At 30.0% G+C, this 57,671-nt stretch carries 62 protein-coding genes, 1 other RNA gene and 1 pseudogene (2 of these 64 cut by a window edge); 34 read left to right on the top strand and 30 right to left on the bottom strand.

Features of this window, described 5'->3' with window-relative positions; all coding sequences use genetic code 11:
* The 8 genes and pseudogenes from trpB to ABD939_RS02060 all read right to left on the bottom strand — a co-directional run.
* Positions 1-523: the 5' portion of a tryptophan synthase subunit beta gene (gene trpB, locus ABD939_RS02095; protein WP_345164054.1), read on the bottom strand. The gene continues 659 nt to the left of window position 1, outside the view; only the first 523 of its 1,182 coding nucleotides appear in the window; it begins with the start codon at positions 521-523; its stop codon lies beyond the left edge, outside the window.
* A 33-nt stretch (positions 524-556) separates the two neighbouring features.
* Positions 557-1,144, bottom strand: a pseudogene (locus tag ABD939_RS02090) (phosphoribosylanthranilate isomerase); the annotation flags it as partial.
* Positions 1,145-1,161: 17 nt separating this feature from the next.
* Positions 1,162-1,947, bottom strand: coding sequence for an indole-3-glycerol phosphate synthase TrpC (trpC, locus tag ABD939_RS02085; protein ID WP_345164011.1), 786 nt, complete (start codon positions 1,945-1,947; stop codon positions 1,162-1,164).
* The gene (gene trpD, locus ABD939_RS02080) at positions 1,947-2,939 is read right to left on the bottom strand and encodes an anthranilate phosphoribosyltransferase (protein WP_345164009.1); all 993 of its coding nucleotides are present in this window, start codon (positions 2,937-2,939) and stop codon (positions 1,947-1,949) included. Before trpD ends, trpC begins: the two co-directional genes overlap by 1 nt.
* Before the next feature lie 24 nt (positions 2,940-2,963).
* Positions 2,964-3,320, bottom strand: coding sequence for a four helix bundle protein (locus ABD939_RS02075; RefSeq protein WP_345164007.1), 357 nt, complete (start codon positions 3,318-3,320; stop codon positions 2,964-2,966).
* 39 nt (positions 3,321-3,359) lie between these two features.
* Positions 3,360-3,926 (bottom strand): anthranilate synthase component II, encoded by a 567-nt coding sequence (locus tag ABD939_RS02070; protein ID WP_345164005.1) that lies wholly within the window; start codon positions 3,924-3,926, stop codon positions 3,360-3,362.
* Positions 3,927-4,207: 281 nt separating this feature from the next.
* Entirely contained in the window at positions 4,208-5,614 is a 1,407-nt protein-coding gene (locus tag ABD939_RS02065) for an anthranilate synthase component I family protein (RefSeq protein WP_345164003.1), read from the bottom strand.
* Positions 5,615-5,668: 54 nt separating this feature from the next.
* A complete protein-coding gene (locus tag ABD939_RS02060; RefSeq protein WP_345164001.1) occupies positions 5,669-5,965 on the bottom strand; it encodes a GIY-YIG nuclease family protein in 297 nt (98 codons plus the stop codon).
* Positions 5,966-6,264: 299 nt separating this feature from the next.
* On the opposite strand from ABD939_RS02060, the gene ABD939_RS02055 reads away from it, so the two are divergent.
* The 6 genes from ABD939_RS02055 (at position 6,265) to ABD939_RS02030 (ending at position 9,734) form a co-directional block, all read left to right on the top strand.
* Complete coding sequence (locus tag ABD939_RS02055) at positions 6,265-6,810, top strand: TlpA disulfide reductase family protein (protein WP_345163999.1); 546 nt, start codon at positions 6,265-6,267, stop codon at positions 6,808-6,810.
* Between the two features lie 7 nt (positions 6,811-6,817).
* On the top strand, positions 6,818-7,435 hold the full coding sequence (locus tag ABD939_RS02050) for a thioredoxin family protein (protein ID WP_345163997.1): 618 nt from the start codon (positions 6,818-6,820) through the stop codon (positions 7,433-7,435).
* A gap of 112 nt (positions 7,436-7,547) precedes the next feature.
* Complete coding sequence (locus ABD939_RS02045) at positions 7,548-7,865, top strand: rhodanese-like domain-containing protein (RefSeq protein ID WP_345163995.1); 318 nt, start codon at positions 7,548-7,550, stop codon at positions 7,863-7,865.
* A gap of 6 nt (positions 7,866-7,871) precedes the next feature.
* Complete coding sequence (locus tag ABD939_RS02040; RefSeq protein ID WP_345163993.1) at positions 7,872-8,261, top strand: rhodanese-like domain-containing protein; 390 nt, start codon at positions 7,872-7,874, stop codon at positions 8,259-8,261.
* Between the two features lie 233 nt (positions 8,262-8,494).
* Positions 8,495-9,268 carry a hypothetical protein gene (locus tag ABD939_RS02035; protein WP_345163991.1) on the top strand — a complete coding sequence of 258 codons (774 nt, stop codon included), beginning with the start codon at positions 8,495-8,497 and terminating at the stop codon, positions 9,266-9,268.
* A 199-nt stretch (positions 9,269-9,467) separates the two neighbouring features.
* Positions 9,468-9,734, top strand: coding sequence for a hypothetical protein (locus ABD939_RS02030; protein WP_345163989.1), 267 nt, complete (start codon positions 9,468-9,470; stop codon positions 9,732-9,734).
* Between the two features lie 61 nt (positions 9,735-9,795).
* Here the strand turns inward: ABD939_RS02030 and ssrA are convergent.
* Positions 9,796-10,190, bottom strand: a transfer-messenger RNA (tmRNA) gene (ssrA, locus tag ABD939_RS02025).
* A gap of 171 nt (positions 10,191-10,361) precedes the next feature.
* Here ssrA and ABD939_RS02020 point away from each other — a divergent pair.
* Entirely contained in the window at positions 10,362-11,570 is a 1,209-nt protein-coding gene (locus ABD939_RS02020; RefSeq protein ID WP_345163987.1) for an NAD(P)-dependent oxidoreductase, read from the top strand.
* A gap of 77 nt (positions 11,571-11,647) precedes the next feature.
* Positions 11,648-12,166, top strand: coding sequence for a hypothetical protein (locus ABD939_RS02015; RefSeq protein ID WP_345163985.1), 519 nt, complete (start codon positions 11,648-11,650; stop codon positions 12,164-12,166).
* 68 nt (positions 12,167-12,234) lie between these two features.
* Here ABD939_RS02015 and ABD939_RS02010 read toward each other — a convergent pair whose 3' ends face one another.
* From ABD939_RS02010 to ABD939_RS01970, 9 genes are read right to left on the bottom strand one after another with little or no spacing between them, the layout of a single operon-like run.
* Positions 12,235-12,915, bottom strand: a complete 681-nt coding sequence (locus tag ABD939_RS02010) for a DUF1361 domain-containing protein (protein ID WP_345163983.1) — start codon at positions 12,913-12,915, stop codon at positions 12,235-12,237.
* A complete protein-coding gene (locus tag ABD939_RS02005) occupies positions 12,903-13,286 on the bottom strand; it encodes a ribosomal maturation YjgA family protein (RefSeq protein ID WP_345163981.1) in 384 nt (127 codons plus the stop codon). The genes ABD939_RS02010 and ABD939_RS02005 overlap by 13 nt, the downstream gene beginning before the upstream one ends.
* Positions 13,283-13,870: a SanA/YdcF family protein gene (locus tag ABD939_RS02000; RefSeq protein WP_345163979.1), complete on the bottom strand. Its 588-nt coding sequence runs from the start codon at positions 13,868-13,870 to the stop codon at positions 13,283-13,285. Before ABD939_RS02000 ends, ABD939_RS02005 begins: the two co-directional genes overlap by 4 nt.
* Positions 13,871-13,922: 52 nt before the next feature.
* Positions 13,923-14,423: a Coq4 family protein gene (locus ABD939_RS01995; protein WP_345163977.1), complete on the bottom strand. Its 501-nt coding sequence runs from the start codon at positions 14,421-14,423 to the stop codon at positions 13,923-13,925.
* Positions 14,420-14,806: a hypothetical protein gene (locus ABD939_RS01990; RefSeq protein WP_345163976.1), complete on the bottom strand. Its 387-nt coding sequence runs from the start codon at positions 14,804-14,806 to the stop codon at positions 14,420-14,422. Before ABD939_RS01990 ends, ABD939_RS01995 begins: the two co-directional genes overlap by 4 nt.
* 3 nt (positions 14,807-14,809) lie before the next feature.
* On the bottom strand, positions 14,810-16,189 hold the full coding sequence (locus tag ABD939_RS01985; protein WP_345163974.1) for a DUF4153 domain-containing protein: 1,380 nt from the start codon (positions 16,187-16,189) through the stop codon (positions 14,810-14,812).
* A 53-nt stretch (positions 16,190-16,242) separates the two neighbouring features.
* On the bottom strand, positions 16,243-16,536 hold the full coding sequence (locus ABD939_RS01980) for a winged helix-turn-helix domain-containing protein (protein WP_345163973.1): 294 nt from the start codon (positions 16,534-16,536) through the stop codon (positions 16,243-16,245).
* 36 nt (positions 16,537-16,572) lie between these two features.
* Positions 16,573-16,962 (bottom strand): hypothetical protein, encoded by a 390-nt coding sequence (locus tag ABD939_RS01975; RefSeq protein ID WP_345163971.1) that lies wholly within the window; start codon positions 16,960-16,962, stop codon positions 16,573-16,575.
* A 32-nt stretch (positions 16,963-16,994) separates the two neighbouring features.
* Positions 16,995-17,603: a hypothetical protein gene (locus tag ABD939_RS01970; protein ID WP_345163969.1), complete on the bottom strand. Its 609-nt coding sequence runs from the start codon at positions 17,601-17,603 to the stop codon at positions 16,995-16,997.
* A 90-nt stretch (positions 17,604-17,693) separates the two neighbouring features.
* Here ABD939_RS01970 and ABD939_RS01965 point away from each other — a divergent pair, with 90 nt between their 5' ends.
* On the top strand, positions 17,694-18,062 hold the full coding sequence (locus ABD939_RS01965) for a DUF1801 domain-containing protein (RefSeq protein ID WP_345163967.1): 369 nt from the start codon (positions 17,694-17,696) through the stop codon (positions 18,060-18,062).
* A gap of 21 nt (positions 18,063-18,083) precedes the next feature.
* On the opposite strand, the gene ABD939_RS01960 is transcribed toward ABD939_RS01965, so the two are convergent.
* Both ABD939_RS01960 and kdsA read right to left on the bottom strand, forming a co-directional pair.
* The gene (locus tag ABD939_RS01960) at positions 18,084-18,320 is read right to left on the bottom strand and encodes a CDGSH iron-sulfur domain-containing protein (protein WP_345163965.1); all 237 of its coding nucleotides are present in this window, start codon (positions 18,318-18,320) and stop codon (positions 18,084-18,086) included.
* 36 nt (positions 18,321-18,356) lie between these two features.
* A complete protein-coding gene (kdsA, locus tag ABD939_RS01955; protein ID WP_345163963.1) occupies positions 18,357-19,178 on the bottom strand; it encodes a 3-deoxy-8-phosphooctulonate synthase in 822 nt (273 codons plus the stop codon).
* A gap of 261 nt (positions 19,179-19,439) precedes the next feature.
* On the opposite strand from kdsA, the gene typA reads away from it, so the two are divergent.
* The 6 genes from typA (at position 19,440) to ABD939_RS01925 (ending at position 26,846) form a co-directional block, all read left to right on the top strand.
* The gene (gene typA / locus ABD939_RS01950) at positions 19,440-21,239 is read left to right on the top strand and encodes a translational GTPase TypA (protein ID WP_345163962.1); all 1,800 of its coding nucleotides are present in this window, start codon (positions 19,440-19,442) and stop codon (positions 21,237-21,239) included.
* Between the two features lie 370 nt (positions 21,240-21,609).
* Positions 21,610-22,917, top strand: a complete 1,308-nt coding sequence (locus tag ABD939_RS01945; RefSeq protein WP_345163961.1) for an O-antigen translocase — start codon at positions 21,610-21,612, stop codon at positions 22,915-22,917.
* A 228-nt stretch (positions 22,918-23,145) separates the two neighbouring features.
* The gene (locus ABD939_RS01940; protein ID WP_345163959.1) at positions 23,146-24,060 is read left to right on the top strand and encodes a GNAT family N-acetyltransferase; all 915 of its coding nucleotides are present in this window, start codon (positions 23,146-23,148) and stop codon (positions 24,058-24,060) included.
* Positions 24,057-25,160, top strand: coding sequence for a DegT/DnrJ/EryC1/StrS family aminotransferase (locus ABD939_RS01935; protein ID WP_345163957.1), 1,104 nt, complete (start codon positions 24,057-24,059; stop codon positions 25,158-25,160). The genes ABD939_RS01940 and ABD939_RS01935 overlap by 4 nt, the downstream gene beginning before the upstream one ends.
* Positions 25,157-26,455 (top strand): O-antigen translocase, encoded by a 1,299-nt coding sequence (locus ABD939_RS01930; protein WP_345163955.1) that lies wholly within the window; start codon positions 25,157-25,159, stop codon positions 26,453-26,455. Before ABD939_RS01935 ends, ABD939_RS01930 begins: the two co-directional genes overlap by 4 nt.
* Positions 26,439-26,846 carry a sugar 3,4-ketoisomerase gene (locus ABD939_RS01925; protein ID WP_345163953.1) on the top strand — a complete coding sequence of 136 codons (408 nt, stop codon included), beginning with the start codon at positions 26,439-26,441 and terminating at the stop codon, positions 26,844-26,846. The genes ABD939_RS01930 and ABD939_RS01925 overlap by 17 nt, the downstream gene beginning before the upstream one ends.
* Before the next feature lies 1 nt (position 26,847).
* Here the strand turns inward: ABD939_RS01925 and ABD939_RS01920 are convergent, their stop codons facing one another.
* Positions 26,848-27,777, bottom strand: coding sequence for a glycosyltransferase (locus ABD939_RS01920; RefSeq protein ID WP_345163951.1), 930 nt, complete (start codon positions 27,775-27,777; stop codon positions 26,848-26,850).
* Between the two features lie 107 nt (positions 27,778-27,884).
* Between ABD939_RS01920 and ABD939_RS01915 the strand changes: the two genes are divergently transcribed.
* Together ABD939_RS01915 and ABD939_RS01910 are read left to right on the top strand one after the other, a co-directional pair.
* Positions 27,885-28,973 (top strand): glycosyltransferase, encoded by a 1,089-nt coding sequence (locus ABD939_RS01915; protein ID WP_345163949.1) that lies wholly within the window; start codon positions 27,885-27,887, stop codon positions 28,971-28,973.
* A gap of 4 nt (positions 28,974-28,977) precedes the next feature.
* Positions 28,978-30,057, top strand: a complete 1,080-nt coding sequence (locus tag ABD939_RS01910) for a glycosyltransferase (protein WP_345163947.1) — start codon at positions 28,978-28,980, stop codon at positions 30,055-30,057.
* A 1-nt stretch (position 30,058) separates the two neighbouring features.
* Here ABD939_RS01910 and ABD939_RS01905 read toward each other — a convergent pair whose 3' ends face one another.
* Positions 30,059-30,955, bottom strand: coding sequence for a glycosyltransferase family 2 protein (locus ABD939_RS01905; RefSeq protein ID WP_345163945.1), 897 nt, complete (start codon positions 30,953-30,955; stop codon positions 30,059-30,061).
* Positions 30,956-30,957: 2 nt separating this feature from the next.
* On the bottom strand, positions 30,958-31,641 hold the full coding sequence (locus ABD939_RS01900) for a cell division ATP-binding protein FtsE (RefSeq protein WP_345163942.1): 684 nt from the start codon (positions 31,639-31,641) through the stop codon (positions 30,958-30,960).
* A 197-nt stretch (positions 31,642-31,838) separates the two neighbouring features.
* Here ABD939_RS01900 and ABD939_RS01895 point away from each other — a divergent pair, with 197 nt between their 5' ends.
* Genes ABD939_RS01895 through ABD939_RS01880 form a run of 4 tightly spaced genes read left to right on the top strand, consistent with a single transcriptional unit; the run spans position 31,839 to position 37,716 of the window.
* A complete protein-coding gene (locus ABD939_RS01895; RefSeq protein WP_345163940.1) occupies positions 31,839-34,880 on the top strand; it encodes a tetratricopeptide repeat protein in 3,042 nt (1,013 codons plus the stop codon).
* Positions 34,881-34,904: 24 nt separating this feature from the next.
* Positions 34,905-36,638: a TonB-dependent receptor gene (locus tag ABD939_RS01890; RefSeq protein WP_345163938.1), complete on the top strand. Its 1,734-nt coding sequence runs from the start codon at positions 34,905-34,907 to the stop codon at positions 36,636-36,638.
* Between the two features lie 59 nt (positions 36,639-36,697).
* A complete protein-coding gene (locus tag ABD939_RS01885) occupies positions 36,698-37,279 on the top strand; it encodes a DUF1287 domain-containing protein (protein ID WP_345163936.1) in 582 nt (193 codons plus the stop codon).
* Between the two features lie 26 nt (positions 37,280-37,305).
* Positions 37,306-37,716 (top strand): hypothetical protein, encoded by a 411-nt coding sequence (locus ABD939_RS01880; RefSeq protein ID WP_345163934.1) that lies wholly within the window; start codon positions 37,306-37,308, stop codon positions 37,714-37,716.
* On the opposite strand, the gene ABD939_RS01875 is transcribed toward ABD939_RS01880, so the two are convergent.
* Positions 37,713-38,411 (bottom strand): class I SAM-dependent methyltransferase, encoded by a 699-nt coding sequence (locus tag ABD939_RS01875; protein WP_345163932.1) that lies wholly within the window; start codon positions 38,409-38,411, stop codon positions 37,713-37,715. The genes ABD939_RS01880 and ABD939_RS01875 overlap by 4 nt on opposite strands.
* A 76-nt stretch (positions 38,412-38,487) precedes the next feature.
* On the opposite strand from ABD939_RS01875, the gene ABD939_RS01870 reads away from it, so the two are divergent.
* Genes ABD939_RS01870 through ABD939_RS01860 form a run of 3 tightly spaced genes read left to right on the top strand, consistent with a single transcriptional unit; the run spans position 38,488 to position 40,723 of the window.
* A complete protein-coding gene (locus ABD939_RS01870; RefSeq protein ID WP_345163931.1) occupies positions 38,488-38,979 on the top strand; it encodes a YkgJ family cysteine cluster protein in 492 nt (163 codons plus the stop codon).
* Between the two features lie 24 nt (positions 38,980-39,003).
* On the top strand, positions 39,004-39,855 hold the full coding sequence (locus ABD939_RS01865; RefSeq protein ID WP_345163930.1) for a sterol desaturase family protein: 852 nt from the start codon (positions 39,004-39,006) through the stop codon (positions 39,853-39,855).
* Positions 39,856-39,895: 40 nt separating this feature from the next.
* On the top strand, positions 39,896-40,723 hold the full coding sequence (locus ABD939_RS01860; protein WP_345163929.1) for a glycerophosphodiester phosphodiesterase: 828 nt from the start codon (positions 39,896-39,898) through the stop codon (positions 40,721-40,723).
* Here the strand turns inward: ABD939_RS01860 and ABD939_RS01855 are convergent.
* Positions 40,720-42,015 (bottom strand): exo-beta-N-acetylmuramidase NamZ family protein, encoded by a 1,296-nt coding sequence (locus tag ABD939_RS01855; protein WP_345163927.1) that lies wholly within the window; start codon positions 42,013-42,015, stop codon positions 40,720-40,722. The genes ABD939_RS01860 and ABD939_RS01855 overlap by 4 nt on opposite strands.
* Before the next feature lie 8 nt (positions 42,016-42,023).
* Here ABD939_RS01855 and ABD939_RS01850 point away from each other — a divergent pair, with 8 nt between their 5' ends.
* Both ABD939_RS01850 and ABD939_RS01845 read left to right on the top strand, forming a co-directional pair.
* Positions 42,024-43,259, top strand: coding sequence for an ABC transporter permease (locus ABD939_RS01850; RefSeq protein ID WP_345163924.1), 1,236 nt, complete (start codon positions 42,024-42,026; stop codon positions 43,257-43,259).
* A 54-nt stretch (positions 43,260-43,313) separates the two neighbouring features.
* Positions 43,314-44,672, top strand: a complete 1,359-nt coding sequence (locus tag ABD939_RS01845; protein ID WP_345163922.1) for a pyridoxal-phosphate dependent enzyme — start codon at positions 43,314-43,316, stop codon at positions 44,670-44,672.
* Here the strand turns inward: ABD939_RS01845 and ABD939_RS01840 are convergent, their stop codons facing one another.
* Together ABD939_RS01840 and ABD939_RS01835 are read right to left on the bottom strand one after the other, a co-directional pair.
* Positions 44,673-45,155 (bottom strand): CIA30 family protein, encoded by a 483-nt coding sequence (locus tag ABD939_RS01840; RefSeq protein WP_345163920.1) that lies wholly within the window; start codon positions 45,153-45,155, stop codon positions 44,673-44,675.
* A gap of 191 nt (positions 45,156-45,346) precedes the next feature.
* Positions 45,347-49,234, bottom strand: a complete 3,888-nt coding sequence (locus tag ABD939_RS01835; RefSeq protein WP_345163917.1) for an ATP-binding protein — start codon at positions 49,232-49,234, stop codon at positions 45,347-45,349.
* A gap of 178 nt (positions 49,235-49,412) precedes the next feature.
* Here ABD939_RS01835 and ABD939_RS01830 point away from each other — a divergent pair, with 178 nt between their 5' ends.
* The 8 genes from ABD939_RS01830 (at position 49,413) to ABD939_RS01795 (ending at position 55,624) form a co-directional block, all read left to right on the top strand.
* Positions 49,413-50,609: a PKD domain-containing protein gene (locus ABD939_RS01830; protein ID WP_345163915.1), complete on the top strand. Its 1,197-nt coding sequence runs from the start codon at positions 49,413-49,415 to the stop codon at positions 50,607-50,609.
* A gap of 227 nt (positions 50,610-50,836) precedes the next feature.
* A complete protein-coding gene (locus tag ABD939_RS01825) occupies positions 50,837-51,568 on the top strand; it encodes an energy transducer TonB (RefSeq protein WP_345163913.1) in 732 nt (243 codons plus the stop codon).
* Positions 51,569-51,742: 174 nt separating this feature from the next.
* A complete protein-coding gene (locus tag ABD939_RS01820; RefSeq protein ID WP_345163911.1) occupies positions 51,743-52,168 on the top strand; it encodes a DUF2141 domain-containing protein in 426 nt (141 codons plus the stop codon).
* Positions 52,169-52,179: 11 nt separating this feature from the next.
* Positions 52,180-52,803 carry a tetratricopeptide repeat protein gene (locus tag ABD939_RS01815; RefSeq protein WP_345163909.1) on the top strand — a complete coding sequence of 208 codons (624 nt, stop codon included), beginning with the start codon at positions 52,180-52,182 and terminating at the stop codon, positions 52,801-52,803.
* Between the two features lie 27 nt (positions 52,804-52,830).
* Positions 52,831-54,174 (top strand): histidine kinase, encoded by a 1,344-nt coding sequence (locus ABD939_RS01810; RefSeq protein ID WP_345163907.1) that lies wholly within the window; start codon positions 52,831-52,833, stop codon positions 54,172-54,174.
* A gap of 12 nt (positions 54,175-54,186) precedes the next feature.
* Positions 54,187-54,492: a 2TM domain-containing protein gene (locus ABD939_RS01805; RefSeq protein WP_345163904.1), complete on the top strand. Its 306-nt coding sequence runs from the start codon at positions 54,187-54,189 to the stop codon at positions 54,490-54,492.
* Positions 54,483-54,830, top strand: coding sequence for a 2TM domain-containing protein (locus ABD939_RS01800; RefSeq protein WP_345163902.1), 348 nt, complete (start codon positions 54,483-54,485; stop codon positions 54,828-54,830). The genes ABD939_RS01805 and ABD939_RS01800 overlap by 10 nt, the downstream gene beginning before the upstream one ends.
* A 38-nt stretch (positions 54,831-54,868) precedes the next feature.
* A complete protein-coding gene (locus ABD939_RS01795) occupies positions 54,869-55,624 on the top strand; it encodes a LytR/AlgR family response regulator transcription factor (RefSeq protein ID WP_345163899.1) in 756 nt (251 codons plus the stop codon).
* A gap of 45 nt (positions 55,625-55,669) precedes the next feature.
* Here the strand turns inward: ABD939_RS01795 and ABD939_RS01790 are convergent, their stop codons facing one another.
* From ABD939_RS01790 to ABD939_RS01780, 3 genes are all read right to left on the bottom strand, one after another.
* Complete coding sequence (locus tag ABD939_RS01790) at positions 55,670-56,650, bottom strand: hypothetical protein (protein WP_345163896.1); 981 nt, start codon at positions 56,648-56,650, stop codon at positions 55,670-55,672.
* Positions 56,651-56,857: 207 nt separating this feature from the next.
* A complete protein-coding gene (locus ABD939_RS01785; protein WP_345163894.1) occupies positions 56,858-57,136 on the bottom strand; it encodes a hypothetical protein in 279 nt (92 codons plus the stop codon).
* A gap of 139 nt (positions 57,137-57,275) precedes the next feature.
* On the bottom strand, positions 57,276-57,671 hold the 3' portion of the coding sequence (locus tag ABD939_RS01780) for a VOC family protein (RefSeq protein ID WP_345163891.1). 141 nt of this gene lie beyond the right edge of the window; only the last 396 of its 537 coding nucleotides appear in the window; the start codon falls outside the window, past its right edge; its stop codon occupies positions 57,276-57,278.

Here is a 57,671-nt window from a genome sequence, read left to right as displayed (position 1 = left end):
CTTCGTTTGTAGCATCTTTTAATGTTCTACTTCCAGATAGTGCAGGAATTACTGTAGCACCTAACATTTTCATCCTAGCTACATTTGGAGCTTGACGAGCGATATCAATTTCACCCATATATACGATACATTCAAGTCCCATTAAGGCACAAACAGTAGCAGTTGCAACACCATGCTGTCCTGCACCTGTTTCTGCAATAATTCTGGTTTTGCCTAAACGTTGTGCCATTAAAATCTGACCGATTGTATTATTTATTTTGTGAGCGCCAGTGTGGTTTAAATCTTCCCTTTTTAAATATATTTTGGTGTTGTATTTTTCTGAAAGACGTTTAGCAAAGTATAATGGAGATGGACGCCCAACATAATCTTTTAATAGTTGGTCGAATTCTGTTTGAAAATCAGGTTCAGCCATAACTTTCAAGTAATTCTGCCGTAACTCTTCTACATTTGGATAAAGCATTTCAGGGATGAATGCACCCCCAAATTCACCATAATATCCTTTTTCATCTACGTTGTAATTCATTGTTTTTCTGTTATTCAATTTATTAATGAATTCTCTTAAAATTGAACTGTTTTTTAATCCAGGTTCTGTTTCAAATTTACTATTTACATCTACAGCATAACAGTATTTTGATGCTTCACTTTCTTTAAATTTTTTAATGTCTTCTATTTGATCTAATCCAATACCACCACTTAAAAAGAAAGGCTTTGTTGATGGGTAGTTATTTAAAACACTCCAATTAAATGTGTAACCATTACCCCCAGGTAACTTACCTTTGGTATCAAATAAAAAGTAATCGCAAACATTTTCGAATGGCTCTAAAACATCAAAATTAAATTTGTCTTTAATAGAGAATACCTTTATTATTTTAACTGGCTTATTAAATAACTTAGTGGATTTTAAAATGCTACAATAATATGGTTCTTCTTCGCCATGCAGTTGAATTGCATCTAAGTTGAATTCATTTACTTTTTTTATTACTCTAGTTGCATCTTCATTTACAAAAACACCAACTTTTTTTATATTATTTGAAATTTCAGGGATTTTTGTATCAAAATGTCTGGGTGTTTTTTCATAGAAAATAAAACCAAGATAATCAGGTTGCAATGCAGCAACTTGTTCAATATTATCTTGATATTTCATGCCGCAAATTTTTATTTTCATAACTCTAAATTTTTGATAAATTCTGTTGCACTTGCTCCTGGATTATCAGTTTTCATGAAATTTTCACCAATTAAAAAACCTTGATAACCATAAGGTTGTAATGCTTTTATAGCTTCAATATTACTTATACCACTTTCTGATACTTTTACAAAATCATTTGGAATAAGGTTGCTCAAACTTTTACTTGTTTCTAAGCTAACCTCAAAGGTTTTTAAGTTTCTATTGTTTACTCCTAGCATATTTAAACTAGGCATCACCGATTTGTGTAATTCTTCTTCGTTATGAACCTCTAAAAGTACATCTAAATTCAAGCTTTTAGCAAATTCTGAAAACTGTTTGATTTCATCTCTAGTTAGTATGGCCGCGATTAAAAGAATGACATCAGCTCCGTAAGCTTTGGCTTCTAATAATTGGTATTCGTCTATGATGAACTCTTTACGTAGTAAAGGTAGATTACAACTGGCTCTTGCCGTTAGTAAATCATCAAGAGAACCGCCAAAATATTTACCATCAGTTAAAACAGACATACCGCAAACACCTGCGTCTTCATAACCTTTTGCAACATCTTGAACGTTTAGTGTGTTGTTGATTACGGCCTTTGACGGAGATCGTCTTTTATGTTCTGCAATAATTCCTGATTTGCTGTTTCGTAAGTTATTAGATAGTGAAACGGTTTGTCTTTCAAATAGAATAGACTGTTCCAATTGAGAAACTGGAATTAAGCCTTTTCTTAAAGCTACTTCCTTACGTTTATCTAATGTTATTTTATCTAGAATGTTCATTATTTACTCAACTCAATCAATTTATTTAAACTTGTTTTTGCATTACCAGAAAACAATGATTCTTTTGCTAATTCAAAACCTTCTTGATGCGAAATTTGCTTGCTAGTTGCAATGGCTAAACCAGCATTGGCACAAACTACATTATTCTGCGCTTCTGTTCCTTTTCCGTTAATAATATTAAGAAATATCTTGGCAGCATCTTCTACAGTATCTCCTCCAAAAATAGCATCTTGTTTAATTTTTGAAACGCCTAAATCTTCAGGCGAAAATAATTTTTCTGTATGATTGGAAACAATTTTAGCTTTTCCAGTTAATGAGATTTCATCGTAACCATCTAAGGCATAAACAATATTGTAATTATGTCCAGAATTTTGATGTAAAAAACTATAAAGCCTTAAAACTTCTAAATTGAAAACTCCAAGGACATGGTTTTTTGGAAATGAAGGGTTTACTAATGGGCCTAACATGTTAAAAAAAGTTTTAACACCTAATTCTCTTCGTATAGGAGCAACATTTTTCATAGCTGGATGAAACAATGGTGCGTGTAATATGCAAATTCCAGCTTCATCTAAACAGCGTTTTAAAAAATCTTCATCGTTTGAAAATTTAACACCTAAATTTTCCATCACATTAGATGATCCTGATGTTGATGACACACCATAATTACCATGTTTAGATACATTAACACCGGCACCTGCAGTAATAAATGATGAAAGCGTAGAGATGTTAAATGTGTTTTTACCATCACCACCTGTACCAACAATATCAATAGCATTAAAATCGCTAAGATTTATGGAAACGCAAAGTTCTAAAAGAGCATTTCTAAACCCCGTTAGTTCTTCTATTGTAATGCTTCGCATCATATAAACAGATAGGAAGCATGCGATTTGGCTTGGGTTATACATATCATTTGATATGTTAACAATAACCTGTTTAGCCTCTTCAGTTGAGATGGTTTCGTGATTAATTAATCTGTTAAGTATATCTTTCATTGATTTTAGATTTTAGACCAGAGATTATAGATTTGAGAATTTGTTAATTAATGAGAATAACATCTTCTGAACTTCATTCATTAAACTAAATGCTAATTCTAAATTATTTTCTTGAATAAAACCGATTTTTATTGAAAGTATGAGTTGGGTGTTCAACTCATTAGAAGAGCCATTAGCTATACCTAAAAAGTTTCTAAATTCTTTATTAGAATTTCGACCAGCTCCTTCAGCTATATTTGAAGGAATTGAAATAGCAGATCTTCTAATTTGACTTATTAAACCAAATTTTTCTTCTTTTGGGAAGTTTGAAGTTATTTTATAAACTTCTTCTGCAAGTTCCATTGATTTTTGCCAAACTTTCAATTCTTTATAGTTATTCATAATCTATAGTCTAGTATCTCAAATCTCGTATCTGTTAGTCTAATTATTGACCCAATTTTCTAAAATCTTTTTCCCATCTGGTGTTAAAACAGATTCAGGGTGGTATTGCACACCTCTAACATCATATTCTTTGTGTCTTAAAGACATCACTTGTCCATTAGAATCAAAAGAAGTCGCTTCTAAGCTATCGGGTAATTTTGCGTTTACAACCCAAGAATGATAACGTCCCACTTCAATATTTTTATCTAAACCTTTAAAAATATATTCATCATCTACGCTAATGGTAACATTGGTAGCTACACCATGATAAACTTCATCCAGGTTTATTAGTGAGCCTCCAAAAACTTCGCTAATGGCTTGTTGGCCTAAACACACACCAAAAATACTTTTAGTAGCTGCATATTTTTCGATAATAGGCTTTAATAATCCAGCTTCATCAGGAATTCCAGGACCCGGCGATAACACAATCTTATCAAAAGGTTCAACATCTTCTAAAGCTAATTTGTCGTTTCTTACTACGGTAACGTCACAGTTTAAATCTTCTAAATAATGAACAAGATTATATGTAAAACTGTCGTAATTATCAATAACTAATACTTTTTTCATCTCTTTGTCATTCCTGAGTAGACAGGAATCTATTTTAGTTAATCTCTTTTTTATTTCTGTTCATTTTGTCTTGATACAAAACGAACCAAAAAATCAAATCAATCTGAGGAAATTGCTAAAGCACCATTCGCTTTCGAAACTTCACGCTTGATGCTGCGCATCGCGATTACGTTTCTTCGCTCACTATTTCTGCAGATTGATGATTCGGACTTTGTCCGAACTCGGGGTGTTGACTTTCTACTATTTTCTTTTATATTTTTCTAATCTTCCTAACTCCTAACTCAAATATCTTCTGCTAATTTAATAGCTTTAGTTAATGCTCCTAATTTATTGTAAACTTCCTGTAACTCGTTTTCTTGATTTGATTTTGATACCAAACCTGCGCCTGCTTGCCAATTGAGTTTGTAATCTTTACTTAAAAAAGTACGAATCATTATTGCGTGGTTAAAGTTACCATCGAAATCCATAAAGCCAATGGCTCCACCATAAAAAGCGCGACTTGTTTTTTCGTAATCTTCAATAAGTTGCATCGCTCTATGTTTTGGAGCGCCGCTTAATGTTCCTGCAGGAAATGTATCTGCCACTACTTGCATAGTTGAGGTTGATTCATGTTTTTGTCCCGTCACTTTACTTACCAAGTGTATAACGTGAGAGAAAAATTGAACTTCGCGATAGGTTTCAACTTTTACTTGGCTGCCGTGGCGACTTAAATCGTTTCTAGCCAAATCAACAAGCATTACATGTTCAGCATTTTCTTTATCGTCATTTTTTAAATTTTCAGCTAAAATTTCATCTTTTTCATAATCTCCGGTTCTTTTATATGTTCCGGCTATGGGATGGATTTCTGCTAAACCATCTTCCACTATCAGTTGTGCTTCTGGCGAGCTTCCAAAGATTTTAAAATCGCCATAATCGAAATAAAATAAGTAAGGCGATGGGTTTATACTTCTAAGGGCACGGTAAATATTAAATTCGTCTCCAGTAAATTCTTGAGAAAAACGTCTTGATAATACTAGTTGAAAAACATCTCCACGTTGACAATGTTTTCTGGCTACTTCAACGTGCTCTCTAAATTCATCATCAGTTAAATTAGATTTTATATCGCCTTTACAGTTAAACTTATAAGAAGCAAAATTTTGAACATTGATGAGTTTGTCAATTTCATCTATGTTATTTTCAACACCTTCAAAACAATGCGCAAAAATATAGGCTTCGTTTTTAAAGTGATTGATGGCTATGATGTTTTGGTAAACCGCATAATACATGTCTGGAATGACTACAGAATCGTCTTTCTTGCTTATTTTAATATCTTCAAAATACCGTACTGCATCATAAGCAGTATAACCAAATATTCCGTTGTTTATAAACTTAAAATTCTCTTCAGATTTAGTGTTAAATCGTTTTGTAAAATTGTAAATTTCATCAACCACATTAACGTCTTTTGTAATCTGTAACTCGGTTGAGCTTCCATCTGGGAAAGTTTCAGAAATAATCTCATTCTCTACTTTTATTGAAGCAATTGGATTAAAGCAGATGTATGAGAAGTTTTTTTGACTTTTATGATAATCACCACTTTCTAAAAGAATACTATTGGGGTATTTGTCACGTATCTTATAATAAACAGTAACAGGTGTAATCGTATCAGTTAAGATGCGTTTGTGATGTGTATATAGGCTGTATTTTTTCATAAAATCAGTCGTTATCTTTTCCGCGAAGGCGGAAATATTTTGCTCAAATTTCTTTTATATAAAGAAGTTGGATAAATCATTCCAGTCAGGATTTAAATCGTTAATAAGATTTATTTTCCATTGTCTATTCCATTTCTTTAATTGTTTTTCTCTTTTTATAGCATCAGTTGCGATTTCAAATTTTTCAAAATATACTAGTACATCTAGTTCATATTTATTTGCAAAGCCTCTGGTGTATTTCTTTTTGTATTGGATTATTCTTTGTTTAATGTTTCCTGTCATTCCAATATATATGATGCCATTTTTTCTATTTGATATCATATATACATAAAACGTTTCGTCTTTATACATTATGTTTTTATAAATTTCCACCTTCGCGGAAAAGACTTTATTTAATGTAAAAAAGGCTTGTCGTGAATGACAAGCCTTTTGAATATTTTAATTTTTAAATATACTAGGATTTTACTTCACGAAGATTAGTTTCGAAAGCACCACCACCAAGTATTATTTAAAATTGTTTTCATTATTATTTTTTTATTGGTTCAAATATAGACATGAAAATAATTATACACAAAACTTTAAAACAATTTTTATATAAAAGTTTGTTAAACTATAAGAAATGCAAAGAACTATTAATTAATTTTATACTTATGAAATTAAAACTATTATTTATTGTTATTCTTCTAGTAACAAGTTGCAAGAAAAACAGTAAAACTACCGAAGTGTTAAAAGAAAACTTAGAAGTAGTTTCTGAAAAAGAAGTAAGTACTGGTGATATTGAACTTGAAATATATGATTTCACTGGCTTTGAAAAGTTTTTAAAAAAGAAAGATAACAAAGTTTATGTTGTTAATTTTTGGGCCACTTGGTGCGCACCTTGTGTAAAAGAGTTGCCTTATTTTGAAGAGCTAAATGCACAATACAAAAATAAAAATGTTGAGGTTATATTAGTGAGTTTAGATTTTCCTCACCTTTACGATAAAAAATTAAAACCATTTATGAAAGAAAGAAAATTAGCATCAAAAGTAATTGCATTAGACGATGTTGATATGAATACCTGGATTCCTAAAATAAGTGAAGCCTGGTCTGGATCAATCCCTGCAACCATTATTTACAAAAATGATAAAAGTAAGTTTTATGAGCAGTCGTTCAATTATGAAGAGTTAGAGAAAGAAGTAAAACAATTTTTAAATTAAATAAATTATGAAAAAATCAACTAAATTAATGTCAATAGCCTTTTTGGTTTTATTTATTAGCGCATTTACAGCAAATACTATTGTTGATGGAGGATATAAAATTGGTGATGTAGCCGAAGATTTTTCACTAAAAAATATAGATGGGAAAATGGTTTCTTTAGCAGACTATAAAGATGCTAAGGGTTTTATAGTAATATTTACTTGTAATACTTGCCCTTATGCGGTTATGTATGAGGATAGGATTCAGGCTCTGAATGAGAAATATGCTCAAAAGGGATATCCTGTAATTGCTATTATGCCAAATAATACTGATGTAAAACCTGGAGATGCTTTACCCGAAATGAAGAAAAGAGCCGAAGAAAAGGGTTTTACGTTTCCTTATTTAATAGACGAAAAGCAAGAAGTATATCCTAAATTTGGAGCAACAAAAACACCTCATGTCTTTGTTTTACAAAAGGGAGACGGATTAAACATAGTTGAATATATTGGAGCAATTGATGACAATTACAAAGACCCCAATGCAGTAACAACAAAATATGTAGAAGAAGCTGTTGACGCTATGCTTAATGGCAAAATGGTTAAAGAAAAAGAAACGAAAGCTATAGGTTGTTCAATTAAGGTTTAAAATATATTAGTTATTAAAGTTCATAAAAAAATCTGAGGTGTAATACTTCAGATTTTTTTTCGTCTATAAATTTACTTATACTAGATTTGTAATAAATAAAAATATTTAAAATATGGAAGATTTAACTCAAGAAGAATGGACAGAAAAGTTAGCCGCTGATGATAATGCTGTGGTATTAGATGTTAGAACAGATGCTGAAGTTGAAGATGGCATTATACCAAATGCTATCCATATAGATATTTATAAAGGACAAGAATTCATTAATGAAATTGAAGATCTAGATAAAAGCAAAAATTATTATGTGTATTGTCGTTCAGGTAACAGAAGTGGTCAAGCCTGTGCCATAATGGAACAATTAGGTTTTGAGAATGCCTATAATCTAGAAGGTGGTATGCTAGAATGGACAGGGGATGTAGTTGACTTAAAATAACGTTCTATGAAGCCATCATTAATTTCTGTTCTTTTAGTTGTATGTATTTCAGTTTTTAGTTGCCAAACTAAAAACGATAAAGTCATACAACTTAAACCAAAAGAGTTTAATCAATTTCTTAAAAGTAATCCTCAGCTTATTGATGTTAGAACACCTAAAGAATTTAATTTAGAGCATATTGTAAATGCCCAAAATAAAAACTATTTCGCTGAAGATTTTTCTACTCTTATTGAAGAATTAGACAAAGAACAACCAGTTTTTATTTATTGTCGTTCTGGTAAACGCAGCGGAAAAAGTATAACTAAATTTCTAAATGCTGGATTTACTAACATATACGAACTAGAAGGCGGTATTTTAAATTGGAAGGATAAAGGATTTAAAACCAACAAAAAGTAAGTATATACATATTCAATAATCTTCTTTTCTTACAATACAAGCAGTTTTACTAATAGTTTTTTTAATAATCAAAAAAAAATTGTAAGTTGAGGTCTCTAAATCAAGAACTCTCCTAAATGTATACCTATATAAAATGCATTTAGTTTATAATTAAAATTCTCCCCCTAGTTATTTTTTAGCAATTGCTGTATAAAAGTTATATGGCCTAACTAACCAACCAAATTATTTTAATTATGATTAAAAAATCAATTTTTTTACCGTTTTTGGTGCTATTTTTTTTAAGTGCCAATGTTAATTTGAATGCTCAAGAAGATTCAAAAGATTATGCCATGTGGGAAAGTATTATGCTAACCCCAAACAATGCTAAATTAAAAGTGTTGAGCGATAATATGCGAGCACATAATGCAAAATATCACAAAGAAGGAGCCTACAACGCAACCGTTTATAATATAATATCAGGACCACATTCTGGTAATATTATTTGGATGATGGGACCAATGATGTTTAAACATAATGATTCACGCCCAAGTGAAGGAGGGCATGATGAAGATTGGAGAGATAACGTGATGTCTCATATTAAAAAAATGCATAGTATTGAATATTGGAAACAAGATGACAAACTATCCAATACTTCTATGCTAGAAGGAAAAAATGATACTTATCCATTGCAGTTTATTCGTTACCATGAAATAGAAAAAGGAGAATCTGCTTCTTCAGTTGGAGTTTTCTTAGAAATGGTAAGTTCTACAATTAAAGCCATGGATGGTGAAAATCCATGGGGTGTTTATTGGAACGAATTTAGACAAGGAGATTTAGGCAGGCATTTGGCAACTGTTGGGTTTATGAAGAATTGGACAGAAATGGATGATGATAATGATTTTAAGGGAACTTTCGAGAAAGTGCATGGAAAAGGTAAATGGGAAGCTTTTTTAGATTTGGGAGACCGCTTATTTTCAAATACATGGGATGAAATGTGGTCCTACAACGCATATATGAGCGGTAAATAGGTTTTATCCATTTAGTTGTAAAATTTTAAAAAGTCTTTACAAATTCTTCATTATGTAAAGGCTTTTTTACTTTTATCTTATTTTTTAGTACTTCAACTTTTTTATTATTAATAAAGCCATACTTTTTTTTACATTTATACAATATTAGTAGACTCTTAATAGATTTTAAATATATAAATAATTAATCCCTATAAAGTTAATGGAAAACGGTTTTTTAATATTAGGAATAATAGCCTTACTTTTTTTAAGTATGTATGGCTATGCATATCTATCAGTTGCTCTTGTGAAAATAAAACAAAAAAGAGAGGCTAAAAGATTGGTTTTAAAGGAAGAGATGAGGAGAGAAGAAAGCTTAAAAAAGCAAAAACTCATAGATGAAAAAGTTAGAAAGTTTAACGAGCGTAAAAAAGAAATTCAATTTGAACTCCAACTTCTAGAAAAAATGAAAAGTAAACAAGTTAGTTAAAACATTAACAGACTAAGTTTTATATAAAAACACCCAAAAGGTATATCTTTTGGGTGTTTTTTTGTGGAGTCGGAGAGAATCGAACTCTCGTCCAAACAAGTAACCAAAGAGCTTTCTACACGTTTATTCTTTTCTTGGGTTTTCGATTATAAGCTGGTTAAAGACAACCTACTTACAACTTATCTTCTTTAGTTTCAAAAGGGCATCAAAGCGCTACCCAATCTATATTGACATTTACGATGCCTCAAAATGGAACGCCGTCAATCAAAGCTTTCCGGAGACATAAAGCTTGTACACCTTGTGTACCTAGGCTAATTCTACTATAATTCGAATTATGCAGCTAAAGCGTAGTTATTCTCGCCGTTTAAAATTTGGTCTAGCCTTTAACGTGTTTCAATGCCATTACACGACGTGCTTACCGTTCAATTAATCTCGCTGTCAAAACCAGTCGACCCCATTATTAATCTGTGTTAGGGTTAAACCACAAAGGGGGTAGATTATTAATACTCACTTTTTAGAGGAGCTAAAACATATCCTTCAATCCTAACGCGGACGGCAAATTTACCAAAAACTTTGTAAATCAAGGTAAATCCAACTAATTTAGAGCAAAAATTATTCCATAAAAATATGAAGTTTGCCATCATCAAAGAACGCAAAAATCCACCAGACCGTCGTGTGGTGTTTTCACCATCAAAATTAGTTGAAGCTAAAAAACAATTTTCTGATGCAGTTTTTAAGGTAGAATCATCAGATATTAGAGTGTTTCCTGATAAGGCATATCGTGAAGCAGGTTTTGAAGTATTAGAGAACGTAGACGACTGTGATGTTTTGATAGGTGTAAAAGAAGTGCCTATTGATGCATTAATTCCTAATAAAAAATACTTTTTCTTTTCGCATACTATAAAAAAACAGCCATATAATAGAAAACTATTACAAGCTATTTTAAAAAATAATATTGAGTTATATGACCATGAGACTATTGTAAGTGAAAAGGGGTTTAGGCTAATAGGTTTTGGTCGTTATGCAGGTATTGTAGGCGCTTACAACGGTTTTAGAGCTTGGGGACTAAAATATAATTCATGGAATTTACCTAAGGCGGGTCCGTTGCCAAATCAAGCAGCATTAATAAAAGAATTAAACGGCTTAGAATTACCAAATATTAAAATATTGCTTACTGGTAGTGGTAAAGTGTCTAATGGCTCAAAGGAAATGCTGGATGCTATTAATATCAAATCGGTTTCAGTTGAAAATTATTTAAACAATACTTTTGATGAACCAGTGTATTGTAAAATTGATGTATTAGATTATAATAAAAGATTGGATGGAACTGAAGTAAATGATGTTTTTGATTTCTTCAATCACCCTGAAAAATACGAGTCAAACTTTATGCGTTTTGCTAAAGTAACTGATTATTATATTGCTGGTCATTTCTACGGTGATGGTGCGCCATATTTATACACCAGAAACGACGTAAAATCGTCAGATTTTAATATTAAAGTAGTTGCTGATATAAGTTGTGATGTAGATGGGCCAGTAGCAACAACGTTGAGAGCTTCAACCATTGCAGACCCTATTTATGGTTACGACCCACAAACAGAGTCTGAAGTTAACTATAAAAATGAAAATGCTATAACCGTTATGGCTGTAGATAACCTCCCTTGCGAACTTCCACAAGATGCTAGTGAAGGTTTTGGAGATATGTTTTTAAAACACGTAATTCCTGCTTTTTTTAACCATGATAAGGATGGTATTTTAAAACGTGCTAAAATTACAGAAAACGGAAAACTTACAAGTAATTTTTCATACTTAGAAGATTATGTAAAAGGAATTGAATAAAACGCTGGCTAATAGATTTATTTTCAGATAAATACATTATATTTAGTTACTAATTAACAAACTAAAATTATATTATCATGAAAATTATGTATTCAATGCTATGCTTAGTATTACTTTTTGCTAGTTGCAAAGCAGAGCCAAAAGAAGATAATTCAGCTAATGACTTATTTGCAAAAAACTCCAAAACAGTTTTAAAATCGATTTCAGATTGGGAAAATGAAACACTTGATTACTCTATTTTTGCTGAAAACGCAGTAGGTTTAAATACTTTTTTTGGTGCAGAGGTTGACACAATAATGATTCTTAGTGAAGAATCAAAAGCTATGGATAAGCAATTTTTAGAAAGGTACGATTTTAAATTTTCTCCCAACCCTCCTCAGCTTTTACAAGGGGTTAATGCAGATACAAATTTACCAGATGGCTCAGTTCGTTATTACGGTGCTTGGGAGGTTACTTTACCTGCCACAGATTCCACGGAAGCTAAGTCTGGAACTATTAAAGTCTATAATTCTTTGGATTTTGATGAGAATGGAAAAATCATCTACCAGCAAGGTTATGGAGACTATAGTGGAATAATGAACTATTTAAACGAATAAATCACTCACAAATACTTAATAAACAAAAAAACCACTAAAATATACTTTTAGTGGTTTTTTGTTTTAGTTTATTCTGAATCTGGTTTTAAATTAGCACTAAAGCTAAATTGATTAAAAATCCATAAGCCAGCATGTAAAAACAAACCAAATATAATGGTGAATAACCACGCTTCTTTATAGGCTAGTGGTCTTGTAATGATGTTTAGAATATCGATAAATAAATATTTAGGATTACTTAAAATTTCCCACGAATTATAGCGAAGAAAGCGCCCTAGAAAGACTCCAAAACTTGATAAGTAAATAATTAAAATAAAGAAGTATTTATTAAAATGATTTTTAAGGTGAGGTTTAAGTATGTTTTTCATATCTAAAAATGAGAGGTAGAAAAGAAGTAACCCACTCATGGCAAAAGATGAAACAACCAGAATATCTAACCAAACATATGAGCCATAACTAACTGTTAAATGAATTAAATCTGTAATAATGTATGGCGCATTTGGCAAAAAAAGCAGCCAAACCCCAAACCAAACTGCAAACCTTATTTTATTAAGCTTTGGGGAACTCAATAAATAGTTTGTAATGGCAAAGGGTATGACTGCTAAAAACAAATTCCAGACTAAAAACAGGAAGTGAAAAGAATGCTTTAATTTCATTCTAATCATAAGTAAAAAAATGCTTAAAACCATTGCTATGCTTATTAGGGCAATGGTTTTAAATCGGGACAAAAAGAGGTTTTTTATGTAATCCATAACTTGTAAATTTTATATTCAAAAATTATAATTGTAATAATACCAACTGTGTAAGCAACCAAATCAGTAATTTGGAATGTGGTTCCTAGTATAATTTTTATTAAATGATTGTTTTGAAAGTTCAATAGTTGAATAATATTTACTAATTGTAAAAATTCAATAAGAAAAGAAAAGCATAACACACCAATAGCAATTACGAATGAATTTGTGTTGGTAAAACTTTTTATGAGACAGAATAGTAAAATGACTACTAAGTAATCTCCAAATGTATGCCTTATAAAACCTGTTTTTAAATAAACGGCTATTAACACTTCAGCAATCAGTAACACTACAGAAAAGGCAAAATAATTTTTATTGATTTGTAATTTCATACGATTTCTATTTTTTTACCTAAAAATCTCGGTTCAACTTTAAAAAGTAAATCTAGAGAAGCTTTTGTGCGTGCTACATATTCTCTTAGTTTAGTTTTTAATCCATATCGTCCATCAACGTCTTTAGCATTAAATGCTACAGCATCAATCTTAAAATGTTTTGAGAGATATAAAGCTCTTTCATTATGAAATTTTTGAGATATGATAGTTACCGATTTTAGTCCAAAAATTTTATTTGCTCTAACGATTGAATCTAATGTTCTAAAACCTGCATAGTCTAAGTAAATTTTGTTTTCAGGAACTCCTTTTTTTATTAAATCATTTTTAAAATCGGTAGGTTCATCGTAACCTTTTCTGCTGTTATCTCCACTTATTAAAATGTATTGAATTTTGCCTGACTTGTATAATGAAAATGCCGCTTCTAAGCGATATTTGTAATACAAATTTATAGATCCATAAGATGTTCGTTTTCCTGTTCCTAAAACCAATCCTACTTTGTTTTTAGGAACTTTTAATAAATCGTCATAAACAAAATCTTTTGCTTTGTGACTTATCTTAAAGTTGATAATGAGAGTATATATCATTATGAATAAGCATAAAAACAGTATTCTTTTAGAACTTTTTATGATTGTATTTTTAAACTTGTTCATGTTTTATGTGTATTAAATTAACTTGATGTTTTGAGAAAATAGTTTCTCGAAATTCGTGTATTGATATTTTCAAAAGTTTCTTATAATCGAAATGGTGAAATGAATTAGCATTTTTGCCAATGCAGTAAGATTTGTAATAGTATTTATAATAATCGGGTAAAATAATAACACCTAATATGATGGCTCCGTACAGATAAATACTTCTTTTGCCATTACCAAAGCACAAGCACTGAAGTGCTATCTCATCTTCTACTTTTGTGCCATAACCAGTTAATGTATGGTAGGCGTCATGGCGTTCAACTTTTGATATGAGTTCAAAATCATTCTTATCTAAAAATAGTCCAAGGTGTTTACCCAGAGAATTTTCAGGATAAGTAAGAAGTTCTGCTTTATAAATACCCCATGGTTCATGTTTTTTAAACATGCTTGTATAAACTTTTTGAGATTTATCAAATAAATATTCTATAAGCTTTTTGCGATACTTCATACTTCAAGTTTGTTTTGTTGTTCATTGCCTTTGGCTAACCAAACCCAAGTTTGCATTGTGGTAAAGAATGCGGAGAGATAAAAACAGATAATTAGAGGGTCTTGTAACGTACCATATAAGCATAGACTGAAACTTATAATGGTGTAAAACGGAAAATATTTTTTGAAAACTAACCTGTTACTATCACCACTTTTTTTTAACCAGAAAAAAGGTGAAATGGTTAATGCGATTACGAGTGAACAACAAATTGAAATTGGTATTAAGGATAGAAAAACAAGGTATATTCTCTCTTCATTAAAACCTTCAGTAGCAGTTAGAATTAACCAGAAAATTGTAGTGGCTAGAATTATCGCTTTTAAAATTGTTTTTGGAAGATTCATCATCAGTTATTCTAATTTAAAATTATCATATCCTAATTCTTGCCAATCTGTATTGTTTAATTGTCTTAAATAATTGTTGTATTTGTTATCAATTAAAACTTTTCTTTTACCCTTTAAAAACATATTATCACTATAATATTTTAGTAAAAATGTGTTGTTGTTTGATAAATTTATGATGTAATTAAAATCAATTGATTTTGCATAATTAAGATTGTAATATGTGATATGATTGTCCCAATTAACAGTGCTAGACATTATTAAAATTGTAAAAGCTGAGGCTGTATTTACCCTTAGTAAGTACCAAAAATTTTTAATTTGGTTTACTTTAATAGCGGTTGTTATTAAGCCAATAATGGTTAGTAATAAATAAACTAAAACACCAATACGTTTGTAGGTAAAACCGAAATAATAGATATATTGAGCATCTTTAATTGCGATATTAACTATTAATATAACATTAAGAATAATCCATGTATAGGTTAGTCTTTTCAAGTTTTTATTGCCTTCATAAAAATTTAAATTTCCCCTAAAAAAAACGAGAATAATTAATATTGCCATTACAATAGAAGCTATTAGTGCATTAATACCATTATGAACTTGATTGGAAATAGTTGGGGCTCTTAAATCATTTATGGTTATTAAATATGTAATATCTGTTATTAAAAAAAAGATGATAAGTAGATTAAGAAGTGTTATTAAAATTACTCCTAACTGATTTTCTTTCTTTGCGCTTTCTATATTAATATGGCTTTTATTTTTTAAGATATTACTTGTATTTAGATCAATTTCTGTAGCAGGATTTACTTCAATTGGTTTAGAAATATTATAAAGTAAATAATAACCTAAAGCAGCTAGTAATAGCCACTGTAGATTGATAAAACTGAAATCAATTTTTGAGATTATATCAGCAAAAACAGGATTTCCATTTTTATAAAGACTTATGAAAATGACTAGCACTATTGATGGTATTCCAATAACTTTTATCCAATGTCCATAATCAACCTTTTTTTTAAGTTTTACTTTTTCTTCATTTTCTATGATGTTGAAATTGCGATGGAAAAACGCAGCAATGAATGTATAGAGTCCATTTAACCAATTTATATAAATTGATGACTTTTGTTCTGATACATGACCTATTAACGTGACAAAAGCTACACAATTGGCAATAATTGAAAGGTTAGATTTGTAAAAGAAAATAGCTATCCCTGTTATTAAATATAGAGAGCTAAACGCTATTGTTCTTCTGTGTTTAAAAGCATCTTTATTATGAATTACTAATACAATAATTGTTAGTAAACTAAATAAAGATAAGTTTAAACCTAAGTCCTGTTTATAAAAAAGTGTACTGAATAAAAAAGCTCCAATAATTAGCGAAATATTTTTCATTATTATTATTTTAAAGTACTTTGAAATACAAAGTAAAAGATTAAAAAAAAGTGTTATTGTTTATTAATTAATTTTTCAAGGGCGTTAATATGTTTCTTAAATTCTATTCTACCTAATTTTGTAGTAGAGTAGCGGGTGTTTGGTTTTCGACCAATAAATTGCTTTTCTACAGTTATATATTCAGCTTTTTCTAGAGCTTTGGTATGGCTAGCTAAATTACCATCGGTAGCTCCTAAAAGTTCTTTCAACATATTAAAATCAGCATATTCATTAACCATTAGAACGGACATGATGCCCAGTCTAATACGATGGTCAAATAGTTTGTTTATGTTGTTTATTATACTCATTTTTATCATTCCCGCGAAGGAGGGAATTTTATAATTTTAATAACCTATTCCACTATATTTTACGAGAGTTGTATCTTTTTCAACATTAAATCTAACCCATCTATCTAGAGCTCCTCCATTGGTATAATAACCAGTTTTAAGATGTTCAATTTTTCCATCTTCACGAGTAAAACTCAAAATATAACTACCATCAGATGTGTTTTTCTTCATAGATAAAAATTTTGAGAAACTTTCATTTGGTTTGAGTTTAGAAAATTCTAAAATATCTAATTTTTCAGAAGTATAAAATTTTATGTCAGTAATTGGTGAATCGTTATTATTCTTAATTTCAATTTCAATACCATTTTCTTTTAATAGATAGCATGAATTTGTGAATAATAGTAAAAATACTGTAATGAAGATTCTTATAATATTTTTATATTCCATAATACGCTTATTAACATGACTGCGACTTTTTACTATTTTCTATCATACTTAAGATACATCCAAGTTCCATAAATGATATGCATAATACCAAAACCTAAGACCCAAAGCCAAAATCCATAACCAGGTTCCCAGGCTCCAATTAATCCAAGAATTATTTGAACATAACCTAAATATCTTATATCTCCAATACTATATTTCGAGGCATTAACCAACGCAAGGCCATAAAAAATAAGCATTAAACCACCAGACTGCCCATATTTTCCTTGGCTTAAAATGATTAAAATATAAAGACCACCAGCAATTAGCGGTATTAAAAAATTAAAAACTAAACGTCTTGATGTTGTATCCCATATTTTGGCGTCATGTTTTTTTGCCTTTATGGTTGTGAGGATTATTCCAGTTACAATACTTAAAACTGCTACCATAAATAACGTAAATAAACAGGTTTTAAAAACCCAACCGTCTAGAGTTAGTATGCCATTACTGTAGGTTGTAACTAACCAATATGCTATACTAGCACCAATTAAAGCATAAACACCAGCTAAAATTCCAGATAAACCACTAAGCGAAATAAAGCGTGATGATTTATTCATCATATCTTTAATGTCACTAATGTCTTTTAAATAATCTTTTGATTCCATATAAAAGTACTTTGAAATACAAAGTAAATAAAATTAATTCAATTTCGGCTTATAAATTTTTGTTAATTTTATGATTGTTAAAAACAGTCAATGAATCCAGCTGAAGAATACATTCTAAATCAACCCGAACCATACCGTTCCATTTTAATGCATATTCAAGTTATAATAGAACACACTATTCCTGAAGTTGAATTAAAGTATAAATGGCGAATTCCATGTTATTACATGGGAGAAACACCTGTTTGTTATTTAAATGCAAGCCATAAAAAACAATTTGTGGATGTTGGCTTTTGGCATTCGGCATACCTATATAAATTTGACGAATACTTGGTTAGCGAAAACCGAAAAGTGGTTAAATCGATACGCTATAAATCTTTAGAAGATATTGATGATGCCATTTTTATTGCTATCCTAGAGGAGGCAAAAAAGCAAAAAGGAAAATCGTTTTACAATAAGTAAATTGGTTTTGTAAGCTAAATTCTAGTTATGAGAACCATCACAATAAGGTGGATTTTTAGTTTGCTTGCATGTACATAAATAAGCAGTTTTATCTTCTTCAACTTTAAAAACCATTGAAGGTGTTGCTTTTGCTGCTCTATGAGATCCGTTACAAAATGGTTGGTCGTCACTATGCCCACATGTACACCATGCGTAATTTTTGTTGGCTTCTAGTTCACATTGTATTGGAGCATCTCCTCCTCGTTTATTGTTTTCCATATTAATTTTAGTGAAATTATTATCACTAAAATACTATTATTTAAAACTATTTATTATTTTTCTGATGGAAACTAGGTTAGTTAATAACGATTCTAAATTATCTAGATGTAACATATTGGCACCATCACTTTTAGCATTTGCAGGGTCGAAGTGTGTTTCAATAAATAAGCCATCAACATTGTTTACAATGCCAGCTCTGGCAATAGTTTCTATCATATCTGGTCGTCCTCCAGTGACTCCAGCAGATTGGTTAGGCTGTTGTAAAGAATGAGTAACATCTAAAACTGTTGGTGCATATTGGCGCATGGTTGGGATACCACGAAAATCTACAATCATATCTTGGTAGCCAAACATAGTACCTCTATCAGTAATCCACACTTTATTGTTGCCAGCATCTTTTACTTTTTGTACGGCATGTTTCATGGCTTCAGGACTCATAAATTGTCCTTTTTTTAAGTTTACCACTTTGCCAGTTTTAGCAGCAGCTACAACCAAATCTGTCTGGCGTACTAAAAAAGCTGGAATTTGCAATACATCAACATATTCTGCAGCTAATGTAGCATCAGAAACTTCATGAATATCAGTCACTGTTGGTACGTCAAACGTTTCAGATATTTTCTTAAGAATTTTTAGAGCTTTTTCATTGCCAATTCCTGTAAAACTATCAATTCTACTTCGATTGGCTTTTTTAAAACTGCCTTTAAAAACATAAGGAATTTCTAACTTGTTGGCAATGGTACAAACTTTTTCTGCAATGCGTAGTGCCATATCTTCGCCTTCAATAGCACATGGACCACATAAAAGAAAAAAGTTGTTAGAATTTGTATGTTTTATTTTAGGAATATCTTGAAGAGTCATAAACTTTATTTCTAAGTTTTAAGCTACAAAGATACTATTTGTTAGGGTATTATTTAAGATGATTTTTAACTATCAATTAAATAAGAAAATTAGTATTCTATGTTGTCTTGTTTTATTTGCAATCATTTAAATAACAGTATTTTATATTGATAACTTAGTCTCTTTTAATAATTATTTTATAACCCAATCTCAAAAAAATATTATTATACTATATATCCGTTATTTATAACTACCTTTGCACGCTTAAAATAAGGCGTCATTATGGCTAATATTAAAAACATTGCAATTATTGCACACGTAGATCATGGTAAGACCACTTTGGTTGATAAAATTATGTACCATTGTCAACTATTCCGTGAAAACGAAAACACAGGAGATTTAATTCTAGATAACAATGATTTAGAGCGTGAAAGAGGAATTACTATCACATCTAAAAACGTTTCTGTAATTTATAAAGACACTAAAGTTAATATTATTGATACACCAGGTCACGCCGATTTTGGAGGTGAAGTAGAGCGTGTACTTAATATGGCCGATGGTGTTTTATTGTTAGTTGATGCTTTTGAAGGGCCAATGCCACAAACACGTTTTGTTTTACAAAAAGCGATTGATTTAGGTTTAAAGCCATGTGTTGTTATAAATAAAGTTGATAAAGAAAACTGTACACCTGATGAAGTTCATGAGAAGGTTTTTGATTTGATGTTTGAATTAGGTGCTGAGGAGTGGCAGTTAGACTTTCCAACGGTTTATGGTTCTGCCAAAAACAATTGGATGAGTGACGATTGGCAAAATGAAACTGAGAATATTGAGCCTTTATTAGATATGGTTATCGAGCATATTCCTGCTCCAAAAATTGAAGAAGGAACTACGCAAATGTTAATCACATCTTTAGATTTTTCTTCTTTTACAGGAAGAATTGCTATTGGACGTTTAACACGTGGTGAATTAAAAGTTAATCAAAACATTTCTTTAGTTAAAAGAGATGGTAGTATTGTAAAATCTAAAATTAAAGAATTACATACGTTTGAAGGTTTAGGTAGAAAGAAAGTTGAAAGCGTACAAACTGGAGATATCTGTGCCATTGTTGGTCTTGAAGGTTTTGAAATTGGAGACACCGTTGCCGATTGGGAAACTCCAGAAGGTTTAAAAACAATTGCTATTGATGAGCCAACGATGAGTATGTTATTTACAATTAACGATTCGCCTTTCTTTGGTAAGGATGGTAAGTATGTAACTTCTCGTCATATAAAAGATAGGTTAACTAAGGAATTAGAGAAAAACTTAGCACTTAAAGTTGAAGAAACAGATAGTGCTGATAAGTTTATGGTTTTTGGGCGTGGTGTATTGCACTTATCGGTTTTAATTGAAACGATGCGTCGTGAAGGTTATGAATTACAAATAGGACAACCACAAGTAATTATAAAAACTATTGATGGTGTAAAATGTGAGCCTGTTGAAGAAATGACCATTGATTTACCAGAAACGGTTTCTGGGAAAGCCATTGAAATGGTAACGATGCGTAAAGGTGAAATGCTAAGTATGGAAGCTAAAGGCGAGCGTATGGTTTGCGAATTTATTATTCCATCTAGAGGTATTATTGGATTACGTAATCAATTATTAACAGCTACTGCTGGTGAAGCTATTATGGCGCACCGTTTTAAAGAATATCAACCATTAAAAGGCGGTATTCCTGAGCGTCAAAATGGATCTTTAGTGTCAATGGAAAAAGGGCAAGCAATTCCTTATTCAATTGATAAATTACAAGATAGAGGTAAGTTTTTTGTTGACCCAGGTGAAGATATTTATGAAGGTCAAGTTATTGGAGAAAATTCTCGTGGCGACGACATGACTGTTAATGTAACAAAAACGAAAAAGTTAAGTAACGTACGTTCTTCTGGTGCAGATGATAAAGCTAAAATTGTACCTGCAATTAAGTTTTCATTGGAAGAAGCTTTAGAGTATATTCAAAAAGATGAGTATGTTGAAGTAACTCCAAACCACTTACGTTTACGAAAAATCTTTTTAACAGAAGTAGAGCGTAAGCGTAATAAATCAATATAACATTGGATTTCTTAGGAATTTCATTTACAGAATGGGTTGGTTATTTGGCTATGGCAACCGTGCTAGTTTCTTTTTTAATGAAATCTGTTAGAAAATTGAGAATAGTAAACATCTTTGGATGTTTACTATTCGTTTTTTATGGAGTTTTATTAGAGCCTTTTTCATTTCCAATTATTATAACAAATACAGCTATATTTTGTATTAATCTATATTATTTGTTGAAAAACGAAAATTAGGTTTATTACTTGAATCATTTTGTATATTTGATTCTTCCTAAAATGATTAATAGAATAAAGGTTTTAATTCAACGTTTTACTTTAAAAAATAATTGCTAAACTCTCCTTGTAAAAGAGTGGAAAATTCATATTAATTGAAAAAATTAATACAATATATTAACAGTAAAGTTTTATTTAAAGTTGCACCGTTACAATCTGCATCAGTGCTAACTAAAGTAGTAGCAGGGATATTAGTATCTAAGTCTATTGCTGTATTTATTGGTCCTGTTGGTTTAGCTTTAGTTGGTAATCTTCGTAATTTTGTAAGTTCTTTTCAAACCATAGCAACACTAGGTTTTTATAATGGTGTTGTAAAATATGTTTCTAAATTTAAGGATAATGCCCTGGAGCTGAGTAAAACGCTATCTACAGTATTTTACACAGGCTTTATTACTACCATTTTAGTGTCTTTCTTGTGTTATTTTAATGCAGATTTAATCAACACTATAATTTTTCCAACTTACAGCAATTATGCTTACACAATAAAAATATTTGCAATTGTACTTCCATTTTATGCTTTAAATATGTTTTCATTTTCAATAATGAATGGTTTTACAAAGTATAAAATCCTTATTATAATTAATATAATTGGTCAAATATTAGGTGTTTCAATTGCAGTATTGTTAATATATCAAGAAAAAATTGATGGCGCTCTTATATCTGTTGTTATTGCTGAGGCTATTATATTTTTAATAACTCTTGTTGGAATTATTAATAGGCAAAGCTTAGTTCCTCTAATACGAATTAATAATTTAAGTTTCAGTTTTTTAAAGAAAATGAGTCCTTACTCACTTATGGCTCTTTTTACTGCAGTACTTCTGCCGTTAGTTGCGTTAGCTATTAGATCCTATATAATTGAAAACGTGGGTTATAAGTATGCTGGTTTTTGGGAAGCTATGACTAGAATATCTAAGTATTATTTGATGTTTGTTAGTTCTTTAATGGCATTATACATACTACCTCGTTTTACTGAGATTGACAATAAAAAAGACTTTAAAAAAGAAGTTTTTAGTTTTTATAAAACGGTTATGCCAGTTTTAGCTTTTGGATTATTAATTATATATTTATTAAAGCCTTATATTGTAACTGTAATATTTTCGGAAGAATTTAGCCCAGTTGAAGATTTGTTTTTGTGGCAATTGTTGGGGGACTTTGTAAAAGTTCTATCAATGGTTGTAGCCTATCAGTTTTTAGCAAAAAAAATGTTTTGGCATTATATTTTAACTGAAGCCTTCCTTGTAATAATATTATACATAACAAGTGTTTATTTTATTGACTTATATGAAGGAGTTAAAGGCGCTGTAGTTGCGCATTTTGTAAGTTATGCTATGTATTATGCAATTATTTTATTCATATTTGGAAGTTCACTTTTTGGGGTTGATAGAACTCAGAACTATAATTAGTTGTCTTATATTAAATTTCAGCCTGATTTTAGTATCGATATGATAAATACAAGGAGAGCTTTTTGGTATCCATAAAAATATTTATGATAAAGAGGAAATTACTTTCGGAATAACATATTTTTAGTTTTAATTATAACTTGTATTTGATTACTAGTTTTGTAAAATAGATTTAAAATTTATTCAGTAAAAAAATATACTTATCAAGATAGAATAATATGGAATGAATTTGTGGCTAAATCAAAGAATGCTACGTTCTTATTTCATAGAGATTTTATGGAATATCATCAACATAGATTTGAAGATTATTCTTTGCTTATTTACAATAAAAATAAATTGGTAGCATTATTACCAGCAAATGTAAAAGACGATATATTATATACACATCAAGGGTTAAGTTATGGAGGATTTTTATTGTCTGAGAATATTAGTTTTTCATCTGTTTTAGAATCTTTTCAAAGTGCTTTAAAATTTCTTTCAGATAACAAGATTAATAAGCTAGTTATTAAGCAACTTCCTAAAATTTACCTAAGTGTACCATCAGATGAGTTAGACTATTTTCTATTTATTTTAAAAGCTAATTTGTTTAGAAGAGACGTTTCAATGGCTATAGATTTAGAAAAAAAAATCAAGTATTCAAAATTGAGAAAACGAGAAATTAACAAAGCGAAACGAGAAAAGTTGAGGTTGGAAGAGGGTGAAGAATTTTCATTATTTTGGAATGAGATTTTAGCGCCTAATTTAAAAGAAAAGTATGGAGTTTTACCATTGCATACTATAGATGAGATCAGCAACCTGAAATTAAAGTTTCCAGATAATATAAGACAATTTAATGTTTTTGATGGCGATAAAATTTTAGCAGGTTGTACTGTTTTTGAAACTGAAGGAGTAGCACATTTACAATATATTTCAACAAATAAATTGGTTAAAAAGGGTGCTTTGGATTATTTGATACACCATTTAATTACAAAGATTTATACTGGTAAAAAATATTTAGATTTTGGTATATCTAATGAAAACCAAGGAAAACAGATAAATTCAGGGTTGCTTAAATGGAAACAAAGTTTTGGAGCTTCTCCAATTGTTCATGATTTTTATGAAGTTGATGTCGAAAAATATTCGTTATTAAAGACGATAATGATATGATAAAGTTTTTAGATTTAAAACTAGTAAATCAAGAGTATAACGGTTTATTTAAAGACGCTTTTGGTGAGTTTTTAAATAAAGGGCGGTATATTCTTGGAGACAAGTTATTGACCTTTGAAAAAGAGTTCGCTCAATACTGTGGTACCAAGTTCTGTATTGGTGTAAGTAACGGTTTAGATGCTTTAAAACTTATTTTTGAAGCTTATAAGGTACTAGGTATATTAAGAAATGGTGATGAGGTTTTAGTTCCTGCAAATACATATATAGCGTCGGTTCTAGCTATTAGTAATTCAGGTTTAAAGCCGGTGTTTATTGATCCTGACATTGATACTTATAATATAAATACTTATAATATTGAAAAATTAATAACACTCAAAACCAGAGCCATATTGGGTGTTCACTTATATGGTGGATTATATGATGTTATTAAGTTAGAAAATATTTCAAAAAAGTATAATTTGTTACTCATAGAAGATGCTGCTCAAGCTCATGGAGCAGTATTTAAAGATGGTAGGAAAGCTGGTAACCTTTCTGATATTGCTGCGTTTAGTTTTTACCCTACAAAGAATTTAGGAGCATTAGGTGATGCAGGTGCAATTACTACAAATAATGAAAATCTGTACCAAAATCTTTTAAAACTCAGAAATTATGGACGTATAAACACTTATGAAAATAATTTAAAAGGATTTAATAATAGATTGGATGAGTTACAAGCTATTTTTTTAAGTATTAAATTAAGGTATTTAGATAGAGATAACACTAAGTTACGTGATTTAGCAAAATACTATTTAGATAATATAAAGTCAGAATTTATTCAATTGCCTAAAGTATTTGATATAAAACAACATGTATTTCATCAGTTTGTCATAAGATGTAAAGATCGGGATAGGTTAAAGAAGTACTTACTAAATAATGGGGTAGAAACCATGATTCATTATCCCGTACCAGTTCATAAACAATTGGCTTACAGTGAATTTAATAATTTAGAATTGCCAATTTCAGAAACGTTAAGCCAAGACATTTTAAGCTTACCTTTAAATACGTCTTTATCTATTGACCAAATAAAGCATATTATTTTAGTTTTAAATTCTTATTCTTGAAATTTTTAAAAGAACATAAAGATTTATTTTTAGTTAAATTATTTTCTTTTAATTCAGTGGGTGTAATTCTCCGCTCTATTTTAGGTTTAATTTCTCAAAAATTAATTGCTGTTTTTTTAGGACCAGAAGGTGTAGCTTTGGTTGGAAATTTAAGAAATACACTTGCTTTATTTGGATTAGGAGCAACAACAGGAATAGACCAAGGTGTTTTAAAATATCAATCAGAGTTTGAAGAAGAGCCATCAGTACTAAAAAAATTATATATTACCTCAGCTGCTTATGCTCTTTTGGGCAGTATTATTGTTTTTTTAATTCTTTTTTTTGGAGCCACCTTTTGGAGTAATTATTTATTCAAAACTCCAAAATTTGATTATTTATTTATCATTCTATCATTTACAATGCCGTTCACAGCATTGTATAATTTGAGTTTTGCTGTAATAAATGGAAAATCAAATTATAAAAAAGCAACGATAGTTTCTTTTGTAACTTATACGTTGGTTACCCTTTTAATTATTATTCTAGTTATTTTTTATCAATTATCAGGAGCTTTACTAGCAGTAACATTAACACCAATAACTCAATTACTTACATTATTTCTTTTTGTAAGAAAAGAAATGTACTTGTTTTTAAATAAAAAAATAAGATTTGATAAACTATTTAAGAATAAACTTTTTGTGTTTATTATTATGGCCATAGCGGCCGTAGTTTTGAGCAATATTGTAGAACTTCAACTTAGAAATTATTTGATAAAAAAACTCTCAGCTACAGAGGCAGGATATTGGACTTCTATGATGAGTTTATCAAACTATTACTTATCATTTATGACTGGTGTTTATTCACTTTATGTATTACCAAAATATGCTAAAATAAAATCATTGCAAGTTTTTAAGTTAGAGCTTATTAAAATTTATAAGTTTGTAATTCCTGTTTTTTGTTGTCTCTTTTTAGGTGTTTTTATATTTAGAATGTTTATTATTAAAATCTTATATACTACTGAGTTTTTACCTATGGAACAGTTGTTTAAATGGCAACTATTTGGTGATTTAATTAAAATTATTGCTGTAGTATTAGCATATCAATTTATAGCCCAAAAAAAATGGAAGCTTTTTATTATAACGGAGGCTGTTTCTTACATGCTACTTTATATATTTGGAGTTTATTTTATAAATAAAATGGGTGTAGAGGGTATAGTTTTTGCACACTTTTTAAGATATGTTATTTATTTAATAATTATAATATTTACTGTAAAGTATAGTTTTAGAACTAATAATAAGCTGGATGAAATCAACGATTGAAAATTTAATAATCTTAAACATACCAAAGATAGAGGATCCAAGAGGTAATCTTGCAGTAATAGAAAAGGATGTTATTCCGTTTAAAATGAAACGTGTTTATTATCTTTTTGATGTGCCAAGTGGTTCTACAAGAGGTGGTCATGCACACAAGGGGCTAAGCCAGTTTCTTATTGCTTTAAGTGGTAGTTTTGATGTTATTGTTAAAGATGGTAAAAATGAAAAGCGTATTACATTAAATAATCCATCAAAAGGTTTATTGATTACACCCGGAATATGGAGAGAATTAGAAAATTTTTCTTCAGGTGCAGTATGTCTTGTTATAGCTTCAGAAGTATATAAAGCAGATGACTACATTGAAAATTTTCATGAGTATTTAAGATACAATTCTTAAACTAAACCAAGGAAACTAGTTTACGGAAAAATTTATTTTGACTTGCTAGGTAGTGAATATAATCTTTAATGCTTTTCGATTTTAATTTTGAAAACACTTCTTTACCTAATTCTTTTTGCTCAAAAAATGCAGCATAAAATAATAATTGCTTTAAATGTGTTTTGATGTAGTTTTCTATAATTTTATTTTCAAATCTATATTTTTTAGAAAAATAATCAAAAAGATTTTTCATTTGGTTTGCTAAAAAATATTGCTTTTCAAAGTTTTTTTCATGTGAAAAAGAATCATCATATATTCTATATATAACAAGCGCTTCCTTAATTCTTTTAAATTTCGTATTCATTACTAAGTCTACTAAAATCGGATAGTCGTCAATAGTAATATTTTTAGCTATATAAGTTTTAAAGTCTACATTGCTTACTAAAAGTTTTCTGTTAAAGCAAATTCCAATAGGAGCAATCTTACCTAACAATAAGGCGTTCTTGTAATCTAATTCATTAAAAACAATACTCTTCTTGTTTGCAAAGAGTATTGTTTTATTTGAGTTTTCGTAGTATTTATCAAAACCACTATCAACAAAACCTAGTAATGCATCTTTACTTATTACATCTACCATTTTTTGAAGTGCATTTTCATGTTTAAGTAGATCATCACCAGCTAATGGAAACACAAAATTACCACTACATTTATCAAGAGTAGATTTGAAATTTTTTAAAATACCCAATCGAGATTCGTTTTTAAAAACCTTAAAAAGTTTAGGGTGTTTTTTTTTATAGTTTTCTATAATAGATAAAGTTTCGTCTTTAGAACAATCATCACCGACTATAATTTCATAATTGAAATTTACCTTTTGTTTCAATATAGATTCTATTGTTTCTTCAATATATTTTTCGTTATTGTAAGTTATAAGATGAACAGATAAACTAATCATGAATTTATTAATATTAGGAGGTGATAAAAGTATATTTTATATTTAACAACTCAGACTAACTTAATGAAATAAACGTTTATTTTTGAGAATTATTAGAACAATTTGATTTGAATAAAAAAAAGATAGCTTTAGTTGGATACAGGTTAAATAGAGGGGGAGCAGAGCGTGTTGGAGCAATCCTTTCTATTTTCTTTGACGAACAAGGTTTGGATGTTCATAATATTATTGTTTTAGATGATATAGGTTACCCCTATGCAGGACGAATTGAGAATTTAGGTAAATTAAAGAATAAAGCAAATGATCCTTTTAATAAAATAAAAAGATTAATAGCGTTAAGAAAGTATTTAAAACAACATGATTTTGAATATATTATTGATTTAAGATTTAGAATAAAACCCATCCAAGAGTTTTTAATTTCTAGATTTATTTATAACACTAAAACTATTTTTACAGTTCATAGCTCTAAGTTAAATAGTTATATGCCCGATAATACGTTTCTCACTAAAATGATTTATGGAGGTTGTTTTAAAATGGTATCTATTACAAAAGAGATGCAATGTATGATAGTTAAAAAGCATAGACTTAAAAATGTTACAACTATCTACAACCCCATAAATATTGAAGAAATAAGACAAAGAGCAGATGAGCCAACTTCTTTAGATTTTGAGTTTATTATAGGAGTAGGTCAGTACGATACAAATGTTAAACAGTTTGATAAATTAATCTATGCATATTCTCAATCTATTTTGCCTAAAAAAAATATTCATCTAGTTGTTTTAGGTGAAGGTTCATTTAAGCAAAGATTAATAGGGATAGCAAAGGAAAATGGAGTAGATAATAATTTGCATTTATTAGGATATAAAAAGAATCCTTATAAATATATAAAACGATCTAAGTATTATGTACTATCAAGTTTGCATGAGGGGATGCCTATGGTACTATTAGAATCTTTAGCCTGTGGAACACCAATTGTATCTTTTAATTGTAAAACAGGGCCTAGTGAGATAATTGAAGACAAACAAAACGGTTTGCTTGTTGAAAACCAAAATATTGATGAGTTGATAGATAGTATGAATTTATTTATTAATGATAAACAGCTTTATCAATATTGTAAAAGTAACACATTACAAAGTGCTGAAAAATATTCTATAAATGAAATAGGAAAACAATGGTTAGAATTAATGGAAATTAATTAAATATTTGATAAAATTATTATATATAACAACTAATTTAAATTCCTCAGGCGGGGTAGCTAGAGTATTGTCATTAAAATTAAACTATTTAGTTGAAAAGTATGACTATGATGTTGCAGTAATAAATTCTAATGGAGATAGCAGTAATTTGTTTTTTAAATTTGATAAGAGGATTAAAATTTATTCATTAAATCAGCATTATTCAAAAATAAAGCGTTTTTTAACCTACAAGAGTAAACTCAATAATTTAATATTTGAAATAAATCCTGATGTAATAGTTAATTGTGATGATGGACTAAAAGGTGCATTATTGCCATATATACTTTCAGGAAAATTTCCATTGATTTTTGAGAGTCATAGAACTCACAATGCATTAGAGAGAAATATATTAGAAAATTTGAAATTAAAATTTAGAAATTTATTTTTTTCAAAATCGATAAATAAATACAAAAGAATAGTTGTTTACAGGCATTTAGAGAAGGTATGGAAATCTAAAAACATTAGAGTTATTCATAACCCATTAGCTTTTGAAATTCCAAAAAAAAGTTCATCACTAAATAATAGAATAGTTCTTGCTGTTGGTCGATTATCATATGTGAAAGGGTATGATAAGTTGATTAATATTTGGACCTTAGTTGTTGAAAAACATCCAGATTGGAAATTACATATTTATGGTGAGGGTGACAGATTGAGTTTATTAAAGAAAGTTAAAAAAATGAATTTAATTAATAATATTAGTTTTTTTAATCCAGTATCAAACATTAAAGATGTTTATTTAAACGCTTCAATATTAGTAAATACATCTAGGCATGAGGCATTTGGCTTAGCATTAATAGAAGCTATGGCTTGCGGATTGCCAGTATTAGCATTTAGTAATACTTTGGGTCCAAGAATATATATCAAGCATAAAGAAAACGGATTTTTAATTAAGAAGGATGATATGGCTGGATACGCAAACCAAATTATAGAGTTAATAGAAGATAAAGATAAAATGCAGTCGATAGGAAAAAACGCTAAAATAAGTATTAAAAAATATGAAATAAGCAATATAATGGAACAATGGAATCATTTATTTCAATCAATATAGCCTAGACTTTTTTTGTTAAATTAAAATTACACATATAGCTTAATTTATATAGCTGAAGAAGTTTTATTGAAGGAGCTTTGCCTAGTAAATTTTTAATCATTAAGGTTTCAAATAATTTAAAATAATAAGAGAGTAAATAATTTAAGCCTATTTTTTTACATGAAATAAAAGTTTTTAGTAAATCATTTTCATGTAGTTTTATTTTTTTTTTGTAGTGTAAATTCAGAAGTGTTTCCACAGCAAGTTTTGTTTTCTTTAAATAAGTTTTACTACTTTCTAATCCTAGATGGTAAACCTCATTATCTATATGTAAAACGGGTGTTTTAGTTACTTTTAATTGTGGGCCGAAGAAAATATCCATACCATAAGAATTACCAATACTGTCTAAACTAAAGCGATTATAAACATCTTTTTTTATAAGCATGTTAGCAGCAGATGTAATTTTATATGGTGTTTTGTTTCTTTTTTCTGCATTTAACGCTTCACAAGTAACTCCATATTTCCATCTTAATAGATTTTCCGAATTAGGTATTTTACTTTCGTAATCAATACCTCCAAAGATTACTTCAAAATCATGTTTAATAGTCTCTAAATAATTTGATATGAAAAGGTCACTTTTTAATTTCATATCGGCATCCAGTAATAAAATCCAATCAAATTTAGCTCTATCTGATAGCACTTGTCTATTTACAGCTATTCCTCCATTGGTTTTTGATAATATATATTGAGTATTCTTTAAAATATTTATTTTAGAATTTTGCTCTATGATATCATGATTTGATACGTCATCTAAAGCTATAATTTCAAAGTCTATATTAGATTTTATTAATTGCTCATGAATTGCATTGACGAGCTGAACAATATTGTAATTATATGTTGGTATTAAAATAGAGAGCATAATTAACTTTTCCTCTGTACCACCTCATAAACTTCATTCTCATCGCACTTTAAAGTTTTGCTTGGGTATTTAAGTAAAAGAGCATAATCGTGAGTAGCCATTAGTATGGTATTGCCATTTTTGTTAATATCTTGAAGTACCTCCATAACTTCAACACTGGTTTGTGGGTCTAAATTGCCAGTAGGTTCATCAGCTAGTATAAGCTCTGGGTTATTTAATAAAGCTCTTGCAATAGCAACACGTTGTTGTTCTCCACCAGAAAGTTCGTGAGGAAATTTAAAGCCTTTGGTTTTCATGTCTACTTTTGTTAAAACTTCTTCAACACGAGTATTCATCTCTTCCTTGTCTTTCCAACCTGTTGCTTTCAAAACAAAAAGTAAATTATCATTTATAGTTCTATCTATAAGTAGCTTAAAATCTTGAAAAACAACACCTAATTTTCTACGTAAAAAAGGAATATCTTTTTCTTTTAGATTTTTTAAATCAAAATCTACTATATGTCCTTCGCCATCTTTAAGTGGTAAATCTCCGTAAAGTGTTTTCATAAAACTACTTTTACCTGTTCCAGTTTTTCCAATTAAATAGACAAAATCTCCTTTGTTTACTTCTACATTTACATTAGAAAGCACTAAACTCTCACCTTGAAAAATAGAGGCATCTTTTAATTGTAAAATGGGTTGAGACATAAAATAAATTGTGGTTCATTAAGTACTGTAAAAGTATTACTTAAAAGTTAAATCTTAAAAGGTAACGCTTAAAATTTTTCTTTATTACCTGTTTAAATTTAACATTTAATAACTCGGTTTATAATTATGGCACGATTATTACGTTATAGGATTTATATTAATTTATCTTTGAAATCAAATTAAAAAACGAATCGTTAATGACTAAAAATAAGATACTTTCCTTTGTGTTGGGTATAGGCTTTTGTTGTCAAATTATAGCCCAACAATCCGCAACATATACAAGTAGTTTAGTTGATTATCAGAAGGCTCTATCCTTGTACAATAATCAGCAATACTTAGCAGCACAATCTTTATTTAGGCAAGTAAAGAAAACTGCAAATGAAGAAATTTTACAGTCAGATTGTACTTATTATATAGCTAATTGTGCAGTTCGATTAAATCAGCAAAATGCCGACGGTTTAGTTGAAGACTTTGTAAAAGAGTACCCTACAAGTACAAAAAGAAATACTGCTTTTGTAGACGTTGCAGACTATTATTTTGCAAATGGTAAATATGCTTATGCAAGAAAATGGTACGATAAAGTTGATGAAAATGCTTTAGGAAGAAAAGAAAAGGAGAAGTACTATTTCAATAATGGCTATACTGCGTTTTCAACAAAACAATATAAAGACGCAAAAAAATATTTAGGTAGAGTTGAAAACTCTCAAGAATATGGGGCTCAGGCTAAATATTACATAGGTTTTATGGCTTATGAAGGAGATGATTATGATGAGGCTAATGAATATTTTGATCAGGTAAGTGATAAAGAACGCTACAAGGAAAAACTATCTTATTATCAGGCAGATTTAAACTTTAAGCTTGGCAAATTTGAAAAAGCTATTGAACTAGCAAAAGAAAGATTAGCAAAAACAGACGATGAGGCTGAGGTTTCAGAATTATCAAAAATTATAGGTGAAAGTTATTTCAATTTAGAACAATACGCAGAAGCTATTCCATTTTTAAACGAATACAAAGGAAAAAAAGGAAAGCGAGACCGAACAGGTAAATGGAATAATACCGATTATTACCAATTGGGTTATGCTTATTACAAACAAAAAGATTTTGAAAAAGCAATTTCAGAGTTTAATAAAATAGTTGGAGGAACAAATTCTATTGCGCAAAATGCTTACTATCATTTGGGAGAAAGCTATATTAATGTTGATAAAAAGCAAGAAGCTTTAAATGCTTTTAGAAATGCATCACAAATGGATTTCGATTTAAAAATTCAAGAAGATGCTTGGTTAAATTACGCTAAAATTAGTTACGAGATTGGTAATCCCTACCAATCAGCTCCCCAAGTTTTGGCAGGGTATTTAGATAAATATCCAAATACAAGTTATAAAGAAGAAATAGAAACACTTTTAATTGACTCTTATATAACTTCAAAAAATTATAAAGAAGCACTAAACTTGCTAAAAGGTAGAAAGAGTTTTGATAATAAGATGGCGTACCAAAAAGTGGCATTTTATAGAGGGATTGAATTATATAACGAAAACCAGTATGTAGAAGCTAAAGACTTATTTGACGCATCATTGAAGGAATCTTTAGATGCAAAATTCACCGCCCGTGCTACATTTTGGAAGGCAGAAACAGATTATAATTTAACTAATTATGATGATGCTTTGGTAGGGTTTAAACAGTTTCAGCAACAAGTTGATTCAGGAACAACTCCTGAAATTGAAAATATTGATTATAATTTGGCTTACACCTATTTTAAACAAAAAAAATATTCACAAGCTACAGAATATTTCAATCAATTTATAGCCAATAAAAAAAATGATAAAGTACGTTTAAATGATGCCTATTTACGTTTAGGAGACGGTCATTTTGTGTCTAGTGATTATAGAAGTGCCGTTAATGCTTATGAAAAAGCTATACAATTAAATGAGATAGAATCAGACTACGCATTTTTTCAAAAGGCAATTAGCGTAGGTTATGCTGGTCAATCATTAAAAAAGATAAAAGACTTGGAAGATTTTATATCAAAATACCCAAATTCAAAATTACGAGATGATGCCATGTACGAATTAGGAAATTCTTACGTAAAAGCTAATGAAACTGATAAAGCTATGCGAATTTATAATCGTTTAAGTAAGGAATATAAAATGAGTTCTTTTGTGCCAAAAGCATTATTAAGACAAGGGTTGGTTTATTATAATGGTAGCGAAAACGAGCGTGCATTAACGAAGTTTAAACAAGTGGCTGGTGATTATCCTGGTACACCAGAAGCAGTTCAGGCAGTATCTACCGCACGGTTAATCTATATAGATTTAGGTCGTGTAAACGAATACGCTTCATGGGTTAAGCAATTAGATTATGTTGAGGTTACAGATGCCGATTTAGATAATGCTACTTACGAAGCGGCAGAAAAACAGTATTTAGATAATAATACAGATAGGGCTATCAGTCAGTTTAATGGTTATCTAAATAATTTCTCGAATGGTATTCATGCTCTAAACGCTCATTTTTATTTAGCACAATTGTACTATAAAAAGAATTTGGTAGCCAATGCAGCGCCACATTACAAGTATGTAGTTGAAGCATCGCAAAGCGAATTTACGGAGGAGGCCTTATCACGTTTATCACAATATTACTTGGAAGAAAAATCTTGGAATACAGCTATTCCGTTGTTGAATAGACTAGAAGAAGAAGCTAATTTTCCTCAAAACGTTATTTTCGCCCAATCTAATTTAATGAAAGCCTATTATCAATTAGAAGATTATAACGAAGCAGTAACTTACGCTGAAAAAGTTTTAACCAGTTCTAAAATTGATAATAAAATAAAAAGTGATGCTCAAGTAATTATAGCGCGTTCTGCCATAAAAACTGGTAATGAAAATAGAGCCAAAACTGCTTATGCTCAAGTTGAAAAGGTTGCTTCTGGCGAAACTGCAGCAGAAGCTTTGTATTATAATGCCTATTTTAAAAACAAAGAAGGCAAACATGCAGCATCTAACAAGTCTGTTCAAAAACTAGCAAAGGATTTTTCAGGATATAAGTACTATAGTGCTAAAGGTTTAGTGCTTATGGCAAAAAATTTCTATGCTTTAAATGATGCTTTTCAAGCTACATATATTTTAGAGAGTGTTATAGAAAATTTCAAAGAGTTTGATGATGTAACAAATGAAGCACAATCTGAATTAAGTAAAATTAAAGCGGAAGAATCTAAGACAAATTCATCAATTCAAACAGAAAATTAAAACATCAATCGTAAATCAAATCATATGCGAAAGCAAGTAAAACATATATTATTAGTTGTAATTACATCTAGTTTTGCTCTAGGTTTCTCTCAAAACAGAGAAAAAGACACTATAAATACAGGGGTAATTGATGTTGTAAAACCTTATACACCATCTATTTCTGATGCTTTTAAAGTAAAGGAAACTCCAACTTTAGATGATGAAACCACGGCAACTAAAAAGAAAGTGAAATATAATATTTTTTCATTTCCAGTTGCATCTACATTTACACCTGCAAAAGGAAAAGCAGCAACCGTTGAAAAAGCAAAACCAATAAAACTATACGATAATTATGCAACATTAGGTGTGGGAACATATACCACAGTTTTAGGAGAGGTGTATTTAAACCATGCTATTAGCAGAACAGAAAGTGTTGGTGGTTATGTGAGTCATCATTCTTCTGCTGGTGGTATTGATGGTGTTCAATTTGATGATAATTTTTCGAACTCAAAAATCAATGCTAATTATTCATCACGTTTAAGAGATTTATCATGGAATGTTGAAGCTGGTTTTCAGCATCAATTGTATAATTGGTATGGTGTTCCGGAATCACAAATCGTTCAGGCACAAGCTGATAATATTGAAGTAGATCATTCATTTTTTAGCGCGTATTTTGGTGGTGATATTAGTTTTGAAGATACTTATATAAATTCAGGTAGCTTCTTTTTTAGACGTTTTGGAGATAATCAAGGTTCTGGAGAAAATAGATTTATTGCCAAAGCGAAAGTTGATGTGCCTATAAATGGAGAAGAGATTTCTACGGGTATAAAACTAGATTATATAGGCGGAACTTTTGATAGAAACTATTTTACAAATGATGAACTAAATTATGGTAATTTTCAAGTTGCAGTTTCACCAAGTTACGAAATGAAGCAAGACGATTTAACAATAAACTTAGGTGTTACGGGAGCATATTTAAATGATAGAGAAACAGGTGAAAGCAATTTTTATATTTATCCAAATATAACAGCGACATACCGTTTGGTAAACGATATTTTAATTGCTTATGGTGGTATTGAAGGTGGATTAGTTCAGAATTCATATCATGGTTTTGCCTCAGAAAACCCATTTGTGTCACCTACGCTATTTATTCAGCCAACAGATCAGCAATATGATGCTTATATTGGTTTGAAAGGAAAACTATCCAGTAATATGAGTTATAATATTAGCGGAAGTTATGTCTCTGAGAGAAATAGGGCGTTGTATAAAACAAATGTTATAAGAAATTTATCTCCTGAAAATGCTTACGATTACGGAAATTCATTTGGAATTGTATATGATAATTTAGACACCTTTGGAGTTGCTGGAGAAATTAATGTTGATGTTAATAGAAATTTTAAGTTAGGCTTAAAAGCAGAGTACTTTACCTATGACACAGATACAGAAAACGAAGCATGGAACTTACCGGATGTAAAAGGGTCTCTGTTTTTAGATTACCAAATTAACGAGCATTGGTTTGCTGGGGCTAATTTATTTTATATTGGCGAAAGAAAAGATATTTTAGAATTAGAAGGCAGTCTACTTCCAACTGAATTTACTCCAACTATTTTGGATAGCTTTTTTGATGCAAACGCCCATTTGGGTTATCATGTAAATGATCAAATTTCTGTTTTTGTAAAATCAAATAATATGGCAAATAATGCTTACCAACGTTGGCAAAATTTTCCTGTTCAAAGTATTCAATTTTTAGCAGGTGCTACCTTCAAGTTTGATTTCTAATGTCATTACGAGGAGCAAAGCGACTTGGTAATCTTTTAAATTGAAACGCTATTTATTTGATGAAAAAACTAACTCTAATACTAATATTTTTCTGTTTCAACATTTGTATTTCACAAAATGAAGTTCAGCAATTAACACTTTCAGATGCTGCTTTACAACTCACAAAACAAAAAGTAGTTTACGACCCAAGTTATTTTTCTATAGATTATCCCAATGGCGATGTGCCAAATGGAAAAGGTGTTTGCACAGATGTAGTTATTAGAGCTTACAGGAAAATGGGTATCGATTTGCAAAAAAATGTCCATGAAGATATGATAGCTCATTTTAGTTTATATCCTAAAATATGGGGTTTAAAAAGGACCGATAAGAATATAGATCATAGGCGTGTACCTAACTTAATGACTTATTTTAAAAGAAATGGTGCTGAAAAACCAATTACAAAAAATGCTATTGATTACATGCCAGGAGATGTTGTATGTTGGAATTTGGGAGGTGCAATAACTCATATTGGTGTTGTAGTGAATAAAAAATCTAATGATGGAAAACGTTATTTAATCGTTCATAATATTGGTAAAGGACAAGTTTTAGAAGATTGTTTGTTCGATTTTAAAATTATTGGACACTACAGATTCAAAGGTTAGTTTTATGTTTTTATAAAAAAAATAGCATGAGAAATTATTTGAACGTTTTAATAGTATTAATCTCAATAAATACATTTTCACAAAATCTTGAATGTTGCAATAATATAGAAGAAGTTAAAAAAGTAATTCAAGGCGATTGGAAACTAATAGGAGAAACCAAAAATGTAATTTATAGATTTAGTTTTAATAACAACAAAGGATTTATAGAGGTTCTTGAAGAATTAAACTTACCACCAAAAGCTCTTGTAAATCATCATGCAGATTTAATAATTGACGAGCATACATTGGTAAATATAAAATCTAAAAATGGAAGATTTTTTATAGAGTTAATAAGTATGTATTACCAAATATCAGAACAAATTTTCGTCTTAAATGATGAAAAGTTTGTTTATGGAAAAGGACAATTTGAGCATGTATTTATAAGAGATAAAGGCTAAACGGTTAATATAGCCAAATAATCAAAATGATTACCTTCTATAACCAATTCGCAACTTAACCCAACAGGTTCTGAAGCTAATTTTAAAGTGTCAAAATCCAAATACAACCATTTCATTGGTGCTTCTTTTTTATTTTTATAGCTTAAAAAGTAATCAAGTTCACCATAATAACCAGAATTAGCATCCATCCAAAAACCGCCATCTTCATCTTCAAACATATATTTAATATCGGACGAATCAATTAAAATTTGTCCATGAGGTTTCAATAGACTTTTTAAATGTGATAAGTATTTTGAAACTTGAACAAGTTCCTGAAAAATACCAGTACCATTCATCAACAATAAAATAGTATCAAAAGTTTCAGTTTCATTTAAAACATTTAAAATTTCAGAGTGTAAAACGCCTCTTTTTTTACAAACTTCAATGGCTCCTTTCGAGATATCTAAAGCTTTTACTTTAAGTCCTTTTTCTTGTAAATACAAACTATGGCTGCCAGAACCACAGCCAACATCTAAAACAGACCCTTTACAAAGATCTAATGCCTTTTGTTCAATTTTTGGCATTTCAGAATAAGTGCGAAATAAATAAGGAAGAGATAAAACATCTTCATCAGAAATACTTGTTGAGGTTATAATATCCTCGGTGTAGTTTCCATTTTGATAGTCTAATAAAGCGTTGCCAAAAATATCTTTCATTTGTATTAAGTTGTCGTCCGTTTGAGTGATTTCATTTTTCTGAAATCTTATCGAGAACTTTAACTATTTTTACGTTATGGAAAACGTAATAAATAATCTTCCAAAGCTCGCCAAAGATAAGCATAACGAGAATAAGAAATTCTTTGCTAAGCTAAAAAAGAAACCACCAAAAAACTTAGATTATGTAATGCAAGAGCTACATGATAATGAGTTTGAAAAAACAGATTGTTTAAAGTGTGCAAATTGTTGCAAAACCACAGGGCCTTTGTTTACTGATAAAGATGTTGATAGAATTGCAAAACATTTTAGAATGAAAACACAGCAGTTTATAACTCAATATTTGCGTGTTGATGAGGATGATGATTATGTGTTGCAAAGTGTGCCATGTACGTTTTTAGGAGCCGATAATTATTGTTCTATTTACGATGTGCGACCAAAGGCTTGTAGAGAATTCCCGCATACCAATAGAAAAAAGTTTCAACAAATATCAAACTTAACATTAAAAAATGTAGCCATATGTCCTGCTGCTTTTAATATTGTTGAGGCTATGAAACAACAAATAAAGTAAGTATATTTAAAACAAAAATATACCTTGGAAACCTTATTAAATTATTTCGAAAATATTCCTTCTCACCACCGTGTTATAATCATTGTAAGTGGGTTAACCTTTTTTTGGATTGTTGAAGGAGCAATTCCTTTACATAAGTTAAATTATAAAAAGTGGAGACACGCTATTCCAAACTTGTTTTTCAACCTTACGCTTATGATAGTCAATTTGCCACTTGCGTTTATGCTTTTAAAAACTGCAGACTGGGTTGTTGTAAATAATTTTGGTATAATGAATTGGCTACCCGATATGCCTTTATGGCTTTATGTAGTATTAAGTTTAATTTTAATGGATTTATTTGGGGCGTATTTACCGCATTTAATAGAGCATAAAATAAAACCACTATGGATGGTGCATTTAGTGCATCATACAGATCATAAAGTAGATACAACCACTGCAAATCGTCACCATCCTATAGAAAGCGTTATTCGTTTTTTCTTTACATTGTTTGGTGTTTTTATTGTTGGAGTTCCCATAGGCTTAGTATTTCTTTATCAATCTTTATCTGTTTTGGCAACACAGTTTAATCATGCCAATATAAAACTTCCCAAAAAGGTGGACGATACATTAAGCTATTTTATAGTTTCACCAGATATGCATAAAGTACATCATCATTATAGACTACCGTACACCGATTCTAACTATGGAAATATTTTTTCTATTTGGGATAGGCTATTTGGAACTTACATGAAATTAGATACTAATAAAATTGTTTACGGTGTTGATGTATTTCCTGATGAAAAAGAAAACAGCAATATTTTGAGTTTGTTAAAACAACCTTTTCAGAAATACAAAAGCCCAACCGTTATGCCAGATAAAGAATATGAAAATTTATAGGTTGAAGTTGGTTTTACTTCTCTTATGTGTTTTTTTAAATATGAATTGTAATTCACCAAAACTAATTGATATACAAGGCCACAGAGGTTGTAGAGGTTTGTTGCCAGAAAATACCATTCCAGCTTTTTTAAAAGCCATCAATTTGGGTGTGCACACTCTAGAATTGGATGTTGCAATTTCTAAGGATAATATAGTCGTTGTATCTCATGAGCCTTTTATGAGTAGAACTATTTGTTTAGATGTTCAAGGTAATGAAATTCCAGAATCTGATGATAAAAAGTACAATTTATACCAAATGACTTTTGATAATATAAAGCAATTTGATTGTGGTACAAAATTTCACCCAAGGTTCACAGAACAGGAAAAAATCAAAACTTATAAACCATCATTAGATGAAGTTATAAAAAGAGCTAAAACTAAAAACCAGAAAATAAAATTTAATATAGAAATCAAATCGAAACCAGAATACGATAATATTTATACGCCAAAACCAGATGAATTTGTTGCTCTAGTGTTAGATGTAATAAATGAAAATAACATATTTAATGAAACCAATTTGCAGAGTTTTGATTTGCGAGTTTTAGAGGAAATTAAAAAGCAAGCCCCCAAAATGAGGGTTGCTCTTTTGGTTGACGAAGATGAAGATTTATTGAATAAAATGGCAAAAATGACTTATTTGCCAGAAATTATAAGTCCTTATTACAAACTTTTAAATAAAAAAATGGTTAGAAATTTAAAAACTGAAGGTTTTGAAGTTATTCCTTGGACGGTTAATGAGATTGATGAAATGAAACTAATGATTGATTTTGAAGTTGATGGAATTATTACCGATTATCCGGATAGGTTGATAGCACTTTTAAAAGATTAATCATAAATCAAATACTTTTCACGAATTAATTTAAAAGCTTCTAAATCATCTTTCCAAGTTGCTTTAATTTCAACTTCGCTCAATCCCGCTTCAATTTGTTGTTGTAGTTTATTAGTTCCGGCATGTTTTGTAAATCCATTTGTTAAGAAAAAAAGTGATTTATCAGTAGAGTTTTCGTAGGCTTTAATAACCCATTTTAAAGTCATTTCATCTTTAATAGTTGCATTACTTAAATCTTCGCCATAGCATAATTTATCTTTATGTTTTGGGTATTTAGCACCAAAATTTGCATGAGGGGTATACTTAAAGGTCATGGTTTCAGAATCTAAAAAAGGAGCACCATAACGTTGAAATTGAAATTCTGTACCTCTACCGGCATTTATGTTTGTCCCTTCAAATAAACCCAAACTTGGATAAAGTTTTATGGATTGATCATTAGGTAAATTTGGTGAAGGCCTCAAAGGCAAGCTATAAAAAGTATTATGTGTATAATTTTTTACGGGTATTATTGTAATTTCACATTTTACTCCATTTTCTAACCATGTTTCTCCGTTTATCATTTGTGCATATTCGCCAATGGTCATGCCATGAACCAAGGGAATAGTATGCATACCCAAAAAACTTTTGTTTTTTGCCTCTAAGGTAGGACCATCTACATAATGTCCGTTAGGGTTTGGTCTGTCAAATATTATTATAGGTATACCAGCTTCAGCAGATGCTTCCATTACATTGTGCAGCGTGGAGATATAGGTGTAAAAACGAACGCCAACATCTTGAATATCAAAAATAATAACATCTAAATCCTTAAGTTGTTCTGGAGTTGGTTTTCTGTTTTTACCATGAAGAGAAATTAAAGGTAAACCAGTTTTAGTATCAATACCGTCTTTAACAAGTTCACCTGCGTCGGCGGTACCTCTAAATCCGTGTTCGGGAGCAAAGACTTTTTTAATATTAATATTCAAAGAGAGTAAAGAATCAATTATATGAGTATGAAGTTTTGTGTTTTTTTCAACATGACTTAATTCTATTTCGCCATCAGGATATACTTCAAAAATTGAATCCTGTGAGTTTTTAAAAATAACCGAAGTTTGATTCGCTACAACACCAACACGTTTTCCTTGTATTAAAGGTAGATATTTTCCAATTCTATTAGCACCAACAATAGTTTGTTTTTCACTTTGTTTAATAGTTTTAGCCTCTTTTATTGTGGCTTTAGGTTTTGATAAGTTTGCACAAGAAATTAATGCCAAAAGAAATAATAAAACTGTATTTTTGAGCACATTAAACCACATAGTAAATTTTGAATTACGAATATTTTATAGCTAAACGCATAATTGGTAGTAAAGCGTATAAAAGTAGCATATCGGCGCCAATAATAAAAATTGGTATAGCAGCAATTGCTATTGGTATTGTTGTTATGATGATTGCTATAGCTACAGGTATTGGTTTACAACAAAAAATACGCGACAAAGTTGTGGCTTTTAACGGGCATGTTACCATTACTAACTACGATAGTAACAATTCTCAAGAAAGTTTGTTTCCTATTTCAAAAAAGCAAGATTTTTATCCAGATTTTAAATCGGTAGAAGGAGTTAGTCATGTTCAAGCTGTGGCCACCAAGTTCGGTGTAATTCGTACTGAGAATGATTTTGAAGGTGCCATTTTAAAAGGCGTTGGACAAGATTATAATTGGCAGTATTTTAAAGAGTTTTTAATTGAAGGGCGGCTACCATCATTTGAAAAAAAATGGAGTGAAGAAGTTTTAATATCTCAGTATTTGGCCAATAGATTAGGATTTAAAGTTAATGATAATTTCCAAATGGTGTTTGCAAAAGATGACCCTGAAAAAATTCCAAATATCATTACTTTTCAAGTTGTAGGTATTTATAATTCTGGTTTTCAAGATTTAGATAAACAATATATTTTAGGAAACTTACGTCATATTCAACGCATAAACAAATGGGAAGAAGATCAAATAGGAAACTTTGAAGTTTTTATTGAAGATTACTCCAATATTCAACAAAAAGGGATAGAAATATATCAAAATACTCCATCAACATTCAATACACAAACTGTAACCGATAAATATGCTTCAATTTTTGAATGGATAAATATTTTCGATAAAAATATTTATGGAATTATAGGAATTATGATTTTGGTTGCAGGAATAAACATGATAACGGCATTACTAGTTTTAATTCTAGAGAGAACCCAAATGATAGGTATTTTAAAAGCCTTAGGGAGTAACAATTGGAGTATTCGTAAACTATTTATTTACAATGCCTCTTACCTAATTTTATTAGGCTTATTTTGGGGTAATTTACTTGGTTTAGTGTTATTGTTTGCTCAAAAGTATTTTAAACTATTTCCACTAGATCCAAGTGTGTATTATGTTACAGAAGCACCAGTTTATATAAGCTTTGGCTACATTGTTGCACTTAATATTGGTACTTTAGTTTTGTGTTTACTTATGCTGTTAGTACCGTCTTATATCATTACAAAAATATCGCCAGTCAAGGCTATTCGTTTCGATTAATAGCTTTAACTCCTAATTAACTTTTAAGTTTAGCAATTAATGTAAATTTGCAGTATGGATTACGCTGAAAATATACTTGGTACCATTGGTAACACACCTTTGGTAAAACTCAATACCTTAACGAAAACCTTACCATGCTTAGTACTAGCTAAATATGAAACCTTCAACCCGGGTAATTCGGTAAAAGATAGAATGGCTGTAAAAATGATTGAAGATGCTGAGGCTGACGGACGACTAAAACCAGGAGGTACAATTATTGAAGGTACTTCAGGAAATACGGGTATGGGTTTAGCTTTAGCAGCTATTGTTAAGGGTTACAAAATGGTATGTGTAATAAGCGACAAACAGAGTAAAGAAAAAATGGATATTCTACGCGCTGTTGGTAGTAAAGTGATCGTTTGTCCTACAAATGTAGAACCAGAAGACCCCAAATCTTATTACTCTACATCAAAACGGCTGGCTGAAGAAACACCAAATTCATGGTATGTGAATCAATATGATAATCCAAGTAATGCTGCTGCACATTACGAAAGTACAGGTCCAGAAATTTGGAAACAAACAGATGGGAAAATTACACATTTTGTTGTAGGAGTGGGAACAGGCGGAACTATTTCTGGTGTTGGCAAATACCTTAAGGAGCAGAACCCTAACGTAAAAGTATGGGGCATAGATACCTATGGGTCTGTGTTTAAAAAATATCATGAAACGGGTATTTTTGATGAAAACGAAATTTACCCATATATAACCGAAGGTATTGGTGAAGATATTTTACCAAAGAATGTAGATTTTACCGTTATTGATGGTTTTACCAAAGTAACGGATAAAGATGCTGCCATTTATACCCAAAAACTTGCCAAAGAAGAAGGTATGTTTTTAGGAAATTCTGCTGGTGCAGCCATAAAAGGACTGTTACAATTAAAAAATCATTTTAATGAGGATGATGTGGTTGTAGTTTTGTTTCACGATCATGGTAGTCGTTACGTTGGAAAAATGTTTAATGATGAATGGATGCGTGAGCGTGGTTTTATTGAAGATGATGTAAAATCAGCATCAGATCTTATAATGAATACTGAAGATAAACCTTTGGTTGCGGTTAAGACAGAGGAGTTAGTATCACATGCTATAGAGCGCATGAAAAAGTATAAAATATCTCAAATACCCGTTGAAGATTCTACAGGATTTGTTGGTGCTATTGACGAGGCAGATTTATTACGAAAGTATATTGAAAATAAAGATATTTCAGATTTACCGATAAAAGAGGTTATGAATAAACCTTTCCCGATAGTTGAAAAAAACACATCCATAGAGGCTATTTCAAAGTTATTTAACCCAGATAATAATGCTGTTCTAGTAAAACTTGATAATGGTTCATATCAAATAATAACTAAGTACGACATTATTAGTGCATTATAACTACTCTAAAATTATATAGTCAATTTCTAGTTTAAAAGTTTCAGCTTTTTTATTACCAATTAAAAAAGCAATCATTTCCATCTGCTTGCCTTCATAATTTCCAATATTTAGCTTTCTCCCTCTAAAGGCGGGATACATAGTGTTAAAAGGGATTTTAATAGTTTGCCACTCGCCATTTGTTTCAAAAGATGATATATATGAATAGTAATCGCTATTACTAGATTTTACTCTAAATTGATACGTTTTACCGTCACCTTTAAGTTTGATTTTTACTTTAGTGAATTCAGAAATATTAACCGTTTCAAAAGGATATTGAACCATTGAAAATCCTCCATTATTTTCTAATGATACTTTGCCATGAAACACACCATTGCCGTCATCGCTAATTAAAAAATCACCATTAGATCGACCACCCATTACTACATCGTCAACAATACGCCAACTAGTAATATCGCTTTTTGATTCAAAATTAAAAATTGTCATAGTTGTTTGTAGCGTTATTAAAGTTAAAAATAAGAAGCTAATTTTCACTTTTTAAAGGTTTGTTTAGAGACTCAATTGATGTCAAGTTTAGAAAAATATACAATAGACTTTATCATTGAGATTTAAAGGTAATAAATTGTAATGAATTAGGATTAATAAATAAAAATCCAATTACATTTAAATAGAGTAAGTTATTTTTCTAGTCTAGATGGAGGAGTTTGAAACTTTTCAGTAAAAAGTTTAGAGAAATAATTTGGGTCGCTAAACCCAATTGAATACGCGATTTCTGAGATGTTTAAGTCTGTATTTTTTATTAATTTATAACCTTCATTCAATCTAATTTCTCTTATGAATTTAGATGTAGATAAACCGGTAAGTGCTTTTAATTTTCGATGTAGCTGTGTTCTACTAACACCAATTTCTTTACAGATTTCTTTGATGCCAAATGCATCATCAGAAATATTATTTAATAAGACTTCAGAGATCTTACTAAGAAACTCATTTGAAATTTTAGGTGTTTGTGTATTATTTAGATTACCGTTTTCAGAATTATATTTCTTTTTTAAGTTCTCTCGTATTGAAATAAGGTTATTGATATGAACTAAAAGTTCTTCTTTATTAAATGGTTTTCCTAAATAAACGTCGGCGCCTAATTTTAATCCTGAAATTTTTGAATCATGATCAACTTTTGCAGTTAGCATAATAACAGGAATATGGTCTGTTCTAAAATCTGATTTTATTAAGTGACAAGCTTCATATCCATCCATAACGGGCATCATAACATCAGAGATAATAAGGTCTGGAATTAATTCAAGAGCTTTTTCAAATCCTAATTTACCGTTTGGTGCAGAGTATACTTTATAGGACGGCTCTAGAACAGATGATATGTATGTTAGAACATCTTCATTATCTTCAATAACAAGAACAACATTCTCATCATTTTCAATAGCATCTTCTAATTTATACTTAACTGTAATAGATTGATTATTCTGAATTTTTAAAGTATTGTTTAATAAGGGTAGTGTAACTGTAAAACAAGCACCATTTTTCTTGTTGTTTTCAGCTTTAATAGTGCCATTCATGAGTCGAACAAGTTCTCTTGATAAAGCAAGTCCTAACCCTGACCCTGTGCTAGATTTATTATTCTTTTCTTGAAAATAACGATCAAATATTCTTTCAAGATTATCTTCTGATATACCACTACCAGAATCACTTACCTTAATTTCTACAATTTCATTTAAAGCTTTTACCGTAACGTCAACCGAACCATTTTTTGGCGTGAATTTGATGGCGTTAGATAATAAGTTATTTAAAATTAATTGCACCTTGTCTATGTCAAAGTCCATTAGAATGGAATTGGGGGGGGAACTAAATTTTAGCTTAATATCTTTTTGCTTTGCTAGAGATTCTAATGACTCCATACAGTATTTGGTGAACGCAACAATGTCTTTTGTTGAAAGTTCTAAATTAGCTGAATTAGATTCGATTTTGCCAATTTCTAAAAGTTCATTAACTAAATTTAAGAGTTGTTGTGCATTGCGCTTAACCATTTCTGAAACTTTGGATTCTAAGCTTTCTGCCATGCCAATAATTACTGTTAATGGCGTTCTAAATTCATGGGTAATATTTTGGTAAAATTTATTCTTAAAATCGTCAAGCTGTTTTAATTGATTAGCTTCAGAAACAGCCAATTTCTTATTCAGTTGAATTTTATAAAAGGCATATATAATTGCTGTAAAAAGAATTAGATAAATAATGTAAGCTAAAGTGGTTTTCCACCAAGGCGGTAGAATATCAAAAGTAGCTAAAGTAAGTGGTTCACTCCAGATCGAGCCATTGTTTGTAGACTTAACCTGTAACTGATAATTATTTGGTTTAAGGCTACTGTAATTAATAGTTTTTAATTCTTTGCTAAATTGCCATTCGTTAGAATTACCTAGAAGACGATATGCATATAGAGTAAAATAGGATATCTCTGGGTTTACTGCTTTCAGTTTTAAATCTAAATTATTTTCTGTGTAATTAAGGTCTTCAAATTTTAAGGTATTCAAGCCAAGGAAGTTATTTAAAACTTTAGTTCCATTAAGATTAACTTCCTGTAGTACCATTTTTGTTGGTTGATTATTAATTTTTAAACTATCGGGATGATACACAAAAAAACCACCAATACCTTCTGTAAATATAGTCCCGTCATCTTCTATATCGATTGGACTAGCAAAAAGATCTGTGTTACCTTCCATTCGCATCCAATTAGGAGAGGTTTCAATAACTTCAAATGTCTCTGAACTTATACATAATGATGGGGCTAGGAATTGACTTACCCAAAAATTGCCACGATTGTCGGGGGTTATACCATACAATGCTTCATTTTTCAATAGGTTATTTTTGTTAATATGAAATACAACATTTTCCTTATTGATATCATATACATATATACCATTAACAGTTACAATCCAAAGTCGACCAAATTTATCATCAATTATTTGATGAGAAATATAATCCATAAATTCTTCTGAAATAAAATATTTCTTTTTAAATTCAGGACCTCCAGTTTTAATGCTATATTTTTCAAGTCCTTTATTTCTGCTTGTAACCCATAAGGTATTTTCAGAATCAATAAAAATTGCATCAATACCTTTAAAATCAAAGAATTCATGATTATTGTTAGCATTATCAATTTTATTCAGTCTATTATTAGTTACATACCACAGATTACTATTTTGGTCCAATTGTAAATGATGGGTAAAACTATCTAAATAATCTTCTAAATTATGTCCAGTAAAATTAAAGCTGTTACTTACAGGATTAAAATGAGCTATACCATTTGAGGTTCCAAACCAAAGCTTTCCATATTTGTCTTTAATTTGATCATTAATCTTTAAGTTTGGTAGACCTTTATAAGATCCATCTTTGAATTTACTATAGGTTTTGGTTTTTTTGTCATAAACAAAAACCCCTGTATCACCACTTATCCAATAATTACCATTATTATCTTCAGTATATTTATGACGGTATTCTGTTTCAAAACCATCAGGAAGTTTGACGTAAGTGTATTGATGTTGACGACTGTTAACTTTTATTAAACCTTGTTTTTTATTGGTTCTAATAAAAATGTTTTGTAAGTTATCTATGGTGATACCTCTTATTTCAACTTTGGTTTCATATTCCTGAGAGGATGATACGACTGTATTATCTTTCAATTTTAAATAGATTAATTGATGTTTGGCTCCAATCCATATTTCTTTATTACCAGGAGCTATATCAAAATCAAGATAATAGTCAGTATTATATTTAGTGTTTTTAATAATTTTATAGTCAATCCAATGAACATGCTTAAGATTTTCGGAGAAATATCCAATGTTTGATTCATTCATAACCCAAAACCTGTCATTCCTTATTTTGCTGCCTTTTAACCATTTATTAGAATAAATTAATGATAGATTATTATCCTTGACTTTTAATAATCGTTTATTAGTGTTTAAATACATTTCATTCTTGTATATCAAGAGTTTTAGCGTATACTCCTTTTCATGAAGTAAAATATTAAGAATGGATGTTTCTGTAATATTATTATTTTCGTCTAAGTTGAAATAGATAATTTCTTGTTCTGTAAGTAAAACATACTGCAAATTAGATATTTCAATAATTGATTTAATTGCTTTAGACTTAGCATTTGCTAATAGTTCGTCATTAATATTTTTAAATTGTCCGGTTAATCGATTATAAATATTAAGGCCATATTTTTTTGTTCCACAGAAAACATTACTTTTTGAATCTTCAAAAATGCTTGTAACAAATCTTCCTTTGAAATGGTTATTTTCATTTTGATATCCTTTAAATAGTTTTACTTCTTTTCCATCTAAAATGTTTAGCCCTTTAGTTGTGCCTAGCCATATAAAATCATTAGAATCTTTTTTAAAGCTTAATATGTAATTATCTGAAAGACCATGTTCATGATTATATTGTTCAAATACCAACCCATCTATCATGTACATCTTTTGTGCATTTAACCAATTGTATCCATGGAGTATTAGAATAAGTAATGCTACTTTTAGAATAAATGAGTTTTTTTTGAACATCAAATTAATGAGGATTATGATGTTCTAATTTACAACATTTTATAAATTATTCTAATTATGAGTGCGGAAGTCATAGTTTTTTTGATAGTGAAACAATATTCCTTGTATTTGAAACAATACTGCGTGTTCTAAAACCGCAAGTCATAGATATTTGTTTTAAATCTTTAAATTAACAGTTATGAAAACTTTAAAACAATTTTATTTTTTATCCCATTTTTTTTTAATTCCAATCATTTTTAGTTGTTGTAATGATGATGATCCTCAAGAAGAAATACAAGTAATAAGCCCAACTGCTAATTTTGCTTTTAATTTAGAGGTGGCAAATGTTGGCGAAAGTGTTATGTTTACAGATACCTCAATACCAGGTACTGGAACAATTGATTCTTGGAATTGGACATTTACAGGTGGAACTCCAAGCACATCAAACGAGCAAAACCCAACTGTTATCTTCAATTCTAAAGGCGAGTTTTCAGTATCATTAATTATAACAGCAAATGATGGTGCTACGTCTAATACATCTCAAAATATTTTAGCTGTTGAGGGTTGCCCTATATATGATTGTGAGAAATTTTTAGTTGACGTTGAAATGGATATCGTTTACGGTATTTCTAATAATTTACACCTTATGAATATTTATAAGCCAAAAGGTGATTTACGTTCTACAAAACCTGCGATACTAATTAATGGAGGAGGTCAATATGAAGGTAGTGATTTAAGCGTTTTAGATCCATTAGCTAAGAGGCTTGCAAGTTACGGCTTTGTTGTAGCTACTGCCAGATATAGAAATGGCGTGCAAAATGGTACTGCAAATTTATTGCGTGGTATGGTAGATAGTAAGGCGGCGGTTCGTTTTTTAAGAGCTAACGCTAGTAGTTATGGTATTGATCCTAAACAAATTTTTGCAGGTGGATGGGCATCAGGAGCTTATAATGCTTTGGTTCATACCTATTGGCAAGAAGAAGATGTGCCTACACCTATATTGGATGGAGTAATTAATGCAGGTATGATTACAAATTGGGAGGGAGTTCAAGGAAATCCTGAAATATCAAGTGATGTCTTGGGTGTAGTAAATCTTGGTGGTAGTATTTTCGGTACAGAAGAAGCTTTCGGAGATGATTTATATATCACTGCTAATGATCTACCAATGTTTGCCGTCCATGGTGAATTGGATAATGAAACTCCATGCAATGCTTTGGAATTAGAGACTGGGAACTGGGAATTTGGTTCATGTGTTATCCATAGCAGATTGCAATCCTTAGGAATTTTATCTGAGTTAACTGTTATTGCAAATGGGGCTCATGAAGCTCCAAGACTTTCAGAGAATATTGATAATTATCTTCCTTCATTAGTTGATTTTCTATTCAATAATTTATGATATTAAAAATATACAGTGGCATGTTTAATATATTCTTAGAAGCTTTATGGTTGCGCTAGTATAGCCTTTACTAAAAACCACTCTTTAAACTTAAAAGTTGCCTTGTTTCAAGGCAACTTTTTTATTTACGAAATAAGCAATAATAAAATATTTCTTTGTGAATATGACAATTATCATACTTATTTATTGTGAATTCGAATAGATTTACAGTATTAAATATAAATGTCATGGAAGCTAAAAAGAACCCAGAATTAGAAATAGGCCGCAATAGCAGTTTGTATTTTGCTATTGGACTTAATTTGATGTTGCTTCTATCTTGGCGAACTTTAGAATATAAAACATACGAAAAAAGCGATATAGCAATGGATATTCTTCAGGTAGATCAAGAAATAGAAGAAGAGATACCAATAATAAACATTAATACACCGCCGCCGCCACCTCCACCACCTCCACCTGTTGTGAGTTTAACAGTAGAGATTGTTGAAGACAATGAAGATATAGAAGAAACTGTTTTTGAAAGCACCGAGATTGATCAAGATGCTGCTGTTATAGATAGAGATTACGAGGTTAGTGATATTCAAGTTGAAGAAGTAGCAGAAGATGTTGAGGTAGCTTTTGCTATAATTGAAGATGTACCGGTGTTTCCCGGTTGTGAAGGCTTAAATAAAAGAAAGACCAAAGAATGTTTTCAAAAAAAGGTACAAGCTCATGTTTTGAAAAATTTTCGTTATCCACAAACAGCTTCAGAACTGGGCTTGCAAGGTAGAGTATCGGTTGTCTTTGTAATAGATACTGAGGGAATGGCAACAAATATTAGATCTAGAGGCCCTGATAAGATTTTAGAAAAGGAAGCAGAACGAATAATTAGAATATTACCAAAAATGAAACCTGGAAAACAAAGAGGTAAGCCTGTGAAAGTAGCTTACGCAGTTCCTATTTTCTTCAAATTAGCTGAATAGTTAAAATAAATAGTAATAAATTTTTTTAAAGACCAAGAGATTTTTAATTGTCTCTTGGTCTTTTTTATTTTTAAAATAACATTTCATCCTAAAAAAAATACATTTCGGTATTTCTCTTTTCAATAATCTTTATTCATTACAGATATTTGTAGCGTAATTAAAAACATAAATATTATGCAAACGCTTATTAAAATTATCTGTTTAGTTGTTATCAATATTGGTTTCTCTTTTGCTCAAACTGACTCAACTGTGGATGTTACCGTAAATATTTCAAATTTAAATAGTAACGATGGTAAAGTATTTGTTGGTCTTTATAATACTAAAGAGAGTTTTTTAAATAAAGGTTATAAATACTTAAGTACAGAAATTAAAAATAATTCTAGTACGGTTACCTTTAAAGATGTTCCAAATGGTATTTATGCAATATCCATGTATCATGACGAAAATGGTAATAACAAAATGGATAGTAATTTTCTAGGAATCCCTAAAGAAGATTATGGTTGCTCAAATAATGCTAAAGGTTTCATGGGGCCACCAAAATGGGAAGATGCCAAATTTGAAATAAAAGATAAACCTATCACACAAAATATTAAACTTTAAATATCAATAACATGAAAAATATAATAATTATAGTGTCATTACTTATAGCAACTACAATTAGTGCACAAGGTAATTACGAGAAAGGTATGCAAAAAGCTTTCGAGCTTTGGGGAAGTAATAACCCTACGGAAGCATCAAATTTATTTGAACGAATTGCAAAAGCAGAACCTGATAATTGGTTGCCAGCATATTACGCTGCACAAATAAATATTCTTAAAAGTTTTGGATTGAGAGACGAAGAGAAGTTATCTGCGCAACTTAAAAAAGCACAAAACTTAATTAACGACGCCACAGCAATATCAAAAAATAATCCAGAAATAATGGTGCTTCAAGCTTTATTACATACCGCATGGGTAGCCTATGACGGTGCCACTTACGGCATGACTTTATCTGGAAAAATAATAGAGCTTTATGCCAAAGCAGAAGTTATAGCGCCAGAAAACCCAAGAGTGGTTTCATCAAAAGCTGAGTGGAATATGAATAGTGCCAAATATTTTGGACAAGATACCGCGCCGTTTTGTAAAGATTTAGATAAAGCCTTAGAACTTTTTACTAACTTTAAACCAGAAACACCTTTTCATCCTAATTGGGGAAAAGACCGTGTAGAACAACTTTTAGAATCTTGTAAAAAGTAAATTAACTAGAATTAATAATTTAAAGCCATGTCAAAACATTTAAGACAAATACTCATAACATTTATTATTGGATGTGCCATATTTGTAATAGGTAGTGTTCTTGAAAATGGTTTCAGTTATGACAGTATTAATGATGCTTTAATTAGTTTCACATTTTATCAACTCTATTCTTTTGTTCTTGGGTATTCTAATATGTATTTTTTCGATTACATGAACCATCGTGTAAATTGGAAAAAGAAAGATACTTTAAAACGGATAGTTTTTGGTATAGTAGGTACCACAGTAATTACCTTAGTAGGTTTATTCTTTTTAAGAGCACTTACAGATATGTTTTATCGTGGTGGAACTTTTAAAGAATTTCTAGAAAACGATAGGATTGAATATTATTATTTTGGGCTTCAAGTTACATTTATAATCATATCGATATTCTATATCATATACTTTTACAATCAGTACCAGCAAAACAAAATAAAAGAACAAAAAGTAATTGCAGGTACCGCAAGTGCAAAGTTTGATGCTTTAAAAAATCAGTTAGATCCACATTTTTTATTCAACAGTTTAAATGTGTTAACCAGTTTAATTGAGGAGAATCCTGATAACGCGCAACGCTTTACTACATCTTTATCAAAAGTTTATAGGTATGTTTTAGAGCAGAAAAATAAAGAATTAGTAACCGTTGATGAAGAGTTACAATTTGCAAAAACATACATGTCTTTATTAAAAATGAGATTTGAAGATAGTATTGTTTTTGAAATGCCAGAAAGCGCATCAAATCCAGAAAGTAAGGTTGTACCATTGTCATTACAACTGCTTCTGGAGAATGCAGTAAAACACAATATGGTTACATCTAGTAAACCATTACATATTAAAATTTATGAAGATGGCAATAATTTAGTAGTAGAAAATAATTTACAACCCAAGCAAATAGTAAAAAAGAGTAGTGGTGTAGGTTTAACTAATATTAAACAACGCTACGATTTATTAACCAATAAAGAAGTATTTATAGATAAAAACGCAAATAGATTTGCGGTAGCTATACCAATGCTTACAAAACAAATTTCAGTTATGAGAACACAATCACAACCCTTAATAGACGATAGTTACGTGCGTGCACGCAACCACGTTGAAGAACTTAAAAACTTTTATTACAGCTTAATTTCATACTGTTTAGTAATTCCCTTTTTAATATTTATAAACTATAAAACGAATTGGAATTTTCAATGGTTTTGGTTTCCTATGTTGGGTTGGGGCTTAGGTTTAGTTATTCAAGCTTTTAAAGTATTTGTAAACGATGGCGCTTTTGGTAGAAACTGGGAAAAACGAAAAATAGAACAGTTTATGCAAGAGGATGATGATAATCGTTGGAATTAAAATAATAAAAACATGAGACAGTTACCAAACATAAATACAGAAGATAAATACATACAAGCACGAAAACGTGTTGAAGACCTTAAAGGCTTTTATTATAACTTAATTTCTTATTGTTTAGTTATACCTTTTTTAATATTTATAAACTACAAAACATTTTGGGATTTTCATTGGTTTTGGTTTCCTTTATTTGGCTGGGGTATTGGTTTAGGTTTTCATGCCTACCAAGTATTTGTAAACGATGGTTTTTTAGGACGTAAATGGGAAGAAAGAAAAATACAAGAATTAATAGAGAAAGAAGAAAATAAAAGATGGAATTAAAATTGAATACTATGGAACTTCAAGAATATAAAAACACTCCAGATTATAGAAAAGAAGATGCTTATCTACGAGCACAAAAAAGACTAAAAGATATTAAAGGGTTTTATTGGCATGCCTTCTGGTATGTAGCGGTAAATATTTTTTTAATAGTTATGATTGCCATAAATAGTGATGGAAATATTTGGCATTACGGAACTTTTTCAACCGCATTTTTTTGGGGAATAGGTTTAGGATTTCATGCCTTAGGAGTATTTGGTAAAAATTTATTTTTTGGTAAATCTTGGGAAGACAGAAAGATAAAAGAGTACATGGAAAAGGATAAAAATAAAATGCGATAATACTTCAAAATTTTATACCAAAATATAAAACCATACCAATGAACGTAATTATTATAGAAGACGAAAAACCATCAGCAAGACGTTTACAGCGTATGCTTCAAAGTTTAAATTTGAATGCCGAAGTTATGTTGCATTCCGTAGAAGAATCTATAGAATGGTTTGAAAATAATACACACCCAGATTTAATTTTTTTAGACATTCAATTAAGTGATGGATTATCCTTTGAGATTTTTGAAGCAATAGATATTAAAAGCGCTGTCATTTTTACAACAGCCTATGATGAATATGCACTTCAAGCGTTTAAATTAAATAGTATCGATTATTTATTGAAGCCAATTGATGAAGACGATTTGGAAATTGCAGTAAAAAAATATAAAACACTTACACCACAAAAGCAAGCCGTAACTCTTGATTTTAATGATATTAAAAAACTTTTGGTAAATCCAATAGATCGTGAGTATAAAAAACGATTTTCGGTAAAAGTAGGGCAACATTTAAAACTTATCAATATTGACGATATAGAATGTTTTTACAGTGAAAATAAAGGCACATATTTATATACTTCAGAAGGAAGAAACTATCTTTTAGATAATACATTAGACGATTTAAAAGAAGAGCTTGAACCACAAACTTTTTTCCGGATAAATAGGAAATTCTACATAAATATTAATGCCATAAAAGATATGGTAAGTTACACCAATTCACGCTTGCAGATAAAATTAAATACGTACCACGAACAAGATGTTATTGTAGCTAGAGAGCGTGTTAAGGATTTTAAATTGTGGTTAGAGTAAAATTTGATTATTTTTTTATGTGTTTGTGTATAGCTAATTGCGTAGCTATTTTTCAGTTTGCTTTTGAATCCAATCCATAAGCTCATCTTTGTTTATCGAGTCCCAAGTTGCTTGAGTACTCTTTTTTTGTGAAGTATTGTCCTCGGGTTGTAATACAATTAATTCTGTATTTTCATTTCCTGCTATTTTCAATTCAGCTAAAAAGCCAACTATATCTGTCGAATTATTCTCGTATAATGTTCTTAGTTGTTTTGTCAGCTTATATTCTATTGCTGGTTCTATATACGCTCGAACTCCATAGTCTTTGTATATCTTAATATTTTCATTCTTTTCATCAGAGTAACTATAGGATGAGAAGTTGTGATAATTTTCGAGATTAGTTTTTGGTGTCCCTTCTAAGTTCGTCTCTAGCAGATAGTTTATAAATTTTGGTTCCCAAAGGTCAATTAGGTTAATTTTTATATCACGTTTATGTTGATACCATTTTCTTGTAAAATCCATTGTAAAATTACAAACGACAATACCTTTAATTTTAAGTTGAAATTTGAAGTCACCCTCTTTTATAAATTTAATATATCGCATTGCTCTATGTCCAACTAAACTTGCTCCTAAAAAGAAAATATTGTCATTTGGTAAATTATATTTATCAAATATTTCTCTAATTAGCTTATGTGTAGAAATCATAGATGCATTAGAAAAGTAAAAGTCAAGAGGGATTTCGGTTGAAACTGACAATACTGCAAAGCCTTTTTCCGATGCTTGAGTATACATCTGCTTTGAACTCCAGTTCTTTTTGTCATTTTTTGAATCTTCGAGGAAAATGAGTACACCCTTTATTTCCTTATTTTCAGGAAACATTAGAGTGTAACCTTTTTGAATAAAAGGCAAAAAGTCATTTTCTCCTATTCCAACTCTTAAGCTATCATTTTTTACTGGTTCGTAGTATTCAAGTATTTTCTGTGAAAAAGATTTCGTACTAAAAACAGTCAGGAAGAGTAAAAATAATACCTTAAAAGGTGTTTTCATTATCGTTTGTTTTTAATTATGTTTAACGTTATTGTATATGGACTGTTGTTTGCTCCAATAGCTAATTTAACAAATACAAACAGAAAAGAAAATCCGTGAGGATTTTCGTAAATAGGTGAGTGCTAGCAATGAATTTTGTACTTTGTTCTGCGCAGTTTTTATTTCAGTCAATATTTTTCCATCAGCATTCAGTTCGTATTTATAACCTTACCAGTCAATTAATTCAATTCTATTTTCGATAATCTTAAATTCAGTTTTTCCGTCTGGATTTACAAATATATCTCGTACACTAAAATCCCAAATAATTTCACCATTTTCATTTATTCGGTTAACTTGAGTTTCTCCGTGAACTATAAAGTCATTTTTGAATTGGTTAATTCCTAAATCAGTTAGATATTGTTTCTTAAACTTCTGACCAAATTCCGCTGAAACCAAATCAGATTCATTTGTTATTTCAATTACTGAATTTTGATAGTTTACTTTCATTTTGTTAAATTGCTTATGTCTAAAGTTAACGAAGTTAGTTGCAAATTTTCAGAAAGTCAAAAGTGGTTTCGTAGTTGAATTTTTTATGACTATTCACAGCAAAAGCTTAATAAGAGTATTTTACTTTGGACAGCTTTTTTTACTTTAAATTCAATTGCCAAGATACTCCAAATCTATCTTCAACAAAGGCAAACTTAGTACTAAAGCCATAGTTATTTGGTGGCATCATAACTTTTCCGTTTTCAGATAATTTTAAAAAGAGGTTTTGTAGTTTGTTTTCATTTTCGCATTCAATATAGTTAGAAACTGCTGGAGTAAAACCCCAATCGTGCACTGGCGGACTATCGCTACACATAAAAAGGTTTCCGTTTAAACTAAATGTGGCATGCATAATTTTACCTTTTTCAACAGGACCTCCTTCTGCCCAACGTTGTACCTTAATTATCTCTGAGTTATCAAATAACTCAATATAAAAATTCATGGCTTCTTCTGCATTATTGCCTTGAAACGTTAAAAAAGTTGCAATTTCTCCCTT

This window comes from Algibacter aquimarinus (assembly GCF_039543265.1).
GTDB classification, from domain to species: domain Bacteria; phylum Bacteroidota; class Bacteroidia; order Flavobacteriales; family Flavobacteriaceae; genus Algibacter_B; species Algibacter_B aquimarinus.
Note: the sequence above shows the minus strand (reverse complement) of the source record. Positions and strands in the feature narration are given on the sequence as shown.

Bases quoted from the DNA above. Each gene is read 5' to 3' on its own strand.
- ABD939_RS02060 (WP_345164001.1), bottom strand. From the start codon at position 5,965: ATGTATAAAGACGAAACGTTTTATGTATATATGATATCAAATAGAAAA.
- ABD939_RS01885 (WP_345163936.1), top strand. From the start codon at position 36,698: ATGAAAAAACTAACTCTAATACTAATATTTTTCTGTTTCAACATTTGT.
- ABD939_RS01905 (WP_345163945.1), bottom strand. From the start codon at position 30,955: ATGCTCTCTATTTTAATACCAACATATAATTACAATATTGTTCAGCTC.
- ABD939_RS01825 (WP_345163913.1), top strand. From the start codon at position 50,837: ATGGAAGCTAAAAAGAACCCAGAATTAGAAATAGGCCGCAATAGCAGT.
- ABD939_RS02070 (WP_345164005.1), bottom strand. From the start codon at position 3,926: ATGAAAAAAGTATTAGTTATTGATAATTACGACAGTTTTACATATAAT.
- ABD939_RS01790 (WP_345163896.1), bottom strand. From the start codon at position 56,650: ATGAAAACACCTTTTAAGGTATTATTTTTACTCTTCCTGACTGTTTTT.
- ABD939_RS01975 (WP_345163971.1), bottom strand. From the start codon at position 16,962: ATGGAATATAAAAATATTATAAGAATCTTCATTACAGTATTTTTACTA.
- ABD939_RS01970 (WP_345163969.1), bottom strand. From the start codon at position 17,603: ATGGAATCAAAAGATTATTTAAAAGACATTAGTGACATTAAAGATATG.
- ABD939_RS01985 (WP_345163974.1), bottom strand. From the start codon at position 16,189: ATGAAAAATATTTCGCTAATTATTGGAGCTTTTTTATTCAGTACACTT.
- ABD939_RS01815 (WP_345163909.1), top strand. From the start codon at position 52,180: ATGAAAAATATAATAATTATAGTGTCATTACTTATAGCAACTACAATT.
- ABD939_RS01860 (WP_345163929.1), top strand. From the start codon at position 39,896: ATGAATTGTAATTCACCAAAACTAATTGATATACAAGGCCACAGAGGT.
- ABD939_RS01960 (WP_345163965.1), bottom strand. From the start codon at position 18,320: ATGGAAAACAATAAACGAGGAGGAGATGCTCCAATACAATGTGAACTA.
- ABD939_RS01875 (WP_345163932.1), bottom strand. From the start codon at position 38,411: ATGAAAGATATTTTTGGCAACGCTTTATTAGACTATCAAAATGGAAAC.
- ABD939_RS01925 (WP_345163953.1), top strand. From the start codon at position 26,439: ATGAAATCAACGATTGAAAATTTAATAATCTTAAACATACCAAAGATA.
- ABD939_RS02015 (WP_345163985.1), top strand. From the start codon at position 11,648: ATGAAAATTATGTATTCAATGCTATGCTTAGTATTACTTTTTGCTAGT.
- ABD939_RS01795 (WP_345163899.1), top strand. From the start codon at position 54,869: ATGAACGTAATTATTATAGAAGACGAAAAACCATCAGCAAGACGTTTA.
- trpD (WP_345164009.1), bottom strand. From the start codon at position 2,939: ATGAAAGATATACTTAACAGATTAATTAATCACGAAACCATCTCAACT.
- ABD939_RS02035 (WP_345163991.1), top strand. From the start codon at position 8,495: ATGATTAAAAAATCAATTTTTTTACCGTTTTTGGTGCTATTTTTTTTA.
- ABD939_RS01990 (WP_345163976.1), bottom strand. From the start codon at position 14,806: ATGATGAATCTTCCAAAAACAATTTTAAAAGCGATAATTCTAGCCACT.
- ABD939_RS01830 (WP_345163915.1), top strand. From the start codon at position 49,413: ATGAAAACTTTAAAACAATTTTATTTTTTATCCCATTTTTTTTTAATT.
- ABD939_RS01845 (WP_345163922.1), top strand. From the start codon at position 43,314: ATGGATTACGCTGAAAATATACTTGGTACCATTGGTAACACACCTTTG.
- ABD939_RS02010 (WP_345163983.1), bottom strand. From the start codon at position 12,915: ATGGATTACATAAAAAACCTCTTTTTGTCCCGATTTAAAACCATTGCC.
- ABD939_RS02005 (WP_345163981.1), bottom strand. From the start codon at position 13,286: ATGAAATTACAAATCAATAAAAATTATTTTGCCTTTTCTGTAGTGTTA.
- ABD939_RS01820 (WP_345163911.1), top strand. From the start codon at position 51,743: ATGCAAACGCTTATTAAAATTATCTGTTTAGTTGTTATCAATATTGGT.
- ABD939_RS01900 (WP_345163942.1), bottom strand. From the start codon at position 31,641: ATGTCTCAACCCATTTTACAATTAAAAGATGCCTCTATTTTTCAAGGT.
- ABD939_RS01895 (WP_345163940.1), top strand. From the start codon at position 31,839: ATGACTAAAAATAAGATACTTTCCTTTGTGTTGGGTATAGGCTTTTGT.
- ABD939_RS01805 (WP_345163904.1), top strand. From the start codon at position 54,187: ATGAGACAGTTACCAAACATAAATACAGAAGATAAATACATACAAGCA.
- ABD939_RS02050 (WP_345163997.1), top strand. From the start codon at position 6,818: ATGAAAAAATCAACTAAATTAATGTCAATAGCCTTTTTGGTTTTATTT.
- ABD939_RS01935 (WP_345163957.1), top strand. From the start codon at position 24,057: ATGATAAAGTTTTTAGATTTAAAACTAGTAAATCAAGAGTATAACGGT.
- ABD939_RS02020 (WP_345163987.1), top strand. From the start codon at position 10,362: ATGAAGTTTGCCATCATCAAAGAACGCAAAAATCCACCAGACCGTCGT.
- ABD939_RS02030 (WP_345163989.1), top strand. From the start codon at position 9,468: ATGGAAAACGGTTTTTTAATATTAGGAATAATAGCCTTACTTTTTTTA.
- ABD939_RS01810 (WP_345163907.1), top strand. From the start codon at position 52,831: ATGTCAAAACATTTAAGACAAATACTCATAACATTTATTATTGGATGT.
- kdsA (WP_345163963.1), bottom strand. From the start codon at position 19,178: ATGACTCTTCAAGATATTCCTAAAATAAAACATACAAATTCTAACAAC.
- ABD939_RS01965 (WP_345163967.1), top strand. From the start codon at position 17,694: ATGAATCCAGCTGAAGAATACATTCTAAATCAACCCGAACCATACCGT.
- ABD939_RS01995 (WP_345163977.1), bottom strand. From the start codon at position 14,423: ATGAAGTATCGCAAAAAGCTTATAGAATATTTATTTGATAAATCTCAA.
- ABD939_RS02065 (WP_345164003.1), bottom strand. From the start codon at position 5,614: ATGAAAAAATACAGCCTATATACACATCACAAACGCATCTTAACTGAT.
- ABD939_RS02045 (WP_345163995.1), top strand. From the start codon at position 7,548: ATGGAAGATTTAACTCAAGAAGAATGGACAGAAAAGTTAGCCGCTGAT.
- ABD939_RS01890 (WP_345163938.1), top strand. From the start codon at position 34,905: ATGCGAAAGCAAGTAAAACATATATTATTAGTTGTAATTACATCTAGT.
- ABD939_RS01835 (WP_345163917.1), bottom strand. From the start codon at position 49,234: ATGTTCAAAAAAAACTCATTTATTCTAAAAGTAGCATTACTTATTCTA.
- ABD939_RS02000 (WP_345163979.1), bottom strand. From the start codon at position 13,870: ATGATATATACTCTCATTATCAACTTTAAGATAAGTCACAAAGCAAAA.
- ABD939_RS02055 (WP_345163999.1), top strand. From the start codon at position 6,265: ATGAAATTAAAACTATTATTTATTGTTATTCTTCTAGTAACAAGTTGC.
- ABD939_RS01840 (WP_345163920.1), bottom strand. From the start codon at position 45,155: ATGACAATTTTTAATTTTGAATCAAAAAGCGATATTACTAGTTGGCGT.
- ABD939_RS01880 (WP_345163934.1), top strand. From the start codon at position 37,306: ATGAGAAATTATTTGAACGTTTTAATAGTATTAATCTCAATAAATACA.
- trpC (WP_345164011.1), bottom strand. From the start codon at position 1,947: ATGAACATTCTAGATAAAATAACATTAGATAAACGTAAGGAAGTAGCT.
- ABD939_RS02075 (WP_345164007.1), bottom strand. From the start codon at position 3,320: ATGAATAACTATAAAGAATTGAAAGTTTGGCAAAAATCAATGGAACTT.
- ABD939_RS01785 (WP_345163894.1), bottom strand. From the start codon at position 57,136: ATGAAAGTAAACTATCAAAATTCAGTAATTGAAATAACAAATGAATCT.
- ABD939_RS01980 (WP_345163973.1), bottom strand. From the start codon at position 16,536: ATGAGTATAATAAACAACATAAACAAACTATTTGACCATCGTATTAGA.
- ABD939_RS01855 (WP_345163927.1), bottom strand. From the start codon at position 42,015: ATGTGGTTTAATGTGCTCAAAAATACAGTTTTATTATTTCTTTTGGCA.
- ABD939_RS01870 (WP_345163931.1), top strand. From the start codon at position 38,488: ATGGAAAACGTAATAAATAATCTTCCAAAGCTCGCCAAAGATAAGCAT.
- typA (WP_345163962.1), top strand. From the start codon at position 19,440: ATGGCTAATATTAAAAACATTGCAATTATTGCACACGTAGATCATGGT.
- ABD939_RS02040 (WP_345163993.1), top strand. From the start codon at position 7,872: ATGAAGCCATCATTAATTTCTGTTCTTTTAGTTGTATGTATTTCAGTT.
- ABD939_RS01800 (WP_345163902.1), top strand. From the start codon at position 54,483: ATGGAATTAAAATTGAATACTATGGAACTTCAAGAATATAAAAACACT.
- ABD939_RS01920 (WP_345163951.1), bottom strand. From the start codon at position 27,777: ATGATTAGTTTATCTGTTCATCTTATAACTTACAATAACGAAAAATAT.